This is a genomic window from Bradyrhizobium betae (genome assembly GCF_004123905.1).
GTDB lineage: Bacteria > Pseudomonadota > Alphaproteobacteria > Rhizobiales > Xanthobacteraceae > Bradyrhizobium > Bradyrhizobium betae_A.
The window spans coordinates 1-57671 of record NZ_MZXW01000054.1 but is presented as its reverse complement, the minus strand read 5'-3'; the positions used below and the strand labels follow the sequence as shown (position 1 = coordinate 57671).

Here is a 57671-nt window from a genome sequence, read left to right as displayed (position 1 = left end):
CGCATGGTCGATCTCCAACGCCCCATTTGCGGGATTATGAGGGATCAACCGTGGCGGGAGGCAAGACGTCGGCGGAAATAGCGATGCGCCTTCTCTGAAGGGGCGCCATCGCAGGCGCAAATTCTCCTCACGCAAGGGTTCCGAGAATCTTATTCGTTAAGATCCGAGCCAGCTGGAACCGGCTCGGATGACAGCGGGATGACAGCCGGACTCGGAGCTTAGTACACGTCAGCCTGGAAGCGGCCGGTCTTCTTGAGCTCGGCGACGAAACTGACGGCCTCATCTGTCGAACGCGCCCCGAACTGGGCGACGATGTCGACCAGTGCACGCTCGACGTCCTTGGCCATGCGCTTGGCATCGCCGCAGATGTAGAGATGCGCGCCCTCGGCGAGCCAGGTCCACAATTCGCGGCCGACCTCGCGCATGCGGTCCTGCACATAAAACTTCTTGTCACCGTCTCGCGACCAGGCCAGCGACAATCGCGTCAGCTGACCCGACGTCTTCATCGCGTTGAGTTCGTCCTGATAGAAGAAGTCGCAATCGCTGCGCTGGTGGCCGAAGAACAACCAGTTCTTGCCGGGCGCGCCGGTCGCCTTGCGGTCGTGCAGGAAGGCGCGGAACGGCGCAATGCCGGTGCCGGGACCGATCATGATGATCGGCGTCTTCGGATCCTGTGGCAGGCCGAAGCCATGGGCCTTCTGCACATAGACCTTGAGCTTCTCGCCCTCGTTGATGCGCTCGCCGAGGAAAGTCGAGGCCACGCCGAGGCGCTTGCGCTTGCCGACGACGTAACGCACCGAGTCGATCGTCAGCGACAGCTTTCCAGGCGTCGCATTGTGCGACGAGGAGATCGAGTAGAGCCGCGGCTGCAGCGGCTCCAGCGCCTCGACGAAGGCTTCGGGATGCGGCCGCGTGCCCGAAAATTTCTGCAGCGCCGCCATCACGTCGAGCGTCGCCGCATCGCCATCGGGGTCCTCGCCCTGCGCCAGCGCCCGCGCCTTCTCGCGCTGCGCGCCGCCGGTGATGAAGGAGAGCAGCTCGAACAGCGTGTCGGGCGCCGGCGACAGCGAGACGTCATCGATCAGCACCTCACGCAGCGTCTTGCCATTGACCTTTGTGGTGTGGGAGGCACCGAGCAGCGCGATGATCTGGTCGACGAGGCCGACCTCGTTGCGCGCGAACACGCCAAAGGAGTCACCGACCACGTAGTCGAGCTTGCTCTCGGAGAGATCGAACTCGACGTGATAGGTTTCCTTCTCCGACTTGCCCTTGTTGAGTAGGCGCCGCGACAGGAACGTCGCGGCGACCGGGTTGTCGCGCGAGCGGCCGGGCTCCGCGATCGTCACCGTCACGGCCGGCGCGCTCACGGCATCCTGCTTGTCGGGCGCCTTGGCTGCCGGCGCCTTGTCCAGCTCCTCGTACAGCGACTTCAGCATCCGCGCGGTTTCCTTGCCGCCGGGGACGCAGAGATTGAGCCGCGCTTCGCTGCGAGTGGCGATCGCCTCCGAATAGTCGTTGCAATTGTAGCCGCATTGGCCGCAATCCTGCTGCGCCATCGCCGCCATCATCTTGCGTCGAACGGGACGACCCTCGGCGAGCTTCATCCGGTCGGCGATCGGCATGGTCTGGTCGTGCCAAGGCGCTTCGCCGTCGTCGCCGTCTCCAGCCATGACGGCCGCGCCCTGCTCCGCCGACAAGGGCGTCGCCACATCAGGCGACAGCAGCCCGGCAAAGAAGCCGTTGAGCCAGGAGCGCTGCGCGTCGGAGAAAGGTGCGCTGGCGGGAATGATGTCGAGTTTCGGAGGAGGCGTGATCTGGTTCATGCGGACACCTGTGCATCGGCAAGCTTGCGCAGCGTCTCGCCGTCATGGCGGCGCGCGAAGGAGAGGAAGGTTTCATCGGGGGACGAGCGATGGGCGATATAGGCCTTGAGCAGTCCTTCGACCGTCTTCGGCGCGTCTTCGGCCTTGAGGTCGTGATAGACCTCCTGCCCGACATCCGCGTCCGGTCCGAACCCGCCGCCGGTGAAGAGGTGATAGCCCTCGACCGTGTCTTCCTCGTTGACAGGCACGCGCGCGCCGATCAGGCCGATGTCGCTGATGTAATGCTGCGCACAGGAATGATGGCAGCCGGTGACGTGAATGTTGACCGGCTTGTCCATCGCGACGCGCGGCTCGCACCAGTCGCCGATCTCGGCGGCGTTGCGCTTGGTGTTCGACGCGGCGAAACGGCAGCCGGCATTGCCGGTGCAGGCGATCAGGCCGGCGCGGATATGCGAGGCCTCGACCGCGAGCCCGATCTGCTTGATCGCGGCAATGGCGAGCTCGACATTCTCGTCGCGCACGCCTGAGATCAGCAGGTTCTGCCAGACGGTCAGGCGGATCTCGCCGTCGCCGAGGTCCTGCGCCACCTTGGCGAGGCCGCGCATCTGATCGCAGCTGATCTTGCCGAGCGTCAGCGATACGCCGATCCAGTTCAAGCCGTCCTGCTTCTGCTTGTGCACGCCGATATGCGCCATGCGATCGGCGGCAGGCCGCGGGAGAAACGCCTCTTCCGGCACGCGGGTGAACGGCGTCTTCAGCCGCTCCTCGACCAGCTTGAGGAAACCGTCATGGCCCATGGCGTCGAGCACGTATTTCAGCCGCGCCTTGTTGCGGTTGGTGCGGTCACCGTGCTCGATGAACACGCGCACGATCATGTCGGCGACGGCAGTCGCGTGCTCCGGCTTGACGATGATGTTGGAGTATTTTGCAAAATCCTTGTGGCCGGTGATGCCGCCGAGACCGAGGCGGAACCAGACACCGGGCTCGACGCCGAACCCGTCCTTCACCTCAAACGCCGTAAACGCGATGTCGTTGGTTTCCTCAAGCACCGCAACCTTGCCGGCGCCGTCGAAGGCGACGTTGAACTTGCGCGGCAGGCCGTAGAGCGAGCGGTCGTTGAGGATGTGGTAGTGCCACTCCCGCGCATAGGGCCGCGTGTCGATCAGCTCCTGCGGATCGATGCCGGCGGTCGGCGTGCCCGTCACGTTGCGGATGTTGTCGGCGCCGGAGCCGCGCGAGCACAGGCCGAGATCCTGGATGCCCTCGATCAGCTTGATGGCGTTCTTCGGCGGGATCTCGCGAAGCTGGAGATTGGCGCGCGTGGTGGCGTGGCTGTAGGGGCCGCAGAGCTCGTCGGCGAGATCGGCAAGGCCGGACAGCTGCCAGTGCTTCATGATCCCGTTCGGGATGCGCAGGCGGCACATGTAAGAGTCCTGCGTCGGCGCGACGTAGAAGATGCCGTAATAGCGCCAGCGGAAATTGTCCGCGGGGCTTGGCGGCGCGTTGTCGAGCGCTTGCTGGCGCAGCCGCGGATAGGCATCGAACGGATGCTCGTCGCGCTTGAACTTCTCCTGGTCGGCGAGCTTCTTGCCTGCTGCGATGACCTTGTCCTGCGCCTTGATGTGGACGGCGTCGGGACCAACAGGCTCGGCGTTGGCCTTGCCGGCACCGCCACCCAGACCGCGACCCACGCGGCTGATCTGGAGGCCGGACGTAAACCCTTCGAGATAGCGTTTCTGCTCGTCGGTGAAATCGACTGAGACTGTTTCGAGTTTCATGGTCGGTAACGAAGCTCCTGCGGCCACCTCAGTGGCATCGACGGAAAATTGTGCGACCCGCGAGACACTCGGCCGGCTTCTTCAGCCTGCTTCGCACCCCAACGGTCCAATCAGCTTCGTTGCTGTGGGACTTGGCTCAGCAGGCACCAATGACAGGCTGGCCGCACTGCAACATACAAGTTGCGTGCCAGCTTTTGCGAAATCGAAACTCAAATGATTCCAGATGATTAGGGGATGTCACCGGAACATCCCGGTGTCGGCGCTCTCATGAAATTCGAGCAGTCGGCCTAAAATTTAGACGATGATCCCACGCGCCCAAAAACGGTGCAGGCCGAATCAGGTCTTCCAACGCCCGACATCGAAGGCCTCCAGATGCCCTCGGATGTTGGCAGGATCGAAGGCTGGCCCGGCGAACGCCCCAAAGGCCGCCGGGGGTTCCTCGGGAGGTTGGCGGCCGAGGGCGGCATCGTAGAGATCCGGCCTGAACACGGCCATGGCCGTCTTGACGCCATCCGGTGTCAGCGCCGTCTGCCCCCAGCGCACCATCTGCGCGTAGAGCCAGGCGGCCTGGACGGGTTCCGGGCGCCCCGCCCCTTCGCGCCCAACCAGGAGATAGCGGCCGCTCTCGCGGAAGGTACCGTCGGGCGAGATCTTCAGGCGGCCCGTGAGGGTTCGCTGAATGACTTCGGCGTCGACACCGATCCGCTCCGGTTGCGCCAGGATCTGCGCTGCCTCGGCGAGGTTTGCGGGCTCCTCGATGAATTCAGCGGCCTTCACAGCCGCACGCACCAGGCTAGCGACCACGTCGGGATTCTTGTCGGCCCAGGTCTGGCGGACCGCCAAAACCTTCTCCGCCGCGCGCTCGAGAATGTCCGAGACGAAATGCAGGATGTGGCCGATGCCGAGATCGACCGCGATCGAATTCCAGGGCGCGCCGACGCAGAACGCATCGACATGGCCATTCTTGAGGCTGTCCACCATGTAAGGCGGCGGCAGCACCACGAGGCGGACGTCCTCGTCCGGATCGACGCCGGCCGCCGCCATCCAGAACCGCAACTGGTAATTGTGGGTCGAGAACGGAAAGGTCATGCCGAAGGTGAGCGGATCGGCGCCCGCCTTGCGCCGCCTGGCCACGACCTTCGCCAGCGCCTTTGCGGTCGCGAGCGGATCGAAACGGTCGCCGTCGATCTCCTCCATCAATGCGGCGTGGAGCGTCGGCGACACCGTGATCGCATTGCCGTTGATGCCGAGATTGAAGGGTGCCGCGATCGGCACCTTGACGTGGCCGAGCCCGAGCGAGGACGCGATCGCCACCGGCGCGAGCAGATGGGCAGCGTCGAACAGGCCGATATTGAGCTTGTCGCGGACGTTGGACCATGAGACCTCGCGCACCAGCTCGACCTCGAGCCCCTCGGCGGCGGCAAAGCCCTTGTCGACGGCGACGATCAGCGCGGCGGCATCGACCAGCGGGATGAACCCGATGCGGAGGGTCGCGGTCATTTCAGCATCTCCGACGCGGTGATGATCGACTGGGCGATCTCGCCGATTTTCTTCTTCTCGCGCATCGCGGTGGAGCGCAGCAACACATAGGCCTCGTCCTCGTTGAGGCCCTTCACCTTCATCAGGATGCCCTTGGCCTTCTCGATGATCTTGCGATCCTCGAGCTGCGACTTGGTGCGCTCCAGCTCCTCCTGGAGTTTTGCGAAGGCATTGAAGCGGGACACGCAGAGGTCGAGGATCGGCTTGATGCGCTCCTTCTTCAACCCGTCGACGATATAGGCGGACACCCCCGCTTCGACGGAGGCCTGGATCGAGGATGAATCGCTCTGGTCCACGAACATCGCGATCGGCCGCTTCACGGCGCGGCTGACCTGGAACATCGCCTCCAGCACGTCGCGGCTGGGGTTTTCCAGATCGATCAGGATGATGTCGGGGTCGACCGCATAAATACGGGCTAGGAGGCTCTGCATCTCGCGGATATGGACGATCTGCGTGAATCCGGCCTCCCGCAACCCTTCCTCGAGGATCGCAGCCCGGATCGGGCTTTCGTCGACAATCACGATTTTAGGCGACTGTTCGGCGCTCATAGCTCACTCACCACCCGTGATTCATCCATAGCATGCCGGAAGGGGATGCAAAGGGTTGTAATTATGGGCAATTGGGACTAGCTCAGGCCTGTCAATCAGGCAGATTTGGATATGGATCAGACGGCTGCGCCGAAGGTCAGCTTCGTGTCGCTCGGGTGTCCCAAGGCATTGGTGGATTCCGAGCGCATCATCACGCGCCTGCGCGCCGAGGGCTACGAGCTCGCCCGCAAGCATGACGGGGCCGACATCGTCATCGTCAACACCTGTGGCTTCCTCGACAGCGCCAAGCAGGAATCGCTCTCGGCGATCGGTGAGGCCATGGCCGAGAACGGCAAGGTGATCGTGACAGGTTGCATGGGCGCGGAACCCGAGCAGATCGAGCAGGCCTACCCCGGCGTGCTCTCCATCACCGGGCCGCAGCAATATGAGAGCGTGCTGGACGCCGTGCACCGCGCGCTGCCGCCCGCTCATAATCCGCATGTCGACCTGGTGCCGCCGCAGGGCATCAAGCTGACGCCGCGGCACTACGCTTATTTGAAGATCTCCGAGGGCTGCAACAACCGCTGCACCTTCTGCATCATTCCCAAACTGCGTGGCGATCTCGTCTCGCGTCCGGCCAACGACGTGCTGCGCGAGGCCGAGCGGCTGGTCGACGCCGGCGTCAAGGAACTGCTGGTGATCTCACAGGACACCTCGGCCTATGGCGTCGATCTCAAATACGCCGAGAGCCCGTGGAAGGACCGCCAGGTCCGTGCCAAATTCCTCGACCTCGCGCGCGAGCTCGGCGAGTTGGGCGCCTGGGTCCGGCTGCAATATGTCTACCCCTACCCGCATGTCGACGAAGTCATCGCGCTGATGAACGAGGGCAAGGTGCTGCCCTATCTCGACATCCCGTTCCAGCATGCGAGCCCGGACGTGCTGAAAGCGATGAAGCGCCCGGCGGCACAGGACAAGACGCTGGCGCGGATTAAGCGCTGGCGCGAGGAATGTCCCGATCTCGCGCTGCGCTCGACCTTCATCGTCGGCTTCCCCGGCGAGACCGATGCGGATTTCGCCTATCTGCTCGACTGGCTCGATGAGGCCGAGATCGATCGGCTCGGCTGCTTCAAATATGAGCCGGTTGCGGGAGCGACGTCGAACGCGATCGAGAACCCGGTGCCGGAAGAGGTCAAGCAGGAGCGTTACAACGCGCTGATGGCCCGCCAGCAGAAGATCTCGGCGCGCAGGCTGAAGCGCAAGGTCGGCACCCGCCAGCAGATCATCATCGACGAGGTTGGCCCTACTGTCGCCAAGGGCCGCTCCAAGGCCGATGCGCCGGAGATCGACGGCGCGGTGTATCTATCGAGCCGCCGTCCCTTGCGCGTCGGCGAGATCGTCACCGCGAAGATCGAGCGCGCCGACCAGTACGACCTGCACGGCAGCGTCGCGGGATTCTGACGCACTCCGTCATTGCGAACCACCGGGTCTGCGCGAAGCGCGGCCCGATGACAGGCTCCGCGAAGCAATCCAGACTGTCCCCGCGGAGAGATTTTGGATTGCGCCGCTCACGGCAAACAAACCACACAGCGATTTCCGCTCCATCACCGTCATCCTGAGGCGCTCGTTCTGCGGCGCGATCGCGCCGTAGAGCGAGCCTCGAAGGACGACGGCCCGGCTACATCTCGGCCGCTCATCCTTCGAGGCTCCGCTTGCGATGCGTCGCATCGCAAGCCTCGCACCTCAGGATGACGGGGTTACTTTCGCGTTCCCGGCGCTCGCAATGACGATGTGGAGGCAATCATGCCAGCCATTTCGGCACCCAGCGCTCCGGGCGCGGGGCGCGGGCGAGATCGGCCTGGGCTTCGGTCAACTTCGCCGGCTCACCGTCGACGGTCGGGCGCACATCGTATTCGAAATTCGGCATGACGCGGCCGTCGGCGTAGAGGCCGAATTTCATCGCGTACCACAGCCCGAGCTCGGGCTGCGCCCGCCGCATCTCCTCGCGCAGATCGCGCAGCAGGGATTCGATCGAGGCGGCTTCGTCGAACGGCTGCGGTCCGCGCGACAGGACGCGCGCCTCGTATTGCTTGCCGACGATCGCGACCTCGAAATGGGTCTTGTCCCAGGGCTTCTTGCCCTTAGGCAGGTGGGCGGCGAGCCGCCAGCCGAGCTCGGCCATCAGCCGGTGATTGGCCCAATAATCCTCGCGGTCCCGGCTCCATTTTTCCATGAAGCCGCGGAAGTCGGGCATGTCAGGCGCGCCGTCGTCGCACGCCATGGGCTCACCGACCGGCCGCCCAGCGAGCCACTGCGCGAGCTCGACCGTCTGGCACTCGACCTCGTCATGCGGCTTCAGATCGCTCCAGGCCTTGTCGAATTGCTGCGACGTCAATTTTGCAAGCAGGGCGTCGAGGCTTGGCGCGAGTAGCTCGTAGTCGCCTTCAGACCCCAGACCGACGATCGGCGGATTGTCGCGGTCAAGGCCTGCGCCATACCAGCCGCCGACGGCCGAGCCGTCCGGCAGCCGCATGAACAGCGAAAACCTGTCGCGCAAGGGACTGCCGTCGAAGATCGGCGCCTGATCGGAAAACTGGCCTTGCAGCGAGAAGCAGCCGACGCTGCCCCAGGGGCGCCCGTTCAGCCAATCGGCAAAGTCCACCAGCAGCGGCGGCGCCTCGATGCCCGGCGGAAATGCGCCGCGAATGCTGTCGAGATCGATCGGGTAAGGGGTGTCGGACAAGGCTGAAAACTATCTGGTTGGTCGCGCCATTCTTGGTCTCCACCGTCCGGCGTCCGGTTCGAACCAATCTGCGTCCCTTGATCACAAACGCGCTAGAGGCTCAATGGTTTCTGCGCGGCATTCGATGAAATACAATCACAAGGTTGGTATCCGGGCTGGGCTGTGCACAATCGGCACGGCGTTGATCCTGCTTGCGCTTCCGGCCGCAGCACAATCCCCCTCACCGGCGCAGGCGCGGCAATGGTGCTTCGCCACCAGCAGGACCAGTGACGACCAGCGCCTTACCGGCTGCTCGGCGGTGCTGCAGGCCAATCCGTCTAACGCGCTGGCGCTGGCCAACCGCGGCGAAATATTCCGACGCAAGGGCGAAACAGAGCGGGCCCTGGCCGACCTCAACCGCGCCATCGATCTCGATTCGAAGGACGCCATCGCCTGGTACAATCGCGGCATCGTCCATGACGATCTCGGCGATCGCGACCATGCCATCGCCGACTATACGAGCGCGATCCGGCTCAGGCCCGATGATGCGCAGTACTTCAACAATCGCGGCAATTCCTACATCGGCAAGAACGACTACGAACATGCGATGGCCGACTATGATCGCGCCATCAGGCTCGATCCGAAATTCGCGCTCGCTTTTTTCAACCGCGGCACGGCCTATCGCGAGCACGGCGAGGCCGATCGCGCGCTCGCCGATTTCGACATGTCAATCAAGCTCGATCCCGCTTACGGTCCTGCCTATGGCAACCGCGCGCGCATCTTTCGCGACAAGGGCGATCGGACACGGGCGATGGCCGATTTTGCAAAATCGCTTGAGCTGATGCCGAACAACGACCGCGACGCCTTTGCGCGCGCGAACATGTATTTCGACGGCCACGATTATGCGCGGGCGCTGGAGGACTACGACCGCGCCATCAAGGCTAATGCGAGCTATGCCGGCGTGTTCAACGCCCGCTGCATGACCCGCGCGATCCTCGGCCGCCTGCAGGAGGCGCTGGCCGATTGCGAGCAGTCGCTGCGGATGCGCCCCGGCGATCCCTACACGCTCGACAGCCGCGCCCTCACCCAGCTCAAGCTCGGCAATCTCGACGCGGCGATTGCGGACTACGACACGGCACTGCGTGCAAAGCCTGAGCTCGACAGTGCGCTCTACGGTCGCGGCCTGGCGAAGCGTAGCAAGGGCGATGCCGAAGGTGCAGAGCGCGACATCGCGGCAGCGAAGGCGATCAATGCCGGCATCGCCGATAGCTTCGCGCGTTATGGCGTGCAGTGAAAAACTCAGGGATTGCCGATGCACGCCGGACGGGTGCTTCGCAAAACGACTGCTTGACAAGCCCTGCCATTCGGCTGTACGGACCCGCCCCATGATCAATTCTCGGACCCATCTGCGCCAAGCCATGCGTCGTCGCTCCCGCGACGATGACGGGTTGCGCCATGTCCGACGACGCCGCTGATCTCCTGACATCAGCTTAGTTTTCGAGAAGGCCGCACCCGCAAGGTGCGGCCTTTCTGCTTTTTGCGCCCCTTTTCCACCCGCCCCCAGAGGAGTTCGACATGACCACCGCCACCCATCCGTATGACGCGCTGATGGACATCACCGCACGGCCCAAGGCCGTGTTCGTCCGCGGTGCCGGCTCCTACCTCTGGGACGACAGCCGCAAGCGCTATCTCGATTTCGTGCAGGGCTGGGCCGTGAACTGCCTCGGCCATTCGCCGCCCGCGGTCGCCGACGCGCTCGCCGCGCAGGCCAAACGGCTGCTGACGCCGAGCCCGGCGTTCTACAACGAGCCAAGCCTGAAGCTTGCCGAGGCGCTGGTCGCAAACAGCGCGTTCGACCAGGTGTTTTTTGCGAACTCCGGCGCAGAGGCCAATGAGGGCGCGATCAAGCTCGCGCGCAAATATGGCAGCCTGTACAAAGGCGGCGCGTTCGAGATCATCAGCTTCGAGGGCGGCTTCCACGGCCGGACGCTGGCGACCATGTCGGCCTCGGGCAAGAAGGCGTTCGAGCCGCTGTTCGAGCCAAAAGTCGCCGGCTTCAAGAAGGCGAAGCTGAACGACATCGCCTCGGTCGAAAGGCTGATCAACGACAACACCGTCGCTGTGATGCTCGAGCCGATCCAGGGTGAATCCGGCGTGTGGCCTGCGACCGACCAGTTCCTGAAGCAGTTGCGCGCGCTGACCGAGGCGCACGGCCTGCTGCTCATGTTTGACGAGATCCAGACCGGCATGGGCCGGACCGGAAAGCTCTTCCACTACGAGCACACAGGCATTGCGCCCGACATCATGACGCTCGGCAAGGGCATCGGCGGCGGCGTGCCGCTCGCCGCCCTGCTTGCGACCGAACGCGCCTCCTGCTTCGAACACGGCGACCAGGGCGGCACGTTCAACGGCAACCCGGTCATGTGCGCGGTGGGCCTCGCCGTGCTCGAGGAGGTCAGCAAGCCGGAGTTCCTGAAAGCGGTCGCCGAGACCGGCCTGCTGCTCGAAAGCGAGCTGCAAAAGGTCTCGGCCCGGCACGGCCTCGGCGGCGTGCGGGGACGCGGGCTCCTGCTCGCGCTCGACCTCAAGCTGCCGATTGCGCCGGGCATCGTCGCGCAGGCGTTCGAGGCCGGCGTGCTCCTCAACGCGCCGCAGCTCGACACGCTGCGCTTCATGCCGGCGCTGAACGTCACGAAGGGAGAGATCGCCGAGATGATCGATTGTCTCGACCGGATTCTGACCAAGGCCGGCGCGGCAAGACGCGTCGCGTAAGAGGAGTCTCGTGCCCCGGACGCAGCGCAGCGCCCCTTCGGCGGTGCGCTGCAGAGCCGGGGCCCATCTCTCAACAGCGCTCGCCCCTGCCTTCTGGGTCCCGGCTCTGCGCAGCAGCGTAAGAACGCTGCAGCGCGTCCGGGACACGAGAGTGGATGACGACGGAAGACTCTACGGCTTCAAGATCGACGCGCCGGTCGTCTTGCGGCTTTCGAGATCGATATGCGCTTTCGCGGCGTCCTTGAGCGCGTAGGCGTGGTTGATCGGCACGTGCAGCTTGCCGTTGATGACGGCGGAAAACAGCGTGTCGGCGCCTTCCAGCAGCTCCTTGCGGGTGCCGACGTAGTCGTTGAGCTTCGGCCGCGTCGCAAACAGCGAGCCGTGGGTGTTGAGCTCGGCGATCGAGAACGGCGGCACGGGGCCTGACGCGTTACCGAAAGAAACAAACATTCCGCGCGGCTTGAGGCAAGACAGCGAGCCCGGGAAGGTCGCCTTGCCGACGCCGTCATAGACAACGTCGCAGCCCTCGTTGCGGCTGATCTGTTTGACGCGCGCGACGAAATCCTCCTCGTTGTAGAGGATGACGTGGTCGCAGCCATTAGCCTCGGCAAGCTCGGCCTTCTCGCGCGAGCCGACCGTGCCGATGACGTGGGCCCCGAGCGCCCTCGCCCATTGGCAGGCGAGCAAACCGATGCCGCCGGCCGCAGCATGGATCAGCACGCGGTGATGCGGCTCGACCTTGAAGGTCTTGTGCAGGAGATACCAGACGGTGAGCCCCTTCAGCATCAGCACGGCGCCCTGCTCGTGCGTGATGTGATCGGGCAGCTTGACCAGCTTCTCCCAGGGAATGTTGCGCTCGCCGGCATAGGCGCCGAGATTGTGGTAATAGGCGACGCGGTCGCCGGGATGGAAATTCGTCACACCCAGCCCGACCGCGACCACCTCGCCCGAGGCCTCGTTGCCGGCGATGAAGGGCAGCCCCGGCGCCTTGTAGAGGCCGGTGCGATAGTAGACGTCGATGAAGTTCAGCCCGACCGCATGCTGGCGGATGCGCACCTCGCCGGGTCCGGGCTCCGGCACGTCGATGCTCTCATAGACGAGGGCTTCGGGGCCTCCGACCTTGTGCACACGGACGGCTTTGGTCATCACCTGACCTCCTCTTCTCGCGGCTGAGCGAAAGCCATCGCGGCCGCCTTGTCAACTCGGCCCAGATTGGAACGACTACGCGGACGGCTTGCCGGTCTTCCTGCGATTGCGCTTGGCCAGCACGTTGAAGAACTCCACCGCCGCCGAGAACGCAATTGCGAAATAGATGTAGCCGCGCGGAATGTGGAATTGGAATCCGTCCGCGACCAGCGCGACGCCGATCAGCACCAGGAACGCCAGCGCCAGCATTTTCGTGGTTGGGTGCTCCGCGACGAATCGCGACACCGGCCCGGACGAAATGTACATGATCAGGCAGGCGATCACGACGGCCGCGATCATGATCTCGATGTCCTGCGCCATGCCGATCGCGGTGATGATCGAGTCCAGCGAGAACACGATGTCGATGACGATGATCTGGACGATCACCCAGAAAAAGGCGCTGCCGGCGGATTTCTGATCGCCCGCGCCGTCATCGGCCTCGACCTCGGCGTGGATCTCGTGCGTCGCCTTCGCGATCAGGAACAGGCCGCCGCCGACCAGGATGAGATCGCGCCAGGAAAAATCGTAGCCGGAAAATGAGAAGACCGGTGCGGTCAGGCCGATCAGCCAGACCAGCACGCTGAGCAGGATGATGCGGAAGACCAGCGCCAGCGCAAGCCCGATCTGGCGGGCACGGTGCGCCTGCGGCTCGGGGATGCGCGAGACGATCACCGACAGGAAGATGACGTTGTCGATGCCGAGCACGATCTCGAGCGAGGTCAGGGTCAGCAGCGCGGCCCAGGCCTCGGGGCTGGTGAGGAGATGCATCATGCCAAGGATCTTGCCAGGCGGATCAATGCGTCGCTGAAGCTGATCCAGAACGCGATGGCACAGAGCGCGACCGTCACGCCGGTGCCGGCGTGGAAATCCATCCTCAGCGCATAGAACGCGAGCAGCCCCCAGATCACGACCAGCGACATGGTCAGCCAGCGCAGCCGTACGACGCGGACCGGATGCAGCACATGGAACGGCACGAAGGTCAGCACGACCAGAGTCGCGACCAGCAGCGTGGACCACAGCGGCGGCCAATGCAGCAGGAACAGGTAGAACGCCGCCGCATTCCACAACGCGGGGAAGCCGCGAAAATGATTGTCGTCGGCCTTCATGCGCAGATCGGCGAAATAGAGTGCACTGGTGACGATGATGGCGACACCGAGCAGCGGCGCGGCAACCGGCAGCAGCAGGCCGCTCGCCACGATCGCATAGGCCGGCACGAACACGTAGGTGACGAAATCGACCACGAGGTCGAGCACATCGCCCGACCAGTTCGGCTGCACATCCTTGACGTTGAGCCGGCGTGCGATCGGACCGTCGATCGCATCGATGATCAGCGCGATACCCAGCCATCCAAACATCGCCGCCCAGTGCTCGCGCACGGCCTCCAGCATCGCCAGCAGCGCGATGGCCGCGCCGAAGGCGGTGAAGATGTGCACCGAGAAGGCCGCGGCGCGGATCGCCGGTCTCGGCTTCAGGGAATCTTCGTGGGTATCCATGGGCTTCTGCTATCAGAACGGGACCGGTTTGCACATAAGCCATTGCGGCGCCCGGTCGCACAATTCGCCATAAAATCAGTGAAATATAGGTGGGCTTGAATTTGCCGCGGGGCGTGTCCAATGTCGTTCCATGACAGACGCATCGACACTCTTTGACGCAGCCGTGATCGGCGGCGGACCGGCGGGACTTGGCGCGGCCATTGCGCTGGCCCAGGCGGGCGCGCGGACCGCGCTGGTGGCGCGGCGCCTGCCCTATGCCGACAACCGCACCACCGCGCTGCTGGGCGCCTCCGTCGATCTGCTGGAGAGCCTCGACGTCTGGCCGCGCTGCAAGGACAAGGCGGCAGCCCTTGAGGTCATGCGGCTCGTCGACGACACCGGCCGGCTGTTCCGCGCGCCGGAGGTGCGGTTCTCCTGTCACGAGATCGCGCTCGACGCCTTCGGCTACAACATCGACAACCGCTCGCTGATGCTGGCGCTGGAAGAACGCGTCGCCGAGCTGCCCAACATCGTCCGTTTCGACGACGAGGCCGAGAACGTCGTCATCGAGGCCGACGACGTCGCCATCCGCACGGCGTCCGGGCAATTCCTCTCGGCCCGGCTCGTGGTCGGCGCCGACGGCCGCCATTCGCTGTGCCGCGAGGCTGCCGGCATCGCGGTGACGCGGCGCGAGCTGACGCAGACCGCCCTGACCTTCAACGTCGGCCACGCGCGGCCCCATCGCAATGTCTCGACCGAGTTCCACACGCCGCATGGGCCTTGCGTGTTCGTGCCCCTGCCCGGCGACCGCTCCAGCATCGTCTGGGTCTCGGCGCCGGCGGAAGCCGAGCGGCTGCGTGGCCTAGGCGACGCGGAGCTGTCAGCCGCGGTCGAGAAGCAGTCGCATTCGATTTTGGGACGCATGAGCGTCGAGCCCGGACGCAACCTGTTCCCGCTCGCGATCGAACGTCCAAAGTCCTTCGGGCGCGACCGCATCGCGCTGGTCGGCGAAGCCGCCCATGTGGTGCCGCCCATTGGAGCCCAGGGCCTCAACCTTGGCCTGCGCGATGCCGCCGATATCGCGCGCCTCGCGGGAGAAGCTATCGCTGCCGGCGAGGATCCCGGCGCGGACGACGTGCTCAAGCGCTACGACCGGGCGCGGCGTCCCGACATCCTGAGCCGGACCTTTGCGATCGACATCGCCAACCGCTCTTTGCTCAATGATTTCCTGCCGCTCCAGCCGGTCCGCGCCGTCGGCATGCACCTGCTCGGCGCCATCGGCCCGCTCCGGCGCTTTGCGATGCGCGAGGGACTGACGCCGACCTGGCGGAAGTAGCCCAGAGCCGTATGAAATTGAACAGCGCCGCTACGAGCTCGGTGCAACCTCTCCCGCTTGCGGGGGAGGTCGGCGCGTAGCGCCGGGTGGGGCTTTCTCCTCGTGGGGACCATCTCCGCAAACTTCGGACAATCCCGACGCGGAGATACCCCCTCCCCAACCCTCCCCCGCAAGCGGGAGAGGGAGCGCACCTGTCGCGGAAAGGTCGCGAAGCCCAATCCCTATTCGGCGCCAAACGCCTCTACGGGAACGCCAGCCGGCCGGTCTGGAGCAACCACATCACGCTGGTCAGCGTGACCACGGATGCGAACGTCCCGAGCAGCACGGCGACGGAGGCGGATTCGATCCAGGCCTCGTTCTGCCGGGCAATCACGAACACGTTCAGCGCCGGCGGCAGCGAGGCCATCAGCACCGCGGTCGCGGCCCAGGGCTGCGCGAACGGACCGAACGCCAGCATCAGGCCGAACGCCGCGAGCGGATGGATCAGGAGTTTGACTGCGATCACGCCCGGCACTTCCCAGGGCACGCGATCGAACGGGCGAAGCGCCACGGTGACGCCGAGCACGAACAGCGCGGTCGGCGCGGCTGCGTTCTGGAGAAAGGTGATGGTGCGGTCGAGCGCGACCGGCAACTCGATATGGAGCGCCGCCACCGCCGCGCCAAAGCAGGCCGACATGATCAGCGGGTTGAGCACGATCTGCTTCAGCACGACGCCGAAAGCATGCACGATCGAGGGATGGTCGCGGTCGGACAGCTCGATCAGCAGCGGCACGATCGTGAACAGGAAGATGCTGTCGCAGCAGAAGATCAGCGCGGTCGGCGCCGACGCCTTGGTCCCGAGCACGGCAAGCGCCAGCCCCGGCCCCATGTAGCCGATATTGCCGTAGCCGCCGGAGAGCCCGGCGAGCGTCGCCTCGCGCAGCGTCAGCCGTCCCAAAACCTTGCCGACGACCAGCGCCAGGGTGAACGCTGCAACCGTCGACAGCGTGGTCGCGACCAGGAACGGCGGGTTGTTCAATTCCGCAAACGGCGTCTTCGACATGATCGCAAACAGCAGTGCCGGCAGCGACACGTAGAGCAGGAAGAAGTTCATCCAGGCGAGGCCTGATTCCGGCAGGGATTTGACCTTGCCGCACGCAAATCCCACGAAGATCAAGCCGAAATAAGGTAGCGCCAGATTGAGGATATCGACCATTGATGAAGCGTTTTCTGAAGACTTGGGGGCTATCCGCCCCTTACGGGAAGGTTAATTCCAGATGAGGGCACTAGCATCGGCCACAATCCTGGTCTATCGACGGGAGATGATTAAAGCGCGGACCGCCAAATTCCAGATCGGACAGGTCGTACGCCACCGGATCTTCTCGTTCCGGGGCGTGATCTTCGACATCGATCCGGAATTCAACAACACCGAGGAGTGGTGGCTGTCGATCCCCGAAGAGGTGCGGCCCCACAAGGATCAGCCGTTCTACCACCTGCTCGCGGAGAACGCTGAGTCCGAGTACGTCGCCTACGTGTCCGAGCAGAACCTCTTGCCCGACGAATCCGGCGAGCCGATCCGGCATTCCCAGGTCGCCGAGATCTTCATCAAGGACAAGACCGGCGGCTACCGCCCGCGCAACCCGTCGTTGAACTAGGCGCGTTTTCTTCACGCGAACCGGCATCCGCGTCGCTCGAAGACGCTCTAAGGTTTTTCCGCCCGCAGGCCGCCAACAAAAAAGGCGCTCGAACTGAGCGCCTTTTTCATGTTTGGACTCTTGGTCCCGATTACTTCTGACCAGCCGGAGATGCGGCGGGAGGTGTACCCTGCTGCTCGAGCTTCTTGCGCTGCTCGTCAGCCTTCTTCTGAAGCTCTTCCTGAAGCTTCTTCTGGTTTTCCTCGAACACCTTCGGATCGGTCGGCGGACCGTCATAGGCCTTCTGGAATTCGCCGGCGAGCGGAAGCGGCAGGGTCAGCGGCGCGCCGTTGGCGTTGATCGCCTGCACTACGAGGTTCTGGCCCTTCTTCATGCTGGCGATGAACTCGGGCGTTGCTTCATAGTCGGACATGCAGCCGTTCTGGAAGCAGATCACGTATGGGCTCTGCAGCGGCGCGTTGTTGTCGACGATGATGCGGGTGCCGTGCACGAGCTGCATGCCGAGCGGCAGCGTCACGCGCAGGATTTTCTTCGGCTCGCCTTCGGGCTCGATGATCACGGCCGCGATGACAGGCACGCCGGTCTCGATGCGGCCGTCCTTGCCGGTGAAGCAGACCTGCTTGGCATTGGCGTCCTGGCCCTTGAGGCAGAACTTGGTCCAGGGGGCGTAGATCAGCTGGATCTGCTGATCGGCAGGCGGCTGGCCGGCCGGCTGGGCCGGGGCGCCCTGAGCCGGGGCCTGCTGGGCCTGGGGAGCCGGTGCGGGCGCCGCAGCCGGCGCCTTGGGCGCAGCCTTGGGAGCAGCTTTCGGGGCCGCCTTCGGCGCGGCGGGCGCACCCGGAGCCGGCGCGGGGGTCTGGGCTTCGGCGGCAAACGGAACGGCCAACGCCGTCGCCGTCAACAGGGCGAGAAGTCGCCCGCGCGGCCGGACGGACGCGGCCAAATAACGGAAATTCATTGCAGAAAACCCTTTCTGAACGGGAAGCGCCCGAACCGCTCCGAAACGCCGAACCAAGCCGCTTGGGCGCGGCTCTCTCCCCGTCAATTGAGGCAGATAAGTGACGGGCTCGGCGCTCTTGCGCGATTGCGTGCCTTCTTAACGTGGCCGACGAAAAGATCAATGCCGACAGGCGTCTTTGGCCACGCCTTGAACCACTCCTTGGGCGGCGCCCAGTGAAATTTCCTGTGATAGGATTCAAGGCTCGCCGGTCCTCGAATCACCGTGAGCCGATGTTCATGTTCCAGTGCCTCCTCGAGGGCCCCGGTATCCGCCTTTGCGTCCTCGCCTTTACGCTTGCGATGGGGCTGCCCGCTGGCCGCGCGCGGGCCGAGCAGGCCCATGCCATCGCCATGCACGGCAAGCCGGCGATGCCGGCCGATTTCACCCACATGCCCTACACCAACGCCGATGCCCGCAAGGGCGGCCGGCTGACCTGGGGCATTCTCGGCACCTTCGACAGCCTCAATCCTTTCATCGTGAAGGGATTGGCGGTGCAGCCGGTCCGCAACTACGTCGTCGAGAGCCTGCTTGCGCGTGGCCAGGACGAGCCGTTCACGCTCTACGGCTTGCTCGCCAGGACGGTCGAGACCGACGACGAGCGGAGCTATGTCACGTTTCGCCTCGATCCTCGCACCCGCTTCTCCGACGGCAAGCAGGTCACGGCCGAGGACGTGCTGTTCTCCTGGCAGCTGCTGCGCGATCACGGCCGCCCCAACCACCGGCAATATTACGCCAAGGTCGCCAAAGCCGAGGCGCCCGATCCCCTCACCGTCCGCTTCGACCTCACCGGGGCCAACGACCGAGAGCTGCCGCTGATCCTCGGCCTGATGCCGATCCTGCCGAAGCATGCCGTCGACGTCGCGACTTTCGAGGAGACGTCGTTGACGGGCCCGATCGCCTCGGGTCCCTATCGCGTCACAGCGGTGAAGCCCGGCGCAAGCGTTACGCTGACGCGCAATCCCGATTATTGGGGCCGCGATTTGCCGATCAATCGCGGGCTCTACAATTTCGACGAAATCAGGCTCGACTATTTTCGCGAGGCCAACGGCAAGTTCGAAGCGTTCAAGCGCGGCCTCTACGATTTCCGCGTCGAGCACGAGCCGCTGCGCTGGCACGACGGTTACGATTTTCCCGCGGCGAGGAGTGGCGAGGTGATCCGCGACACCGTCAAGCCCGGCGTGCCGCAGCCGTCCGAATTCCTGGTCTTCAACACAAGACGGCCGATCTTCGCCGACATCCGCGTGCGCCAGGCCCTGACGCTGCTGTTCGACTTCGAGCTGGTCAACCGCAACTATTTCTTCTCGCTCTATTCGCGCGTCGCCGGCTATTTCGCCGGCTCGGACCTGTCGGCCTATGGCCGCCCGGCGGATGCGCGCGAGCGCGAGCTGCTCAAGCCGTTCGCCGCGCAAATTCCGCCCGACATCATGGACGGCAGCTATCGCCTGCCTGTGACGGACGGTTCGGGGCGCGACCGGACCACGCTGCGCGCGGCGCTGAAGCTGCTGTCGGAGGCCGGCTATGATCTGGACGGCACCGTACTGCGCAACCGCGTGACAAAAGCCCCCTTCACCTTCGAGATGCTGGTGACGACCCGCGACCAGGAGCGCATCGCGCTCGCCTTCCAGCGCGACCTCAAGCGCGCCGGCATCGAACCGAGCGTGCGCGCGGTCGATCCCGTCCAGTTCGACCAGCGCCGCCTCGCCTATGAGTTCGACATGATTCAGAATCGCTGGGACCAGTCGCTGTCGCCCGGCAACGAGCAGTATTTCTATTGGGGCAGCGCCGCCGCCGACAATCCGGGCACCCGCAACTACATGGGCGCCAGGGATCCGGCGGTGGACGCCATGATCGGCGCCCTGCTGGAGGCCCGTGATCATACGGCCTTCGTCTCGGCGGTGCGGGCGCTCGACCGCGCTTTGATCGCCGGCTGCTACACAATCCCCCTGTTTAACGTATCCGAGCAATGGATCGCGCGCTGGAATCGGATAGAACGGCCTGAGGCTACCGCGCTGTCCGGCTATCTGCCGGAGACCTGGTGGTCGAGGGGTGAGCCCTGAGGGCCAGTCAAGCGAAGTGACGCCGTGAACCAGCCAGCCATATCGCCGACGCTCGACACGCTGTTCCAGCGCACGCTGATGCGGCAGCCGCATGCGCCCGCCCTGCTCGACCCCCTCAACAAGGCGCGCGTGACCGGGCACCAGCCGCGGCGGCTGAGCTATGCCGAGGCCGATACCGCCATCGAGGCGCTGTCGGCCTATTTCGTCGAATCGGGCCTGCCGGCCAATTCGGTCATCGCGATCCAGCTGCCCAACACGGTTGAGTTCGTGCTGACCGTGCTTGCGGCCCATCGCGCCGGCCTCGTCGTCGCCGTGCTGCCGCTGCTGTGGCGCCATGCGGAACTGACCGCCGCGCTCAACCGCACCGCGGCGCGCGCCATCGTCACCATGAGCAGGGTCGACGGCGTCAACTATGCCGACCTCGCGATGCATGCCGCCGCCGAAGCTTTTTCGATCCGCCATGTCTGCGGCTTCGGCACCGACCTGCCCGAAGGCATGGCCGCGCTCGACGACGTGCTGGCCCGCCCGCCCGGCACCACGCGCGCCGTGATCCAGGACGGCCGCAAGGCGGCGATGATCTCCTTCGACGTCACGGCGGAGGGTTTTCGTCCGGTGCCGCGGCCGCATTTCAGCCTGATCGCCGGCGGGCTCGCGATGTCGCTCGAAGCCGACATCAGGCAGGGCGCAACGGTGATGACGGCGTTCACGCCGATGTCGTTCGCGGGGCTCGCCTCCTCGCTCGCGGTGTGGCTGCTCTCGGGCGGCACGCTGGCGCTGCATCATCCCTATGAGAACGACGTGCTGGAGCAGCAGATCAACGAGCATGAATGCGAGGTGCTGATCGCGCCCGCGCAGCTCGCGCTGCGGCTCGGCGATTCCGACCTCGCGGCACGGATGCCGAGCTTGCGCAACGTCGTCGGCCTGTGGCGTGCGCCCGAGCAGGTGGCGGCGAGCGAGGCCTGGATCGCGCCGCATGCGCCGCTGACCGACGTCTACCTGTTCGGCGAGGCCGGCCTGTTCGGCGCCCGCCGCGGCGAGGACGGCATGCCGGTGCCCGTCATGCCCGGGCCGCACGGCGCCCCGCGCGAACAGTCCGGCTCCTCGATCGCCGGCGATATCCTGCTGACGCCGAAGGGCACGCTCGGCCTGCGTGGACCGATGGTACCGATCGCGGCCTACGCGCCGCCGCAGCCGGTCGGCGACACGCTGATCGCGCAGCCGCCGCGCGACTATGTCGACACCGGCTATGCGGCGCGGCTCGACCGCCCGAGCGGCGCGCTCTGCATCACTGCGCCACCCTCTGGCATCATGGCCGTCGGCGGCTACCGCTTCCTCTCCAACGACCTCCAGGAATGGGCGCGCCGGCTCGGCCAGGGGGCCCTGCTCACCGCACTGCCCGACCGGCTCTCCGGTCACCGGCTCGCGGGCCGGGCCCAGGACAATGCCCGCGCCCGCGAGGCGCTCAATGAGCTCGGGCTTAACCCCCTGATGGTCGAGGCTTTTCGCGACCGCTCCGGGCCGGCTTGAGTGCACTTTCGACCCATCCATTGACGCTGCATTAAGGCGACCGGACTAGATTGCGCGGCATCTGTTGCGTGATCAGAGTTTCCGAATGTCCCAGGCGGGCCCGATCCTGTTTGTGTCCAATGCCGAGCGCCCCGCCTTCATTGCGGCGCTGGATGAGGCCCGTCTGTTTCCCGTGGTCGACACCGATTGGGCCAACGCGGCGCGCGCGGTCGAGCAAGTGCAGCCGGCCGCGGTTCTCGCCGCGATGAACAGTGGACATGAGCCGCATCTGGCGCTGCTCGCCAGGAAGATCGCCGAACAATCACCTTACCTGCCCTTCGTGGCGCTGGACGCGGCGGGGATGCTGCCCCACAACGCCCTGCCCTTCGCCTCGCGCGGCGGCAATTCCGATCGCCTGATCGCGCGGCTCCGCGCCGCGCTGCGCGTCCGCACCCTTCATGCGACCGTGCTGCGACGGCTGCCGGAGGCGAAAGTCGCGCTGCCCGAGAGCGATCCCGCACGCGATGCCACCGTGCTCCTGATCGGCCGCGGCGCAGCCTATCCCGCGCTCTCCGTCGCGCTCGGCGAACGCGTCGGCGTCGTCGGCGCGCTCTCGATCGAAGCCGCCGCAAAGCATCTCAACACCCGCGACCTCGACGGCGTCGTGCTCGCCGAAGGTTTTACCCCGCGCGTCACCGATGCCTTCCTCACGGTGCTCGCCGAGGACACCCGTTTTCGCACGCTCCCCGTGATTGTCACCGCGCACCAGCTCACGCAGAGTTACGATTTGCCCAATCTCGAGCTGCTCCCGGGCGAGCCGGCGAGGGTCGCCGCCAACGCGCTGCCGCTGATCCGCCAGCACGCGATGGAATCCCAGCTGAGCCGCACGCTGCGCTCGATCGATGCCGGCGGCTGGCTCGATCCGCGCAGCGGCCTGCTCACCACGGAAGCCTTTGCCCGCGATTTTGCCAAAGCGGTCGAGCAGGCGCTGGCCCGCGGCGGCGGCCTGTCGGTGGCGCGCTTCGCCTTCGATCCCAACAATCCCCGCGCCCAGCTCGATGCTGCGCGTATTTTGAGCCGCCTGATGCGGCAGATGGATTTTGGCGCCGCGCAAAAGGACGGCTCGGTGATCGTCGTGTTCGCCGAGACCGATTTCCGCACGGCGCACATGATCGCCCGCCGCCTCTCCGCGGTGATGCGGCACACCTCGAACGGCAAACACGAGATGCGCAGCGATCCCGTGGTCAGCGTGGACTCGCTGTCGCCGTCGGACACGGCACGGTCGCTGCTGGCGCGGCTGTCGGCTGACGCGTCAAGGGCGGCGTCGTAGTTTTCGTCGCACCTGATTTTGCGGATCGCCCCTGGTGGGACATCGGTTCCCCCTGTCCGACAAAATCTGAAAAACAACCCCATGCAAAGTAGCCGTCAATCACCCGAGGGAGAATTTGCGGATTTTACGAATCCAATTGACGCGTCGGGCAAAACACCAGTATAGTGGCATCATTGAAACAGGTCAGTCGGCCCGCGCGGAGGAATCCGCCGCGGGCTTTTTCATTTTGCACAGGAGAAAGTTTTCATGCCGACGATTGAGAAAAAGCCTCTACCGCCGATCGGCTCCGGGTCTGTCACGATCAATCCATCAGACAAGGAGGACATTACAAGCCGCGCGCGCGACGTCATAGATCATTACATGTCTGGCAAAGGCTCGTGGTGGAACGAAGGACCGCGCAAATCCGCCCAGCAGACCGTCGATGACCTGAAGAGATTCAAGGATAGCGTTCTCACATCCGAGCAATATATCGACGATCCCGGCTCAGTCCTGACTTCTGTGAAGGAGATGATTGACGCCGCGATCGAACAGGCCGGTCAGGCAATCCCAAATCTGGAGAATAACGGCCCTGGTGAAATCCGTCCCGGCGATCCGAGGGAATTCGATCAACCGCGGCATTCCGCCAATCCTCGCTCCACCAACAAATGGCAGAGCGGAGATACTTGCAGCGCCGACCAACCAAGGCCTGCGCGCGCACACTGGTACAATTCAGTTGAGCCGGCCTCCCGTCTCACTGGAGATCCCTGCAGCGCCCAATGCCGATGACCGCGACATCCGAATTCTCCGTCGCATCGTCAGGGACTGAGATTTGTTGACCGGCAGGCCGCCGCGCCGAGCGTACATGGCACCAAATCTCGGGATGTTCTTGATATGTTCAGGTCGATCGGTTATAATCTTGACGAGAGGCTAGCGCGGGACGGTCGGGGCGGCACTTATGTTTCGGTCGACGATAAGGCTGGTTCAGCTCGCAGCGACTGTCATGGCTGCGTTCCTGTCGATGGCGTCTCCCGCGTACGCCAAGGACTACACGCTGGATTATGGCGTTGAAACATCGACCGACGGCGATGTTGGTTCGACCTCCTGCCCGTATGGCGTGTGCCGTGTCGGGATCAAGAAACTGAACATCACGCTCATCATCTTCCGGTACCGTGATGACCCCCGCCACGCGCGCGTCGAAATCGAAGGAAAGCCCGGCTGCTGTTTCTTCGAGCTTGGTGCACAATCACAGCGGATTGTGCTCGACGATAACCCACCACCAAGCCTTCGCTTTTTTACCGGCGCCGCGGCGCGGGGACTCCTGCTTTTCCAGAATGAGCCGGCTGGGATCCTCGATCTAAGATTCCACCTCGACTGATCAGACGGGCTGATACGGTTGGACGCTGCAAGTCCGCAGTTCGTGGATGCGTCACGCCGGCGGCGTAGTCAAAATCTCGCTAAGACAAGGGCAGGCAAAGGCGCGCGGCGCCGTGCCCACCACTTTCAAAACGACGAGACGCCTGGGCACACTCCGCTCTGCCCACCCTGCGATAGCGCGCGTCAGCCGCTAGCCTTCGTCCCTGATTGCACACTGGTCGCCAGAGCGGGAACGGGCGCGGCCAGGAGAAAGCCGACGGAGTCGTTCAGCAGCTCATAGGCGCGGTCGACAATGTCGTCCAGGGACATGGTCTTGGCGAACATGCGCTGCGCCTCGGCCAGCAACTGGTCACGGGTCGGCATGCTGGCCAGACCCAGATCTGCACGGTGCTGCAACAGGTGGATGGCGTCCCGCACTGACAATTCGGTCTCGTGGATCGACGTCCTGATCGCCGACGCGATGTGCTCCGGATTGAAGCGGGCCGCGAGCTGCTCGGCCGCCTGCTTGACAACGCGCGATCCCAACCGGTGCTCGTTGCGCAAAACCTGCTTCGGCGGCATCTTGAGATCCCGGACAATTCCGAGCCAGGACAAGACCACCAGGACATAGTAGGTCAGATCGATCTCGTACCAGTAGAAGCCCTGCCGCGCGCTGGCCTGATAGGCGTGGTGATTGTTGTGCCACCCCTCGCCCATCGTGAAGAAAGCCAGCAGCCAGTTGTTGCGGGAATCGTCACCGGTCACATACCGCCTGCGTCCGTGCACATGCGCGAGCGAGTTGATGCAGAACGTGGCGTGATACACCAGCACCGTGCTCCAGAGGAAGCCGACCACCAGTCCCGACCACCCGGCGACGAGGAAGCAGACGCCCGCGAGCACGAATGCCGGCAGCAGCTCCAGCCTGTGCAGCCACATCAACTCCGGATAGGCCGCCAGATCCGATACTTTGACGAGATCAGTTGCATCGTGCTGCCGGTAGAAGATCCAGCCGAGATGACTGTAGACGAAGCCCTTGTGCCGGGGCGAATGCACATCATGCGCCGTATCGGAATGAAGATGATGATGACGATGCTTGGCAGCCCACCAGAGCACGCTTTTCTGGGCGCTGCTCTGGGCCAGGAAGGCCAGGATGAACTGAAACACCCGGCTGGTCGCGTAAGCCCGATGCGAGAAGTAGCGATGATATCCGGCCGTGATCGCAAACATGCGCAACCAGTACAGAACCACGCAGATGGTAACGGCCTGCCATGAGATGCCCGACCAGATCGCCGCGACGCATCCGGCGTGGACCAATATGAACGGCAGGACCTGCGGATACATGACGTCGTCGTGTTCGTCGTCGTGGCCCTGGCCTGAATCGATATTGATAGACACGCTTGCGACCTCAGCTGTCGGCGGGCCACCCCGCAATTGGTGTAAAAAAACCCGCGACCGGTAAACCAGACGCGGGTCGAAACAACCAGAAGCTCTGCCAGTACATCCGTGGTCAAAGCTACATAGTGCTGACTGCGGCAGCCTATTCGGCGCGCAGATTATCGGCCGCAGACTTGCCGGTCCGGCGGTCCGCGACGATTTCGAAGGAAACCTTCTGCCCCTCGTTGAGGGTGCTCAAGCCGGCGCGTTCGACGGCGCTGATATGAACGAAAACATCCTGGCTTCCCTGGTCCGGCTGAATGAAGCCGAAACCCTTTTGGCTGTTAAACCACTTCACAGTTCCCGTAGTCATAGGGTCGTCCCTTTAGAAAGATATGGCTTTAGAACTGCACCCAAGAGAGCGCAGTCGGAGAATTCGAGATCTGGAGGGAGGGTCGTCAGTCAGGCACGCTATAAGCGGCGAGGCCAAGTCGTTCGGCCGAAACTCGATCTGTCCTATATGCCTGCTGTTCGGTCATTCCGCAAGTGGCCATATGTCGCTGTTTTCAGACCCGAATACCGTTTCGATGCCTTGCGAGGCCCGAATTCCGACTCTGCGGCGCAGGATTTCGCGCTTGCGCCACGTCTGGATCGGATGGCCCGGTTAAGCCGCCTTTTTGCTTTCGGCAAGCTGTGCCAGTTGCCGCATGATCTCGGTGGTCCCGGCGAGACGCTCTTCCGGCGTCTCCCAGTCCTGTAAAAATACCACCTTCATGTCGGGCCGCACCTTGGCAGCCTGGCCATGGCTCTTGATGAACGACACCAGCCGCTCGGGATGAGCGAACGAATTGTCGCGGAAGGCAATGACGGCGCCCTTCGGGCCGGCGTCGATCTTCCCGACATTGGCCCGGCGGCAGAACGCCTTGATGGCGGCAACCTTGAAGAGATAGCGCACCTCGTCCGGCAGCACGCCGAAACGGTCGCGCATCTCCGCGCCAAAATTCTCGATCTCCTCCTCGGTGTCGAGATCGGCAAGACGCCGGTACAGCGACAGCCGTACCGAGAGATCGCCGACATAATCTTCCGGAATGAGCACGGGCATGCCGATCGTGATCGACGGCGACCAGCGATCCGCGGCGGGCTCGGAGACGCCGGCCTTGAGATTGACGATCGCCTCCTCCAGCATCGACTGGTAGAGCTCGAAGCCGACTTCCTTGATGTGACCGGACTGCTCCTCGCCGAGCAGATTGCCGGCGCCGCGGATATCAAGATCGTGCGAGGCGAGCTGGAAGCCGGCGCCCAGCGTCTCCAGCGATTGCAGCACAGTGAGGCGGCGCTCGGCCTGCGCCGTGATCTTCTGCTGCGCCGGCAGCGTGAACAGCGCATAGGCGCGCAGCTTGGAACGGCCGACGCGGCCGCGGAGCTGATAGAGCTGGGCCAGGCCGAACATGTCGGCGCGGTGCACGATCAGGGTGTTGGCGTTGGGAATGTCGAGGCCGGATTCCACAATTGTGGTCGACAGCAGGATGTCGAACTTGCCGTCGTAGAACGCGGTCATGATGTCCTCGATCACCGCGGGCGGCATCTGCCCGTGCGCGACCGCGACCTTCATCTCCGGCACGTTCTTGTCGAGGAAATCCTTGACCTCGGCAAGATCGTCGATGCGCGGCACCACGTAGAACGCCTGGCCGCCGCGATAGCGCTCGCGCAGGAGCGCCTCGCGGATCATCAGCGGATCATGCGGGGCGACGAAGGTGCGGACCGCGAGGCGATCGACCGGGGGCGAGGCGATGATCGAGAGCTCGCGGACACCTGTCAGCGCCAACTGAAGCGTGCGCGGGATCGGCGTTGCCGATAGCGTCAGCACGTGCACTTCCGAACGCAGCGCCTTCAGCCGCTCCTTGTGGGTGACGCCAAAATGCTGCTCCTCGTCGACGATGACGAGGCCGAGATCGCGGAATTTGATCGCCTTGCCGAGCAGCGCGTGGGTGCCGACGACGATGTCGACCGAGCCGTCGGAGATGCCTTTCTTGACCTCGTTGAGTTGCTTGGTCGGGACCAGGCGCGAGGCCTGCGCCACGTTCACCGGAAAGCCTTTGAAGCGCTCGGTGAAGGTCCTGTAATGCTGCCTGGCCAGCAGCGTGGTCGGCACCACGACCGCGACCTGCTTGCCTTCGAGCGCGACGGCAAAAGCCGCGCGCAACGCCACTTCAGTTTTGCCAAAGCCGACGTCGCCGCAGATCAGCCGGTCCATCGGACGGCCGAGTTCGAGGTCCTTCAGCGTGGATTCGATGGCGCCGAGCTGGTCCTCGGTCTCGTCATAGGGGAAGCGCGCGCAGAACTCGTCGTAGAGGCCCTGCTGCACCGGCAGTTTTGGCGCCTCGTGCAGATGGCGCGCGGCGGCGATCTTGATCAGCTCGCCCGCGATCTCGCGGATGCGGTTCTTGAGTTTTGCCTTGCGCGTCTGCCAGCCAGAACCGCCGAGACGATCGAGCTCGACCGTGGTCTGGTCGGAGCCGTAACGCGACAGTAGCTCGATGTTCTCGACCGGCAGGAACAGTTTTGCGTCGGCGGCATAATGCAGTTCGAGGCAGTCATGCGGCGCGCCGGCAACGTCGAGCGTTTGCAAGCCGATAAAGCGGCCGATGCCGTGGTCGGCATGGACGACGATGTCGCCCGCGGTGAGGCTCGTCACCTCCGAGATAAAATTGTCGAGCTTGCGGCTCGCCTTGCGCGGCCGCACCAGGCGGTCGCCCAAAATATCCTGCTCGCTGATCAGCGCGATCTCGTCGGTCTCGAAACCACTTTCGAGGCCGAGCACGGCGAGCATGGTCTCGTTGCGCGGGGTCGCCTGCACCGTCCGCCAGGCGTTGACGCTGGTGGTGTGGGTCAGCTTGTGGTCGCGCAGCATCGAAATCATGCGGTCGCGCGAGCCTTCGGTCCACAGCGCGATCACGACCTTCTTGCGCTGGGCATGCAGCGCCATGACGTGGCTGACCACGGCCTCGAACACGTTGACGGTGGTATCGTTGCGCTCCGGCGCGAAGTCGCGGCCCTTGCGGGCGCCGGCATCGACGACCGTGGTGCCATCCGTTGGCACGGAGAACGGCGTCAGCCGCGCCAGCGGGATATCACTGACGCGCTTGCCCCACTCGTCCTCGGTCAGATAGAGCCTGTCAGGCGGCAACGGCTTGTAGATCGCGCCGCCGCCGGGATGCTCCATCGCATCGCGGCGAGCCTCGTAGTAGTCCTGGATCTGCTTGAAGCGCTCGCGGACGGCGTCCTCGGCCTGCGGCTCGATCGCCACGGCTGCCCCTTGCAGATAATCGAACAGCGTGTCCATGCGGTCCTGGAACAGCGGCAGCCAATGCTCCATGCCGGGATGGCGGCGGCCCTCGCTGACGGCCTCGTACAGCGCATCGTCACGCTCGGGCGCGCCGAACTCGGCGACATAGCCCATGCGGAAGCGGCGAATGGTGTCGGTGACGAGCTGGAATTCCGAGACCGGAACGAGATTGAGCGCGCGCATGTCGAGCAGCGTGCGCTGGGTCTCGGCATCGAAGGTGCGGATCGATTCCAGGCTGTCGCCGAAGAAGTCGAAGCGGACGGGTTGCTCGAGGCCGGCTGGAAACAGGTCGAGAATGCCGCCGCGCACTGCATATTCGCCGGGCTCGCGCACGGTCGAGGAGCGGTTGTAGCCGTTGTGCTCGAGCCAGGCGACGATGGTGTCCATCGGCACGACATTGCCGGGCGCGACCGACAGCGCCTGCGCGGCGACGAGCTCGCGCGCGGGCACGCGCTGCACGACAGCGTTCACCGTGGTGAGCACGATCAGCGGCTTGTCGCTGCCGGTGAGCGAGGCCAGCCGTGCCAGCGTGGTCAGGCGTTGCGCCAAAATGCCGCCATGCGGCGAGACGCGGTCATAGGGCTGACAGTCCCAGGCCGGAAACGTCAGCACCGGCAGATCGGGCGCGAAGAACTGCAGCGCGCGTTCGAGCTGCTGCATCCGCGCGCCGTCGCGGCAGACCACCGCAAGGCTGACGGCCGGCTTCTTCGGCCGCGCCGCAAGGGCGCGCGCCAGATCAGAGACGACGAGGCCTTCGGCGCCCTCGGCGACGTTGGCAAGCGTCACCGCGCGGCCGGGCGTGAGCAGCTCGGCCGGCGACTTCAAACCCGGTTTCATAAATTGCCGTCCGTAATCGGGAACGCCTTGATGCGGTCAAACAGTGCGCCAGTGACATCAGGTGGCAGCACCTTGTCACCGGTGATGGCGGCATAGAGGTCGGGATCGGACTCTTCGAGCAGGGTCTCGAGCTCGGTCAGCTCGTCATCCGACAGATTGGCGATCTCTGCATCCGCGAAGCGGCCGAGGATCAAATCCATCTCGCGCGTGCCGCGGTGCCAGCAGCGGAACAGAAGCCGCTTGCGGCGGTCGTCCAGCCCGTTGCTCGATCGTGTCGTTCCCGTCATGTCTCAGATCCAGTCAAACGCCGAAAGCCCGGACGTGCCGGGCGGGGGTGATATAGCCACTCGGACCGCTTGTGTCAGCCCTCGATTTCTCATGGCCGGCCACCACCGACACGAAAAAAGACGTGGATGCCCGGCAGAAAGCCGGGCATGACGGGCCGAAACGATCCTAGATTCGCCCGATGCGCCCGAGCCTCCTCAATCCGCTGTTTGCTCCCGTGACCAGCCTGCCCGGCGTCGGTCCGAAGCAGGACAAGCTGCTACAGTATTTGCTCAGTCGCAACGAGACGCCGCGGCTGGTCGATCTGTTGCTGCACCTGCCGAGCCAAGTGATCGACCGCCGGGCACGGCCGAAGATTCGCGACGCCGCGCAGGGAACCATGGTGACGCTGGAGGTCACCGTCGATCGTCACCGCCCGCCGCCGCCGCGCAACTCACGCGCCCCGTATCTGGTCTATGCCAGCGACGATACCGGCGATGTCGTGCTGACCTTCTTCCGCGCAAAACCCGGCTATGTCGAAAAGCTGCTGCCTGTCGGCGAGAAGCGCTACGTCTCCGGCACGCTGCAGATGTATGACGGCATCCCGCAGATCGTGCACCCCGACCGCGTGCTCGACGAGGAGGCGATCTCGAAACTCTCAGGGATAGACCCCGTCTATCCCCTGACCGAGGGCCTGGCGCTCGGCTCGCTCCGCCGCGCGGTTTCGCAGGCACTCCTGAAGCTGCCGGCGTTGCCGGAATGGATCAGCCCGGAGGTGATGCGCCGTTGCAGCTTCCCGCCGATCTCGGAAGCGCTCAATCGCGTGCACCTGCCGGTAGAGCTGACTGACATTCTGCCCGAAAAGCCGTTCTGGTCGCGCCTTGCCTTTGATGAGCTTCTGGCCGGCCAGCTCGCACTTGCCCTGATCCGCGCGCAGCTACGCCGTCCGGCCGGCGTGCGAAACGCCGGCGACGGCCATCTCCGCAACAAGATCATCGACGCCCTGCCCTACGCGCTGACGTCATCCCAGCGCGACGCCACCGCGGCGATCGCCAACGATCTGCAGCAACCTGTACGCATGCTGCGCCTGCTTCAGGGCGATGTCGGTTCCGGCAAGACGGTGGTGGCGTTGCTCGCTGCCGCCGCGGTCGCCGAAGTCGGCAAGCAGGCCGCGTTGATGGCGCCCACGGAAATCCTGGCGCGCCAGCACATCAAGACCATCGCACCGCTCGCGGAGCGCGCGGGACTACGGGTGGCGATCCTCACCGGTCGGGAAAAGGGCAAGGAGCGGCGCGAGTTGCTGGCGCAACTCGAAGCCGGCGAGATCAATCTCCTCGTCGGCACCCACGCGCTGATCCAGGACGATGTGATCTTTAGCGATCTAGCCCTCGCCATCGTCGACGAGCAACACCGCTTTGGCGTGCGCGAACGCCTGGCGCTGACGTCCAAGGGCGAAGCCGTTGACGTGCTGGTGCTGAGCGCAACCCCGATCCCGCGCACGCTGGTGCTGACCTATTTCGGCGACATGGACATCAGCGAACTTCGCGAGAAGCCCGCCGGACGCCAGCCGATCGAAACCCGCACCATCTCGATGAGCCGGCTCGGAGAGGTCACTGACAGCATCGGCCGCGCCCTGGAGGCAGGCAAGCTGGTTTACTGGATCTGCCCGCTGGTCGAGGAATCCGAGGCAGAGGGCACCGAGCATCTCACCAACGCGACCAAACGTTTCGAGAGCCTGCAAAAGCGCTTCGGCGACCGCGTCGGCCTCGTTCACGGCCAGATGAAGGGCACCGAGAAGGACCGCGTGATGGGCCAGTTCGCCGCCCACGAGATCGGACTGCTGGTCGCGACCACCGTGGTCGAGGTCGGTGTCGACGTGCCCGCCGCGACCATCATGGTGATCGAGAACGCCGAACGGTTTGGCCTCGCCCAGCTGCACCAGCTGCGCGGCCGCATCGGGCGCGGCTCGGAAGCCTCGACCTGCCTCCTGCTCTACTCGGAGCCGCTCGGCGAGATGTCGAAAGCGCGGCTGAAGGTCATCCGCGAGACCACCGACGGTTTTCGCATCGCCGAGGAGGATCTCAAGCTGCGCGGCGAAGGCGACGTGCTGGGCGTACGCCAGAGCGGCCTGCCCGGTTACCGCATCGCGCGCCCGGAAGTCCATGACCAGCTCATCACCCAGGCCCGCGACGAGGCGCTGCGCATTCTCAAGGACGACCCGAAGCTCAAGGGCGAGCGCGGCGAGGCGCTGCGCTGCCTGCTGTATCTCTACGAGCGGGACGAGGCGATCCCGCTGATCGGGGCGGGCTAGCCTGCTGCTCTCCGACGCCCGATTTCGTAGGCCGCCACATGGGCGCGGGCCAGATCCAGTAGCGGCGTGTCGACACCCAGCGCACCGGCCCGGTTGGCCATGTCGCCGAGGATATGCTCCGCCTCGGTGACCGAACCACGTTCGATATCGCGCAGCATCGACGCCTTGAGCGGGGAGTCCAGGGTCGTGAACAGCTTTCGGTCAAACTCGATAAACGGAGCTCGCGGTTCAAAACCCGAAGCCGTCGCAACAGCGCAGCATTCCGCGAACAGGCGGAAGATCGATTGTTCGCCGTTCGGCACGGCGAGAATGTCTCCGATGCTCGCGCGCATCAGGCAGGTGATGCCGGCGAGCGTCGAGAGCTGGACGAATTTTTCCCACATGTCCTGCATGATCGCTTCGCTGGCGCGCACGTCGATGCCCGGGACCTTCAGCAGTGCCTCCAGCGCGAGCACACGCTCACTCATCGCTCCCCTGGTCTCGCCGAAGACGATCGTCTGATTGGCCATGAACTGAACGACACGACCGTCCGCATCGAGCCCGGCACTGACGTTCGCGAGCCCGCCGAGGATTTTCGCAGCGCCGAACCGCGCCGTCAGGGCGTCGATATGTTTCAACCCGTTGAGTACAGGCAAAATCATCGTGCTCGCGCCAACCGCCGGGGCAAACTGGCTCATGGCGTCGTCAAGCGAGTAGGCTTTCACGCCGACCAGCACGACGTCGAAAGCTTCCTTGAGATCATCAGCCAGCAGGATCTTCGGCTGAAGCGCAAAGTCGCCATGCGGGCTTACGACCCTCAATCCATCCTGCCGCAATTGCGCCGCGCGCTTCGACCGCACCAGAAAGGTCACGTCAGCGCCCGCTCGGACCAGGCAAGCTCCGTAGTAGCCCCCGAGCGCTCCCGCGCCGATCACCAACACTCTCATTCGAACTCCCATTGCAGAAGAATTGCTTCCGCAGAAACAATAGCAGATGGCCCCCGCGACGTCTCCTCCTCGTCATTGCGAGCGTAGCAAAGTAATCCAGACTTTTTTCCGCGGAGACAGTCTGGATTGCTTCGCTACGCTCGCAATGACGATGTGAGTGGGGCTCGGCACACGTAAGGCGAGCTGACTCGCGACGCCCCCTCACCCCGTATGCGCGCGAATGAACCTGCCGTGCTCCGCTTCAGTCGCATCATTGGCGGGAAACATGCACTCGAGCCGCAGCTCCTCCGCCGTCACGGTCTGCGGCGTTCCAACCGTCGCGATCAGGGAAAAGTAGTCGAGTGTTACGCCGTCCTTGATGAAACTGAGCAGGATCGTCGGCATCGCGTCGGAGGCCGACGGCGCGCGCCATTCCGGCTTGACGCCGGGGTATCGCGACAACTCCTCCAGCAGCGCCTTCGTCTTCAAATCGACGACGTGCCCAACCGCCTCGCGATGCACCCGTGCAAGCAATCCGCGGGCGGTCTGCGGCCAGTTAGCGATGAAGGGGCGCATGCCGTCGGGATCGAACATGAGGTGCAGCAGGTTTCGCGGAACGGGACGTGCCGACATGTCGACGAAGCAGTTGAATAGAAGCGGTGCGGCCTCGTTGGTCATCAGCACGTTCCAGTAGCGGTCCATGACGATGGCCGGAAACGGCTCGTGCTGGCGCAGCATACGTTGCAGGGCGCGATTGATGCTCGTCATGGCGGGCGCCTCGAGCGCGGGATCGGAGTAGGACGGCGCGTAGCCGGCGGCCAGCAACAGCTCGTTTCTCTCGCGCAGAGGCACGTCGAGGGCCTGCGCGAGATCGAGGAGCATCTGGCGGCTCGGGATGCTGCGCCCGCTCTCGACAAAACTGATGTGTTTCTGCGAGACGCCGGCATCGAACGACAAATCGAGCTGCGTCTTGCCGCGAATGTCTCGCCAATGACGCAGCAGCGCACCCGCGGACGTCGCGCGTGCCCTGAGAGCGCCGGCGGTCACTTTCATGATCGAAATATCCTTCCCATCGATGATAACGCCTTCAACGCACATGCGTTGGTGCCCCGGATCACCCGAGGCACCATTTGGGTTGCCGATGGCGGACAATCAACCGAAGGCGACGGGCCCCACGGCGCCGACCCAGTGCCGCACCTTGGTCTCGTCCCGCTCGTCCATGTAGAAGAAGTGCGTCATCGTCGGATGCACTGTCTTCATCGAGCGATCGTCGGGTGTCATGTCCACGACACCGCGAAACACCTTCAGGGAGCCGGCATCCCAATATTCGGTGACGTGATGCAGCGCCGTGAAGCCGGTGTCGATGAAGGCCTTCAGATTGGTGCGGATCGCTTCCCGCCCCTTCCAGTCGGCGACGCCGAGATTGCAGACGGCGTCCTCTGCAAAGCAGTCAAAGCCCTGTCCGAAGGTCTTGTCGTCGATCTCCTTCCACATGTCGAGGAGCCATTTCGGCGGTTCCTGCTTCGTAAACACGACTTGCATATTCGCTCTCCTGATTCCGTGACACGCGCTCGACAGGAGCCTTCAAACTTCCCGGTGAGCGGATGGTCGGGAGACTAGTCGGGTCGCGAATTGTCTCAATTACATGCGAGGTAATAAAGCGAGACTGGAACGCGCGGTCTTTCCCGGATGCCGATTTCGTGAAACCCTCCCACCATGCGCCGGATCATCGTCGTTGGCTCCCAGGGAAGCGGAAAGACGGGTCTCTCACGGAATCTCGGGCAAAAGCTCGGATTGCCCGTGGTGCATCTCGACGTGCTGTACTGGCGGCCGGGCTGGAAGCCATCCGACAAAGCGAGCTTTCGGACTCGCGTTGCGGAGGCGATCGCGGGCAAGGCCTGGGTCGTCGACGGCAGCTTCTCGGGGCTCGCCTTCGATCTCACGCTCGCGCGCGCCGATCTTCTTGTTGTCATCGACCGGCCGCGCTGGCTTTGCCAGTGGCGCATTCTCTGGCGCTCCGCCTTCGATCGCGATACGACGCGGCCCGATCTGCCCGAAGGATGTCCGGAACAGTTCGACTGGAAATTGATGCGAGAGGCGTGGCGCTACGAGGTGGAGCGCGCGCCTGTCATTGAGGCCGAACGCGTGCAGTACGGCCCGGATGTCCCGGTGGTGCGCCTGAGACGGGACCGGGACATCGCGAATTTTCTAGATTCTGTTTCAGTTCAGATCAGAGACTGTGTGTGATCCATCCTTTGAAGTCGCGGGCAAGATGTATCGGTCCAGGAGGTCGAGCTCGGGAGCGACCATGTCTTTGGATCGTCGGGACGCGTTGATGACGACAACCATGTCGAGCGCGGGAATGATGATGGTCTTCTGGGAATTGAAGCCCTTTGCGGCAACCCATTGAACGTCGCGGTCCTTGTCCAGTGATCGACCACGCCACCACTGATACCCATAGCCATCAGAGAGCAGCTCATCCGTCTTGATTTGCTCAGCCGTCGATTGATCGACCCAAGACGCCGAAACGATCTGCCGTCCTTCCCAAACTCCGCGGTTGAGAACAAGCTGGCCGATTTTCGCCCAGTCGCGAGGGCGTAGACTGAGCCCGTTGGCCGACGCCGGAAGACCGCTAAACGGATCCTGACGCCAATTCACATCCTTGATGCCAAGCGGTGCGAAAAGGTTCTCCTGAGCAAGAACATCGACGGTCTTGCCTGTGACCTTCTTCAGGATGGCTCCAATAAGCTCCGTTTCGCTGTCGCTGTACCGGAAGGTGACACCGGGAGCCCCGTCGGAGCCCAATCCTGCCGACATCGTCAGGAGATGGCGCAGGGTCACGGGATCCTTGTCAAACATACGGAGATCGGCATTCGTTGGAAGATAAAAAAAGGCCGGGACGTCCAGATCATTGATCAGGCCGCGATCCATGGCGATTCCGACCAGCAGCGAGACCACGCTTTTGGTCATGGAATAACCGTTGTGCCGCGTGGTCGCGTCGAAACGCGAATAGTAGCGCTCGTAGACGAGCACGCCGTGACGAACGATGACGATGTCGTCCACGTTGGCGAGCTTGCCGCCGCTGATGCCGTCGTCCATCGCGCAAAGCAGTGTCGGGTTCACCCCCTGCACGTCCGGCGAGGTCATCGTCCATCCGTCATGGATGTCCGCGGGAATGCCGCAGCTGGCTGCGGAGGCGATTTGAGCTTCGATGGGACTCAGAGCGAACGCACACACCGCCGCAACAAGGCTGATCCCTGCCCGCATGTCAGATTCTCCGCGACCATTCCCCACGACGGCCGTTCGAGAGTGGCGTCGCGCGTGTGTCCATTTTGCGGCGCAGTGGACTTGGAAGGTGCTCAAACTAGCCGCGCGACACCTGATTGATGAGCAGGTGCCCTAGGTTTTTTTCTGTGCAATGCGCGCGGCAAACGCCTTCATCAGGTCAGCATCCACCGCCTCGCCTGTCGCATCCGCGGCGAGATGCTCGAACCATTTCGCAAAGCCCTCGTAGATCTGGCTGGCCGGATGATCCGGCCCGAGGAAGCCGGAAATCTCCCGCATCTCCGCGACCCAACGATAGGCTTTGGGAAGCATGTCCGGCAGCGCGACTTCGAGTCGCGCCAAAATCGCGGGCTGGCTCAGCGCGAGCTCGTCGCGTAGCGCATCCGCCGCGCCCGCTTTCGTGGCCGCGACCACCATCGCCGAGCCGATGCCGGCGAGGCCCTTGACGATGCCGGCATAGGACATCTTGAGTGCCGACGCCGCGCCGACCGGGCCCTCGACGATCCGCACGTCGAGTCCGAGGTCCTTCAGCACAGCGACGTCTTTGGCATGCTCACCGGACAGGTAGAAGGCCGGGCTCTTGCCGCCGGGCTGCGGCGGGAAGCCGATGATGCCGCCATCGACGAACGGCGCCTGCGCCGAGCCGATGATCTCCTCGATCCGTTGCACCGTATCGACATTGACCGCGTTGCAGTCGACCACGACCGGCTTCTTCGCGCGCCGGACGATCAGCCCCGCGAGCCGCTCGGCGAGCGCCACGGCTTCGCCGGGCGGCACGATCGAGAGGATGATGTCGACATCCGCGATCGCGTCGTCCTCGGCGCCGACCATGCCGGCATCCGCGGCGCGTTTCAGCGTCGCTTCGCTGCGCCCCTTCAACGACGTCAGCACGCGCGCGCCATTTTCGCTGAGGCGGCGGGCCACAGCGCTGCCCATGGCTCCGGGGGCGAGGATCGCAATGGTTTTGGACATCGTGCACTCCAGGTCGAATTCCGAGCGAGGCGCTCAGTTCAACCGGAATACTAGCAGAGGACAAAACTGCTTTGCGTGAATGCGGCCATCCGAAACGGGAATGGCCCTACTCCACCTTCGCAGGCTGCACCTGGAGCGCCGGCGCATTGGCGATGCGTGCGGCGTTGGCCATGCCCGCGAGCGCGGCGGCCTTCTTCGGATCGGGCGCCGCGCCCGGCTGCACCACGCCGGCCGACATGATCAGCGTTGCGGCGTCCTCGGCGGTGAGGTCGACCTCGATGATCTTGCTCCTGGGCACGTAGAAGAAAAAGCCGGTGGTCGGGTTCGGGGAGCACGGCAGAAACACCGAGACATGCTCCTCCTGTCCCGGCAAGCTGCGCGCGACCTCCTCGTTCGGCGATTGCGAGATCAGCACGATCGACCACATGCCCGGCGAGGGAAACTCGACCAGCCCGACTTTGCGGAAGCTCGAGCCCTTGCCCGAGAACAGCGTCTCGAACACCTGCTTCAGGCCGCGGTAGATCGCGCGCACCGCCGGGATGCGGCCGAGGAAGGTCTCGCCGACATCGACCAGCGTCCGGCCGATCAGGTTGGCCGCGAGGAAGCCGACCAGGGTCAGGGTGAAGAATGCGACAATCAGTCCCCAGCCGGGGATGACGTACGGCATGTAGGTTTCGGGCCGATAGGCCAGCGGCACGAATGGCCGCACCACGCCGTCAACCCAGGTGACGAACCACCACACCAGGTAGAAGGTGATCGCGATCGGCCCCGTCACGACGAGGCCGGTCAGGAAATAATTGCGGAAGCGGCCGATCAGGCCGGTATGCGGTTCCGGCGCAGGATCAAGCGGCGCAGGCGCGTCGTCGCGGGTGGTCATTCGGGTTCCAGGTCGGTCGCTGCACTCAAGCTAGGGTCTTCTAGCAGGTTTTGGAAGACCACCTAGCGTCCCGGCCCGATCCCTTCTGCCTATTCCACGGTCACCGATTTGGCGAGGTTGCGCGGCTGATCGACGTCGGTGCCCATGATGACCGCGGTATGATAGGCGAGCAGTTGCACGGGGACGGCATAGACCATCGGCGTGAACGCCGCCGCCATGTCAGGCATGACGATGGTGACGAGCGAATCGACGGTCGCCTCCTCCGCGCCCTTGGCGTCGGTCATCAGGATGATCCTGCCGCCGCGGGCGGCGACCTCCTGCATGTTGGAGACAGTCTTTTCAAACACGCGGTCATAGGGCGCGATGACGACGACCGGCATGGTCTCGTCGATCAGCGCGATCGGGCCGTGCTTGAGCTCGCCGGCAGCGTAGCCCTCGGCGTGGATGTAGGAGATTTCCTTCAGCTTCAGCGCGCCCTCGAGCGCGAGCGGGAAGCTGGTGCCGCGGCCGAGATAGAGCACGTCGCGGGACTTGGCGATCTCACGTGCGAGCTTCTCGATCTGGTGCTCATTGGTGAGCGCGTCCGACATCAGACGCGGGATCTCGACGAGGCCATGGACCAGCTTGGTCTCGTCCTCATCGGACAATTCGCCGCGGGCCTTGCCGGCCGCGATCGCAAGGTTTGCCAGCACCATCAGCTGGCAGGTGAAGGCTTTTGTCGAGGCGACACCGATCTCGGGACCGGCCAGCGTCTGCAGCACGGTCTCGCTCTCGCGCGCGATCGTCGAAGTCGGCACGTTGACGACGGCGACCGTGTGGACGCCCTCGGCCTTCGCATAGCGCAACGCCGCCAAGGTGTCGGCAGTCTCGCCGGACTGGGAGATGAAGATCGCAAGATCGCCCTTGCGCAAGGGTGCCTCGCGGTAGCGGAATTCGGAGGCGACATCGACCTCGACCGGCACGCGCGCAAAACGCTCGAACCAGTACTTTGCGACGAAGCCGGCATAGCTCGCGGTGCCGCAGGCGGTGATGTTGATGCGCTGGATGTCCTTGAAGTCGAACGGCAGCTTGACCGGCAGCGAGACGCGCTCGGTCGCCATATCGACATAGCGCGCCAGGGTGTGGCCGACCACTTCCGGCTGCTCGTGGATTTCCTTGGCCATGAAGTGGCGGTAATTGGCCTTGTCCACCAGCGAGGTCGAGGCGGCGTGCTTGATCTTGTCGCGCTGGACGGCGTGGCCGTCCTTGTCGAAAATCGTCGCGCTCTTGCGGGTCAGCACGACCCAGTCGCCGTCCTCGAGATAGCTGATCGTGTCGGTGAACGGGCCGAGCGCAATGGCGTCGGAGCCGAGATACATCTCGCCGTCGCCATAGCCGATCGCAAGCGGCGGGCCGTTGCGGGCGCCGATCATGAGGTCGTCCTCGCCGGCGAAGATGAAGCCGAGCGCGAAGGCGCCGCGCAGCCGCGCCAGCGTCAGCTTCACCGCCTCGACCGGCTTGTTGCCGCGCGTCAGGAGATCATCGACGAGATGCAGCACGATCTCGGTATCGGTCTGGGTGTGGAAGACCGTGCCCTTCTTCTCGAGCTCCTCGCGCAGCTCGCGGAAATTCTCGATGATGCCGTTGTGGACGACGGCGACGCGCTCGGTCGCGTGCGGATGGGCGTTGTTGACGGTCGGCTTGCCGTGGGTGGCCCAGCGGGTGTGTCCGATGCCGGTCGTGCCCTTGAGCGGCTCGGCTTCGAGCCGCTTCTCCAGGTTCTTCAGCTTGCCCTCGGCGCGGCGGCGCTCGAGATGCTTGCCTTCGAGCGTGGCGACGCCCGCGGAATCGTAACCGCGATATTCAAGACGTTTGAGCGAATCCACCAATTGCTCTGCAACCGGCTCGCGCCCGAGAATGCCGACAATCCCGCACATGCGGATCAATATCCCCCAAATCGTCGAAAAATCGCCTAAACGACGCGCTCGGTTTTTAGCGAAGTTCCTAAGGAACCAGATACTCAATAATTATTGCTGATTGAGACAGCACAGGCTCGCGTCCTGCTTCGACTGCGTCGAATTCGCCGGCGTTAAACCGCGCCGATTAACTTCTTGTCAATAAATTTGACCAACGATTCCCCCTCAAGGAGATATGGCCATGAAAGGTTCGTCCGACCGCAAAGGTCTGTCATCGACGTTCGTGCGCGCCAGCGAGACCACAGGCACGCACCTTGCGCATTGGCCGCCGCCCCAGCGCGCCATGGAGCGAGGCAAGGAAAGCAAGCCTGTCCTCCTCACGCAGGCCGCCGACGAACCGGCAAAGCGCGCCAGGCCGCGCGGCTGGCGCCTGAACCGCGCGATGTTCTCGGAAGTCGCCGACGACGACTAGCGGCTCGTCTCACCACCCCAGCACCAGGGCGAACACGAGGGAGACGACGAACGCCCAGAATGCCAGCCCGGTGAACAGCGATGCGATCTCGCTTGGGCGGGGGTCGCCGAACTGTTCCAACACCCATTGTCCCGGCGGATGACGCGCTCGACGACAAACTTGATCAGATACCAGTCGTCGTCATCGTCCATGAGCGCACAACCGCAACAACCCCGACCAGGCGGAGATACTCAGCCCCTCACTTCTCTGGCTTCTTGCCGCGGGTCTTCATCTCGCGATAGCGCGCCGCGCCGCCTTCCCTGATGGTCTGCGGGCTGCGCTCCAGCGCCATGGCATCGTCGGGCACGTCACGCGTGATCACCGAGCCCGAGCCGATATAGGCGCCGTTGCCGATCTTCACCGGTGCGACCAGAGACGAGTTGGTGCCGACGAAGGCGCCCTGCCCGATGATCGTCTTGTGCTTCTTGAAGCCATCGTAGTTGCAGGTGATGGTGCCGGCGCCGATGTTGGAATTGGCGCCGACGGTGGCGTCCCCAATGTAGGAGAGATGGTTGACCTTGACGCCGGCCTCCAGCGTCGCCGCCTTGGTCTCCACGAAATTGCCGATGCGCGCGCCGTCGCCAAGCGAGGTGCCGGGCCGCAGCCGCGCATAGGGGCCGATCGAGACGTTCTTGCCGAGCGTGGTCTGCACGATGTGTGAAAATGAATGAATCACGGTGCCGTCGGCAATCGACACGCCGGGGCCGATCACCACGAACGGCTCGATGGTGACATCCTTGCCGAACGATGTGTCGGCGGACAGGTAAACAGTCTCCGGCGCGACCAGCGTGACGCCGGCCTCCATCGCCGTCTTGCGCAGCCGCGCCTGCATCACGGCTTCCGCTTCCGCAAGCTGCGCCTTGGTGTTGATGCCGCGCACCTCGTCCTCGCTGGTCTCGATCACCACGGACTCCCATCCCTGCTTGCGGACGATTTCGACCGCATCCGTCAGATAATATTCGCCCTTGGAATTGGCATTGCCGATCTTGTCGAGGATTTGGAGCGCGCGGCGTCCGTCGATCGCCATCACGCCGGCATTGCACAGATTGATCTTGCGCTCGGCGTCGCTGGCATCGGCCTGCTCGCGGATCGCAACCAGGCGGTCGCCCTCGACGATGAAGCGGCCATAGCCGGTGGGATCGGCGGCGCGAAAACCGAGCGCGGCAATCGCAGCGCCCCTGGCGAGCGGCGCGCGCAGCCGCGCAAAAGTCTGGGCCGAGATCAGCGGCGTGTCGCCGAACGCGATCAGGAGATCGTCCACACCGTGCGCGATCGCCTCGCGCGCCGCCAGCACCGCATGCGCGGTGCCGAGCCGCTCAGCCTGCACGTAAGTGAGTGCGTCGGGGCGGATGCGCTTCGCCTCATCGGCGACCGCCTGATGGTCGGGACCGATCACGACGGCCAGCGATGTTTCGGTTCCCTTAGGTGCGGCGGCGAGCACATGGGCAAGCAGCGTCTGGTGAGCGACCGGGTGCAGCACCTTCGGCAAGCTCGATCGCATGCGCGTGCCTTCGCCGGCGGCGAGCACGATCGTGAGGCTGGAACGGGCGGTCATCGAAATCCTGTCAGATACAGCCGAATCAATTGGCGCGACGGGCGGAACGCCCTCATGAGCTGCCGCCTTGCTACCCCCGCAAACGCCCGGAATTCAAGTGCGACGGGGATTTCCTGTTAATGTTCCTTGATTGATTCGGGGAAAGCCGGACAGGGGCTGGGCACTTAACGTTCATGGCAAAGGATTCCGACCCACTGGCGGACGCCTTCGGCGACAAGGAGACCGGCGGGCTGTTCTCCGGACTTTTGGCCGAAGAAAGTACGTTCGACCGCGGCATGATGTGGCGGCTGGGCTCGTGGGGCGTGGCGGCCGTCGGTGCCGTCGTGCTCGCCGTGATGGCCAACCAGGCCCAGCTCGGCTGGCGCCGCGACCAGGTCGCCTCCGCCGATCTCGCGCGCCAGGCGGACCGGTTACAGTTGCTGACCAAGGAGAGCCAGAACGAGGCTCGCCGCCTCGCCGCCGCCATCGAGACGCTGAACAGTGATCGCGACCGGCTCTATTCGCGCGTCACCGTGCTGGAGCAAGGGCTCGATTCCGCCACCGGCGCCATCGCGAAACAGAACACGATGGCGCCGCAGGCCTCCGCAGCCAAGCCGCAGGACGCCCCCGGTTTGGTTGGACCGCCGGCACCCAGTGTCGCGCCGGTCGCCTCGACGCCGGCACCAGCGAACGACAAGCCGCGCGCAGAGGCCGCCAAGGAAACGTCAAAGGAAACATCGAAGGACACGACGAAGGAAACTTCGAAGGACGCCGCCAAGGAGCCGGCAGGCCCGCCGCCGCAGACTGCGGCTGCCGCCTCGCTCGTGTCGCAGGCGCCGATGACCACGTCAGCACTGCCGATGCTTCCGCTGGTGCCCTCCAAGTCGATCATGGCGCCGCCTGATCCAGCCGCCTCAAAGCTGGTTCAGCCCGAGACAATTGAGAAGACGAGCGAGAGGAAGCCCGAGCCGGCGCCTGCCCCGACCGAAGTGGCAGCCGTGCCAGCCAAGCCGCCGGAGGCAGCCGAGAGCGAAGCGCCTTCAATTGCGGTTCAACAGACGCGCTTTGCGATCGACCTCGGCGGCGCCAACTCGCTCGACGGCCTGCGCGCGCTCTGGCGCGGCGTGAGCAAATCCAATCCGGAGGTCGCGGCGCTGCGTCCGATCATCATGATCAAGGAAGGCACTACCGGCCTCGGCATGCAGCTACGCCTGGGCGCCGGCCCCCTGATCAATGCCGCAGCAGCCGCAAAGCTCTGCGCGGGCCTCGCCGAGAGCGATCGCCATTGCGAGACCACCGTGTTCGACGGCCAGCGCCTGTCGCTGCGCGGCGGCTCGGAGAAGGGGCAAGAGAAGTCCCAGGACAGGATTTTAGAGAAGAACTCCGAGAAAGCTCAGGACACGGTGCCGCAAGCCGAGACAGCGCCTGCGCCCGCGCCTGCCGCCAAGCCGGACAAGCACCGACGCGGCTATTCGTCAAAACGCTCCTCGAAGCGCGAGGAGCCCGTGCCTGCACCCGCGGCCCAGCCGCCGGCCGCACAGGCGAAGCCGGAGACGGCCGCTGCAGGATCGACGCTGTCGTCGTTCTTCAGGCGGTAGGGAATTCGCAATTTGCGGAACGATTGAATTCGAATCCGTTTCGGCAGGACCGGCATCCTGCTCGGTTCAGGAGGGCAACGCCTTCGCCAATTAGACGGCGATAGCTTTGCTCCGGTTTGGGCCACACCGGTAAGGAGAAAAATCCACCTCCCCTGTTGCCCCCTCCCTCCATCCCGACCATATTGCCGCCATGACAAAAAAGCCCTTCCGCCTCACGCCCTACCAGGTGCAGTTCCTGCTCGTCGTCGGCTTCGCGACCGTCGGCTATGCGATCTATCTGCGCTATCTCGGAATCGAAAACTCGCAGGTCGGGCTCGCCTGTGACGCCGGGCTTCAGACGCTGATCTGCAAGGCGCGTTCGGTGTCGACCGTGCTGTTCAAGAATTCGGTGTTCGGGATCGTCGCGCTGGTGGTTGCGACGCTGAACCTGATGCGGCCGTCGATCGTGCTCTTGACCGTCGGCATCATCGCCGCCGGACTCGGCATCGTGCTCTACAATGTCGTGCTCTCGGGCCTGGCGATCGGCCTGCTCATCCTTGGATTTGCTCGGCCCGCGCCCGCCACAGCGTGAGCGCGAACAAGAGAAAGATCGCGCAAGTCCACAGCGACTGCCAATTGTCGCGGCCCTCGTTGAAGAACACAAAGACCGCCGACAGCGCCAGCACGCCCGCGAACACCGCTTCCGCGATCGGACGCTGGCCGATCTGCGGCCGGTTCAGCATCAAAAGCGCGAACGGCACCACCGCCATCGTCAGCGAGGCGTAGGGGAAGTCGTGGTAGCGCGGGTCGAACACGAAGGCGAGCGCGGTCTGCGCCGCGATCACTGCGGACACGGCCAGCGTCAGGCCGAGCACCGCCGTGAGCTTCGACCATTTCCGGCCCTCGCGCGGGCCGAGCAGATCAAGGAAGGTCGGCAGGCTGCGGCCGATCACCATCGCCTGCGCACAGAAGATCGGCGACAGGATGCCGGCAAGCAGCAGCGCACCCCAATGCAGCCAGCCGCCAATGCCGTAGCTCTCATAGTACATCTTGTCAGCACCGACCCCGAGCAGGCTCCCCGCCGTCGTTGCCGAGATGGCGACGCCGAGCCATGCCGAGAAGCGCGGCGTCCACGGCCGCCGGCGTAGCGTGATCAGCGCCACCGCGAACACCAGCACGCACAGGCCCATGCCCGCGCCCATGTACCATTTCCAGAACGGGAAATTGCTGATCGGCTCGCCTGGCGGATATTTCAGGTTCCGCCGCACGGAGTCATAGAGACCCCAATAGCCGCCGACGGTGCCTTCCAGCTTGCGCTTCCACGGCTGGTCGTAAGATTCGATCAGGTTGACGCGGAACTTCTGCGCCTTCGCAAGGCTAAGGATTTCCGAGACCACGCGCGCCTGGTTGGTGCGCGACGGCAGCGCACCCTCGCGCATGCGCCCTTCGCTCGGCCAACCGGTTTCACCGATCAGGATTTCCTTGCCGGGAAACGCGACCGCCATCCGCTCGCGGATCTGTTCGACATGGGCGGCGGCGAATTTCGCCTTCACCGGAAAGTCTTCCCAATAGGGCAGGATGTGGATGGTGACGAAGTCGACGGCGTCGTAGACCTCGCGATTCCTGAGCCAGAACTCCCAGACATCGGCATAGGTGACGGGCACGCTGACCTGGGCCTTCACCGAGCGGATGATGGAGACGAGGTCGGCGGTCGTCATCTCGCCGCGCAGCAGCACCTCGTTGCCGACGATGACAGCAGTAATGACGCCGGGGAAATCCTTGGAGAGGCGGACCGCGAGTGCGGCCTGCTCAAGATTCTTGGTGCGGTTGCTGGAGAGCCAGATACCTTGCAACACCTTCAGCCCACCGATCCGGGCGGCAATCGCCGGCACCTGGTCGAGCCCGTTCTCCATCGAATAGGTACGGACGCAGTCGGTGATCTCCTTGAGCTGGCGCAAATCCTGCTCGATCTGGTCGGCCTCGATATGGGTCCACGTGTTCAGCGGCGACTGCTCGCCGCGGAACGGCGCATAGGAGACGCATTGAACCTTGTCGGCGGGATCGATCGGAGCGCGCGCGAGCGTGATTGGCGTGGCCAGCCACCACCACACGGCAGCAATCGCACCCAGTGAAACGAACAGAAGCGCCAGTGGCGTACGAAGAGAAATCGGTTCCGTCCTCCGCGAGGTGCCGTCGATTACCTGCTCGCACGCCATCTGCCAAGGGGTCACCCCGGGGTGGGTCCCCCGTCCCCCAAGGAATTTACCTGAGCAATTTACCTGCGGCCGTTCGACAGAGGCCTAGGATCGTGACTTTGCTGGACAAAATTCGAAATACAGGTCATGGGATTTTGCGGGACTTTTCCGCCGCATTGGAGACCCATTTGGACGCCATCAGCTAGCGCGTCCGCGGGATCCTGGCGCGGGCGGTGAGCGGAGAAATTGGGGAATTCATGCGGCAACGGGTGCGTCAGTCACGAAATGCGGTCCTGCGGCAGTTCGCCGCCACCTTGGCCGTCTCCTCCCTTCTTGCGCTGGCCGGCCTTGGTGGCGCCTCCGCCCAGAGCGGGACCCCCGCGCCCGACCAGAGCAAGGCAGCCGCCCAGCCCGCCGACGCCGCCGCCAAGGACGCAGCCCAGAACCAGCGCCGCACCGACGAGTTTGCCGAAGCTGCCCAGGTCATCAACGGCCCGGCCGGCAATCCCGAATGCGTCTGGCTCGGCCGGCGCGTGGTGCGCCTGATGTGGCGGGATGACCTCGATACCGCGTTCCGCCATCTCGACCTCTATGACCGCTTCGGCTGCCCTGGCGGCCACATCCAGGCCGCCTTCCGCTGCCTGACCCGCTTCGGTGGCCAGATCGATCCCAAGGTCGCCGAGACCCTGGACAGCCGGGTGCACGCTTGCTGGATTAATCCGGCCTCCCAGCCACAGCAGGCGGCAGCCGCGGCCTCCCAGCCGGCAGCGCCGACGACCGGCAACTCGCAGGCCCCTCAGCCGGCCGCGAGCCCCTCGCCTGCGGCAAGCCCGTCGCCCGCGCCCCCGAAATAATCGCGGATCGTTTCAGCTGCCGTTCAGGAACGATCGGCGATAGAGACGGTTGGCACTGCCGCACACTCCGAAACTGTCATGCCCTCATACGGTCATGAGGCCATGACAGTTGTGAAACCGTGCGGCAGAGGTATGCTCCATTTGCCGCGGACTCGGTCGGATCTCGGGGTCGGATCCGCTTCCCTGCCACCTCAGCCCCTTTTGGTTTAGCCGCGATGCGCGTTGTCGCCGCCGTTCTGTTGCTCGTGTCCGTCCTCCACGCCGGCCTCTGGGGAGTCCTGCGCGACAAGGAACCCGCGCCCGACTTCAAGGGCCTGTTGCCGAGCCTCTCCTACACTCCGTTCGAACCCGGCCATGTCGTCGACAACAACGTCGATCCCGACAAAATTCGCGCCGACATGAAAAAGCTCTCCACCATCACGCGTGCCATCCGCTCCTACTCGGCGACGGAAGGTAACGAGCTGGTGCCGCCGATCGCCGCCGAATTCGGCATCAAGGTCACGGTCGGCGCCTGGATCGACAAGGACCCGGATCGCAACGAGCGCGAGATCAAGGCCGCCATCGAGCTCGCCCGCAAGAACAGCAACGTCAACGGCGTCGTCGTCGGCAATGAGGTGATCTACCGCGGCGAGCAGAAGGTCGAAGACCTCATCGGCATGATCAAGAAGGTGAAGGGCTCGGTCCGCGTACCCGTCACGACCGGCGAGATCTGGAACATCTGGCGCGACAACCCCGACCTTGCCTCCAACGTCGATTTCATCGCCGCCCACGTGCTGCCCTATTGGGAAAACTTCCGCTCGGACCAGGCGGTCGACCAGGCCGTCGACCGCTACAACCTTCTGCGCAATTTGTTCCCCGGCAAGCGCATCGTGATCGCCGAGTTCGGCTGGCCGAGCCAGGGCTACAATCTGCGCAACGCCGACCCGGGTCCGTTCCAGCAGGCGCTGACCTTGCGCAATTTCGTCAGCCGCGCCGAAGCCATCGGCATGGAATACAACATCGTCGAGGCCATCGATCAGCCCTGGAAATTCTTCGAAGGCGGCGTCGGTCCGTACTGGGGCATCCTGTACGCCAGCCGCGAGCCGAAATTCGCCTGGACCGGCCCGGTCGAGAATCCCGACTATTGGAAGCTGATGACGATCGCGCTGCTGGTCGGAATCCTCTTGTCGCTACCGATCCTGCGGCTGGAACAGCCGACCGCGCGGCAAGCGTTTTTGCTGTCGGCCACCGCCAACGGCGTCGGCGCCTGGGCCGCCACCGTGTTCGCGTTCTGGAACGGGCACTATTTCATCTTCGGATCGGCCTTCGCGCTGACGCTCGGCATGATCCTGCTCGTTCCCCTTGTTCTCATCGCGATGGCGCGCATCGACGAGATCGCGGCTGTCGCCTTGGGCCGGCCGCCCCAGCGGCTGCTCAGCAAGAGCAAGCCGGTCGAGAATGTACCCGAAAATTACTATCCAAAGGTCTCGATCCACATCCCCGCTTATTTCGAGCCGGTCGAGATGCTCAAGCAGACGCTCGATGCGCTGTCGCGGCTGAACTATCCGAACTACGAATGCGTGGTCATCATCAACAACACGCCGGATCCCGCCTTCTGGCAGCCGATCCAGGACCATTGCCGCGCACTCGGTGAACGCTTCAAGTTCATCAACGCCGAGAAGGTGCAGGGTTTCAAGGCAGGCGCGCTGCGCATCGCGATGGACCGCACCGCGGTCGATGCCGAGATCATCGGCATCCTCGATGCCGACTATGTCGTCGACCCCGACTGGCTGAAAGACCTCGTGCCGGCTTTCGCCGACCCGCGCGTCGGCCTCGTGCAGGCGCCGCAGGAGCATCGCGACGGCGATCTGTCGATCATGCACTACATCATGAACGGCGAATATGCCGGGTTCTTCGACATCGGCATGGTCCAGCGCAACGAGACGAACGCCATCATCGTGCACGGCACGATGTGCCTGATCCGCCGCGCCGCGATGGACATGGCCGGCGGCTGGTCGAGCGACACGATCTGCGAGGACAGCGACCTCGGCCTTTCGATCCAGCAACTCGGCTGGACAACGCACTACACCAACCACCGCTACGGCCAGGGCTTGCTGCCCGACACCTACGAGGCCTTCAAGAAGCAGCGTCACCGCTGGGCCTATGGCGGCCTCCAGATCGTGAAGAAGCACTGGCGCAACTTCCTGCCCGGCAAGAGCAGGCTGACGCCCGATCAGAAGCGCGAATATGGCCTGGGCTGGCTGAACTGGCTGGGCGCCGAAAGCCTCGGCGTGGTCGTGGCCCTGCTCAACCTCATCTGGGTGCCGATCGTCGCCTTCGCCGACATCGCCATCCCCGACAAGATTTTGACGCTGCCGATCATCGGCGCCTTCGTCGTGTCGCTGGCGCACTTCCTGTCGATGTACCGCGCACGCGTCGCGATCAAGCCCGGCCAGATGCTGGGCGCCATGATCGCCGCGATGAGCGTGCAGTGGACGGTGTCGCGCGCGGTGGCGCAGGGTCTCATCACCGAGCACATTGCATTCGCGCGCACCTCCAAGGGCGGCCTGTCCAGGATGTCGATCGAGTTCCAGGCGTTCTGGGAGGCCGTGATCGGCACCCTGCTCCTGGTCGGCGCCGGCGTGCTGGTCGCCTCCAACAGTTTTCGGCAGATCACCGAGATCTACATCTTCGCGGGCGTGCTGGTGCTGCAGAGCCTGCCGTTCCTGGCTGCGGTGGCGATCGCGATCCTCGAGCTCAGCCGCATCAACTCGTTCCAGTTCTGGCGCGACAGCGCGATCCGCACCGCCGAGCTGATCGGCCTGCGCCCGGTCGCCCTGCCGACCCCCGCCGGCACGCCGCAACCGGTGCCGAGCGAGGTGCGGCGCGAGGTGAATTGACGGCCGGACGGGCCTCCGGCGGGAGCAAGACGCTCGCGCCGGCACGCCAACGGCGCTGTTCGACGTGGATAGTTGCCCGCCAATCGGGTTGAGCAACCCGGTTTAAGCTACGGATACCGCGAGCAAATCCCCGCTGCTGCCGCGAGTTTCGGCAGCTACTCCGGCTATTGACCTCCGCACCCACTCCCCCTACACAGCGCGGGCCGAAAGCATGATCCGGAAACAGCCGGTTTTTCCCCGCGACGCAAGTTATGCGCAGCGGCAAGACATGCTTCTCGAATGTCCGACAACGATGGCGATCTCTTCAAAGCCATCCAGCGGCCATGGGAGCGCGTAGCTCAGCCGGTAGAGCACGTGACTTTTAATCACGGGGTCCTGGGTTCGAGCCCCAGCGCGCTCACCACTCCACCACACCAAGCAACTCAGTGGCCAGAGCGCGGACAACGTCGGGACGCTGTCAAGTCGGCACAATCGCATCCCTGCGGCCAAGACAAGTTTCACACGCGACGTTGATGTGGCCGGCGGAGCCCCAGAACCTCCGATCGCGCGGAACACGCCGGCTAGGCGTTGCACGTCGACGTTGCAACAGATAGGAATCGAGAAATATTTAGAAATATAGCACCGGGAATGGCGTTAGAATGGAAACGGATAAACTGGCGGGCCTCCAGGTCGCACGGGCCTGTGCTGCGATCGGCATCGCCTATTTCCACTCCTGGCGCGTTACGATGCAGTTCCCCAAGGGAACAGATTACCCCATTCCGCTCCTTCAAAACTACGGCGGCTTCGCCGTCGATTTCTTTTTCGCGATCAGCGGCTTTGTCATCTGCATGGTCGTCACCAAGCCGCGATTTGAACCGGTCTCTTTCCTGATCCGGCGCGCTTTCCGGCTCTATCCCCTGTGGATCGCGACGTCTTTCGTGCTGGCCTACATCTACACCAAATACATTGGCTGGCCGCCCGACAGCACCAAAGCCTTCTTCGTCTACTCGCTGACGCTGCTACCCACCGAGGCCTATCCGTTTTTCGACGTCGGCTGGAGCCTCCAGCACGAGATGGCGTTCTATGTGATTGCCACGCTGATCGCGCCGCGCTTGGGCCTGCCCGGGCTTCTCGCATTCCTGGTCATCGGCGCGGCCTGCGATCATGCGTTCGATCTGCCGTGGTATCTTCACCGATACGCATTTTTCTATCCCAACTTCATTGCCGGCATCGCCGCCTTCCTGGTGTTTCGGCACGTGAGGCAGCTCGGCTTCCTGCTGCCGTTCCTGCTCGGACTTGCGGCGCTCTACGTGGCGAACCACTGGATCGGCCGTCTCGGCTTCCCGCTCGGCTGGTTCTTGCTGCTGATCGGCTTCGTCAACATCAGGTTCAACCCGGATTCCCTTGTCGAGCGGCTCGGAATTGCGCTCGGCGACGCCTCCTATTCGATCTACCTTTTTCACCCCCTGGTGTTTTCCTATGTCTATGCCAAGCTCGGCGCATATCTTCCGCCGATCTGGACGCAGGAGCCGATCCGTTACGCCAGCATTGCTCTCGTCTGCGGCCTGGCCGTGCTGAGCTGGAGATTTTTCGAAACGCCAATGAACAGGCTGGGAGCGCGGCTGGCCAAGCGCACGCAGTCACGTCTTGGCGCGCAGCCACAACCGGGCTAGCGCGGACGCAGCCCCAACTGATCGGATTGCCTTGCCCTCAGCTCTCCGGCGCCGACACCGTCGCCGGCACGCTCAGCGGCGCCCCTCCGACCGAAACGGGCCCGACGGACTTCGACTGCCGCACCATCCGCTTGCGCATCGCGGCGGACAGTCCATAGCGGGCATGCGCTCGTCGAATGGAGGACGTGACGTCCGACATCATTGCGCTTTGCAGCGTATCGATCTTCGCAATCAGCGTGGACAGCTGCGAAGATATCTTCCGCACATCGACCCGTTCGTCCGTGATGCTCTGTCGCAGCGAAAGCAGCACCATTGAATCCTGCTGCTCTCGAGCCGCATTCTGCTGCAAGGCGCGGCTGCTCTCCTGGAGCGAGGCCGTGTGTTGCTGCTGGGCCGACTGAATGTCCTTCAGGGCGGCGAGGACCGGATCCGTTTTTGGCACGGGCGCTTCCCGGCGCGGAAGCAGTTCAGCCAGGCTGCCGACAGCTGTGGACGAGAAATCAGACGGCAATGTGTAGATGGCCGCCGCGCCATTGATGGCGAGGGCACATACCGACAAGGCCAGGACCCGGCTGGACCGCTTGAGCGGGGCCGGAGCTTCCGGGGCTGCCGGTTCCGGCGCCGCGGCTGCGAGCGCCAGTGCTGCGGGGTCGAATTGTTCGACAAGGCCTTGCGCTTCGGATGTCGTGGTCACGTGGATTGACCTCAAATGAGCGAGCAAAAGGAAGCCGACGCCGGAACGTCCTCGCGACGACTCCTTTACGCAGCACCCACCTACACAACTGTCTAAAATTGTGAGCTTTTTGGCTTAATTCCACGTTAGCGAAATGGCCGCCTGGCAGGCCCAGCCACTCCGGCCGAATACGGGGTCTGCGCGATGGAACTGGAAATGAGGGCAGCCTGCTCGAAGTGCGCCAAAAGCCGCAAGACAACGCCCTCAAAAGGTGTAGGATTCGAGAAAATCAGGAGGAGCGGCATGTTTGAAATCAACGGTTTCGACACGGCAGGCGTCGTCAGCCTCAAGCGGCTGTCACTCGCCGCCGCCCTGAAGAAGGCCAGAGAGCTTGTCCAGGACGGGTGCTGGGACGTTCAGATCGTTGATCCCACGGGCCGGGTCTACACCGCGTTTGAGGAGCAGGCTGCTTAGCCGCCCTGCCTTCGCAGCTTTTCAGAAATTACCCCATCCGATCGCGCCTCGCGCGCGCTGGTCGTTGCGGTGACCGACATGAAAACCCCAGCGCTTGGTGGGAGCGCTGGGGCGTTTTCAAAATATCAATCGGTCAAGCAATGAAGCCGTCATAGCAGCGGTCTCGACAATCGCTTGTGAGCTGGTTCACACAGCTCCGCCGATCTTTCCACGTCCCGGTGGCTATCCGCCCCGACCGACGTTGGACGAGGCGCTGTTGAGCCAGCGCTGCGTTGCTTCGTCGCTCCAGCCGGGGACGGCGAAGCGCGCGCGAGAATTCACGTCCGTGGCGGGACGGGTGACCGGAGGATGGCGTGTCGCAAGTTCCTGCGCACGAACGCGATGCACCGTTGCGGCGTTTGCAGGCGCGCACAGGACGATCAAGAGGCCCATGGCCAAGACAAAGCGCATCCTATCGGCTCCAATCGAGCAACTGCTCGGACCTATGTGATGCGCCAACCGTTCCACCACAATCTGACGCGGCTTCACACCTCCGGGAGGAAAGCGATGGCGCGAACCGACGCTCCACCTCCGCGCGCCATGCCGTTGCCAATCAACCCGTTTGGGAGCACGCTCTCTCCAGGCGCGCAGACGCCGCTCAGGGAGAGGCCCATGAAGGAACACGGCCTGGATGGTCGCCACCGGGACAAGGATGGCGCGATCACCAAGAAGCACGGCAACACGCTGGTCGGTACGTTGCGCAAGATCTACGGCAAGGGTTTTGCGGCCGGTTATCCGGACACAACCCAACTCAGCGAAGTCTTGCATCAGTTGAACGAGACGTCGCTGAGCCAGTTGCGTCGCGATCACGACACCGGGCATCTCGGGCACAAGATCGACCACGCCCCGAAGTGACGGGCTTCACGCGGCCAGATATCAGGGTGATCGAAACCAACTCCGCTGCTTGTCACTGACGGCACCTCGGTGCCTGAGGCGGAAGCAGATACCGGCAAGCGATCAGCCATGCTTCGGGCACGCCGCGCTAAAGCGCGATGAGATTGGGGTGAATCGTCATCGCGCTTTAGCTCTTTGTTTGCGCATGATCTTGTCGGAAATCGCTTCGCACTTTTCCGGATCATGCTTTAGGATGAGCCTTTTTACGGAGGCTCATTTGAAACAGCTCATTATCATCGCCGCCATTGCGCTCGCCGTGACGGCCCCCGCCCGCTCGCAAGCGCTGGTCGATCCCAACAAGGTTGCGCCCGAATACCGCGAGGCGGCCGAGAAGCGCCGGGCCGAACAGATACGTCAGCGCGAATGCGCGCTGAAGGCCGATCTGGAGAAGGTGCTGCCGAGGGATCGCACCGTCTATCTCACCCATTGCCTGGACACGATCGCGGCCAAGCAATAGCGGCGGCGAGATCAACGCCGGCGTTGCCGCTGCCGCCCATCGCGGCAGGCGGCTGATGCTTGTCGGCCGTTCTTTCGAACAAGCCCATCCCATCTGGTGCAGCAGGCCTGCCGTTCAAATCGCTGGAGCGTTCAAGCTTTCTTCAGACATTTGGGATCAGCTGGCCTTTCAGCAATTATTGTCGATCGCGCATGAGTTTCGTCCAGGTTCAGTGCACGCGGTGCAAGGGCGTGTTTCGCGATCGCGCCGGGCGGTTGCAGGACGGCTATTCCCGGCAATGTCCGAGCTGTGAGGTCGTGCTGTTCTTTGCAGAGGACGCACCGCATCCCTTCATCAAGCGCGCGATGCGCAACGCGCGGAAGGTCCGCAAGGAGCAGCGCGAGGCCGAAGCGGCCAGGCTCGGCGCGCCGCAGCCGCAAGCAGCCCCGTCGCGGCGATTTGCCGGCCGCGCGCGCACGCCACAGAGATCGGATTAGAGGCCGGACGAGCGCGGTCATCCCGGACATCGCCGCGCGATTTGTCGCACCCACGCCGCGAAGACGCCGCCGGTCCCCTCAACGCGCCCGTTTCCTCGGAAACAGGCGATCACGGATGTAGCGCGAGGTCGGCGTCAGCCGGATTCCGCGCGGCTTCTGCCAGGCGGCGCGGTCGATCTCGTTCTTGTCGCCGATCGCGAGCCTGCCTTTGGCGCCTTTGGCGATGAAGATCGCGTCGCTCATCTTGCGGCCGGAGCGCTTGTTCCTGGCCGTTACTTCCTTCCAGAGGCTGATCCGGCCGAGCTTCAGCTTGGGTAATTCCTCCTTGATCTCCCGCCGAAGGCAGTCCTTGTCGGACTCGCGCGCACGTTTGCGGCCGCCGGGGAACATCCACAGGCCGTCCGACCGGCGTCTGACCAACAATACCTTGCCGCGCTTCGCTGCAACCAGCTTGGAAGACTTCGCCATTACGATCGTAGGTTCGAAAATAGAATCTCGCCTATCGTAACTTGTCTAGCTGAATAGACAAGTTCGGCCGGAACTTGATCACAGCCCGTGCGGGGCGCTCAGCCCTCGCTCGCCCCTGCCCGGTCCTCGGTCCTGATCCAGGCCATCATCATCTCCCAGGCGACCGACAGGATGATCGGCCCGATGAACAGGCCGACGATGCCGTGCGCGAGCGTGCCGCCGATCACGCCGACGAAGATCACGATGGTCGGCGTGGTCAGGCCACGGCCCATCACCAGCGGCTTCAGCATGGTGTCGATGAAGCCGACGAGGACGAGAAACACGGTGAGCAGCAGCGCCGTGGTGACGTCCTTGGCGGTCCAGATCCAGATGATGACAGGCAGCAGCACGAGGAAGGCGCCGATCTGCACGATCGAGAGCAGCAGCACGATGAAGGCGAGCAGGCCCGCACTCGGCACGGCGGCGAGCTTGAATCCGAAGCCCGCGAGCAGCGCCTGCACCACGGCGACGCCGATCACGCCCTGCGCCACGGCGCGGATGGTCGCCCCCGCGAGCTCCAGGAAGTGCTCGCTCTGCTCGGGCACGATCCGGAACAGGAAGCTGCGGCCGGCCGCCACCAGCCGGGGCCCGTGCGGAAACAGGAAGCCGGCGACGAACACCGACAGCAGGAACTGGACCGTGCCGACGCCAGCCTCGCCGGCGAACGACAGCAGCGGTCCGGCCAGCGGCTGTAAATACGGCGCCACCTCGCGCAGCACCGCGCGGATGTTGCTGTAGGCCTGATCCCAGAGCTCATAGAGCCACGGGCCGACCAGCGGCCACGATTTCAGCTGCTCCGGCGCCGATTGCAGCGCGAGGTCGCCGGTGCTGAGCTGGTGCGCCAGCTCGCGCACGCCGTCCACCGCGCTGATGCCGAGCCAGGTCGCGGGGCCAATGACGATGCCGAGCGTGATCAAAGTGAGGATTGCCGCCGCGGTCTTGGGCCGGCCACCGAGCATTTTGGCGACCCAGCTGAAGGCCGGATAGAACGCGACCGCGAGCACGCCGCTCCAGGCCAGGATCGGCACGAACGGACGAATGATCAGGAAGGTCCAGATGATCAGCAGGCCGAGCAGGCCGAGCCGGATCACGAGCTGGATGATGTCCTGTCCCGTCAGGAGCTGACGCAGGCTTTTCACGGGCAGGGCTTTCCTTGCGGCATCGACGCGGGTTCCGACACTGGCACAGCCCCGGGTTATTGCCAGCCCCGCACCTGCCGTCAAGACGACGGGGCCGCCCGGCATGGCATCAAGCGCCTCCGGGCAGGCTGCCCCCTAGAGCATGATCCGGAAAAGTGCGAAGCGGCTTTCCGAAAAGACCATGCGCAAACAACATCCTGAAGCGCGATCACGGTTCATCCCAAACTCACCGCGCTTTAGAAATTGTAGTTCGCGCCCACCGTCCGGTCTGGATGTTCAGCTTCACATTGGCGGGCGTCACCACGCCGTCCGACCGGGGACGACGGGTGAAATCTAGCTGCGGGATCAGGGATGCGCTTGGACCGGTCGGCGGCGCGATTAGGACTGACTGGCGCTGCATAGACCGGGAAATTCCTGCAACTGCCCGCGACCCGAGCCGGGTTTGCCTAACACCCATTAACCGGATTTTTGTCGGCCGGTTTACGCCGATGCAAAGGCTCGTATCTACGCTCGACGAAAGAAGTCCCAAAAACACTTTCGGTACAATGGCCAACAGCATCTGGACGACCGAAGAATTCACCTGCCCCGGTTGCGGCATGAACTACACCGCGACACGGGAGGAGCACAGCGAAGCGCATTCGGGCAGCTTCAAGTGCAGCATTTGCAGTGGCGAGGTACACAGCTGGTCCGGCAAGCACCACTTCTTCGGCTGGCAAGCGGTGAAGACGAAACCGCTTGTTTTTGGAAGGCGCTGGGCCGGAGTGCAGTGGTAGGTTGAGGCAGAGCAAGAGCTAAGCGCTGGCCGTTTCCGCCTCGATCAAGCGCCACGCTTCGAGATAGCTGCTCATCCAACCCGATCCCCTTCCGGTCTCGTGGCGAGTTTAATCGGGCAACAGTCGCCGCATGTCGTGATCGTTGTGCCTACGGCCTCCCCTTCCAAGCAAAGCCAGCCAAGCGGTGTGGCTGCGTCGAAGCGTGTCGGACGCCACACGGCTCGGCATGCCCCAGCATTTCAGCGCGTCGCGAAGTCCGCTTTGCCCCAATACCGACCGCCTTTGCGCAACCACATCGAATGTCGCGATGGGCCAGAAGGCGACCTCGTCAGACGCACCAGCAGCATGTTATGGTCACGCACAGCAACCAAAGCCGCAACCGGGCGGTGCGATGAAGCCTTTGGAGAAGGCCGTGAAAAGGCGGTTTGCTCCCCTCTTAACTTGAGAGCTAACCGTGTCAGAAAATCACTTCGATCCTGTGCTAGAAGAACTGAAGAAGCGGTCCATTGATCGGCTGCTAAGCGCGGATGTGTTTGACGTCTCTGCATTTGAGGCCCTGAAGGAGCACCTTTGGCGGAAGGCGGAGGGTCTTCAGCAGGAGTACTGCATCTCCAAGCAGATTTTGCTTAGCCTCAGGTCTGCAAGCGGCGCCATACGAAGCCGAGCAGAATACCTCACATCGGTGCGCGAACAGATTCATTGGGCTCACGAATTCGAGTTGATGCTTGACCGACTGATAGCGGGTGAGACTCGCTTGGATCGCCAACCCGGCGTCCCCCGCATCACCTAAATGCTCGCTCGACCAGTTCCGAAGATCAAAGTTCTGCTTTGGGTCGATTGTGTTGAAAAAGGCGACTGTTGCGACGCAGAGGGATCAGTGATTCAGTCAGTCTAATTGGCAGGACTGAAGATCATGATGGGACATCGGCAAGTCGAACAGGCTGCGTTGTTCTACGAGTTC

General features: G+C 64.0%; 49 protein-coding genes, 1 tRNA gene and 1 pseudogene (1 of these 51 running past the window's edge). 24 read left to right on the top strand and 27 right to left on the bottom strand.

Annotation, left to right across the window (positions count from 1 at the left end; translation table 11 throughout):
- The 5 genes from B5V03_RS38135 to B5V03_RS38115 all read right to left on the bottom strand — a co-directional run.
- Window positions 1-5, bottom strand: partial view of a hypothetical protein gene (locus tag B5V03_RS38135; RefSeq protein WP_164988561.1) — the 5' end (the start) only. It extends 148 nt beyond the left edge of the window; 5 of the gene's 153 nt are visible here — the first part of the coding sequence; it begins with the start codon at window positions 3-5; its stop codon lies beyond the left edge, outside the window.
- Window positions 6-218: 213 nt separating this feature from the next.
- On the bottom strand, window positions 219-1823 hold the full coding sequence (locus tag B5V03_RS38130; RefSeq protein WP_129275554.1) for a sulfite reductase subunit alpha: 1605 nt from the start codon (window positions 1821-1823) through the stop codon (window positions 219-221).
- On the bottom strand, window positions 1820-3601 hold the full coding sequence (locus B5V03_RS38125) for a NirA family protein (protein WP_129275553.1): 1782 nt from the start codon (window positions 3599-3601) through the stop codon (window positions 1820-1822). Before B5V03_RS38125 ends, B5V03_RS38130 begins: the two co-directional genes overlap by 4 nt.
- A gap of 336 nt (window positions 3602-3937) precedes the next feature.
- Window positions 3938-5101, bottom strand: a complete 1164-nt coding sequence (locus B5V03_RS38120) for a CmpA/NrtA family ABC transporter substrate-binding protein (protein WP_129275552.1) — start codon at window positions 5099-5101, stop codon at window positions 3938-3940.
- On the bottom strand, window positions 5098-5688 hold the full coding sequence (locus B5V03_RS38115; RefSeq protein ID WP_129275551.1) for an ANTAR domain-containing response regulator: 591 nt from the start codon (window positions 5686-5688) through the stop codon (window positions 5098-5100). The genes B5V03_RS38120 and B5V03_RS38115 overlap by 4 nt, the downstream gene beginning before the upstream one ends.
- A 111-nt stretch (window positions 5689-5799) precedes the next feature.
- Here B5V03_RS38115 and rimO point away from each other — a divergent pair, with 111 nt between their 5' ends.
- Window positions 5800-7125 carry a 30S ribosomal protein S12 methylthiotransferase RimO gene (gene rimO / locus B5V03_RS38110; RefSeq protein WP_129275550.1) on the top strand — a complete coding sequence of 442 codons (1326 nt, stop codon included), beginning with the start codon at window positions 5800-5802 and terminating at the stop codon, window positions 7123-7125.
- A gap of 340 nt (window positions 7126-7465) precedes the next feature.
- Here the strand turns inward: rimO and B5V03_RS38105 are convergent, their stop codons facing one another.
- Window positions 7466-8407 carry a hypothetical protein gene (locus B5V03_RS38105; RefSeq protein ID WP_129275549.1) on the bottom strand — a complete coding sequence of 314 codons (942 nt, stop codon included), beginning with the start codon at window positions 8405-8407 and terminating at the stop codon, window positions 7466-7468.
- 124 nt (window positions 8408-8531) lie between these two features.
- Between B5V03_RS38105 and B5V03_RS38100 the strand changes: the two genes are divergently transcribed.
- A complete protein-coding gene (locus tag B5V03_RS38100; protein WP_245502471.1) occupies window positions 8532-9680 on the top strand; it encodes a tetratricopeptide repeat protein in 1149 nt (382 codons plus the stop codon).
- 281 nt (window positions 9681-9961) lie between these two features.
- A complete protein-coding gene (locus B5V03_RS38095; RefSeq protein ID WP_129275547.1) occupies window positions 9962-11158 on the top strand; it encodes an acetylornithine transaminase in 1197 nt (398 codons plus the stop codon).
- Between the two features lie 171 nt (window positions 11159-11329).
- Here the strand turns inward: B5V03_RS38095 and B5V03_RS38090 are convergent, their stop codons facing one another.
- The 3 genes and pseudogenes from B5V03_RS38090 to pcsA all read right to left on the bottom strand — a co-directional run bounded on the left by B5V03_RS38090 (window position 11330) and on the right by pcsA (window position 13879).
- On the bottom strand, window positions 11330-12304 hold the full coding sequence (locus B5V03_RS38090; RefSeq protein WP_129275546.1) for a quinone oxidoreductase family protein: 975 nt from the start codon (window positions 12302-12304) through the stop codon (window positions 11330-11332).
- A gap of 75 nt (window positions 12305-12379) precedes the next feature.
- The gene (locus B5V03_RS38085) at window positions 12380-13114 is read right to left on the bottom strand and encodes a TerC family protein (protein ID WP_129275545.1); all 735 of its coding nucleotides are present in this window, start codon (window positions 13112-13114) and stop codon (window positions 12380-12382) included.
- A pseudogene (pcsA, locus tag B5V03_RS38080) lies at window positions 13111-13879 on the bottom strand (phosphatidylcholine synthase). Before pcsA ends, B5V03_RS38085 begins: the two are co-directional and overlap by 4 nt.
- 87 nt (window positions 13880-13966) lie before the next feature.
- On the opposite strand from pcsA, the gene B5V03_RS38075 reads away from it, so the two are divergent.
- On the top strand, window positions 13967-15151 hold the full coding sequence (locus B5V03_RS38075) for a UbiH/UbiF family hydroxylase (protein WP_129275543.1): 1185 nt from the start codon (window positions 13967-13969) through the stop codon (window positions 15149-15151).
- 241 nt (window positions 15152-15392) lie between these two features.
- On the opposite strand, the gene B5V03_RS38065 is transcribed toward B5V03_RS38075, so the two are convergent.
- Window positions 15393-16346, bottom strand: coding sequence for an AEC family transporter (locus tag B5V03_RS38065; RefSeq protein ID WP_129275542.1), 954 nt, complete (start codon window positions 16344-16346; stop codon window positions 15393-15395).
- Window positions 16347-16452: 106 nt separating this feature from the next.
- Between B5V03_RS38065 and hspQ the strand changes: the two genes are divergently transcribed.
- On the top strand, window positions 16453-16785 hold the full coding sequence (hspQ, locus tag B5V03_RS38060) for a heat shock protein HspQ (RefSeq protein ID WP_092028580.1): 333 nt from the start codon (window positions 16453-16455) through the stop codon (window positions 16783-16785).
- A 130-nt stretch (window positions 16786-16915) separates the two neighbouring features.
- On the opposite strand, the gene B5V03_RS38055 is transcribed toward hspQ, so the two are convergent.
- A complete protein-coding gene (locus B5V03_RS38055; protein WP_129275541.1) occupies window positions 16916-17743 on the bottom strand; it encodes an invasion associated locus B family protein in 828 nt (275 codons plus the stop codon).
- Window positions 17744-18015: 272 nt separating this feature from the next.
- Here B5V03_RS38055 and B5V03_RS38050 point away from each other — a divergent pair, with 272 nt between their 5' ends.
- The 5 genes from B5V03_RS38050 (at window position 18016) to B5V03_RS38030 (ending at window position 24032) form a co-directional block, all read left to right on the top strand.
- On the top strand, window positions 18016-19842 hold the full coding sequence (locus B5V03_RS38050) for an extracellular solute-binding protein (RefSeq protein WP_129275540.1): 1827 nt from the start codon (window positions 18016-18018) through the stop codon (window positions 19840-19842).
- 24 nt (window positions 19843-19866) lie between these two features.
- Window positions 19867-21369 (top strand): class I adenylate-forming enzyme family protein, encoded by a 1503-nt coding sequence (locus tag B5V03_RS38045; RefSeq protein ID WP_129275539.1) that lies wholly within the window; start codon window positions 19867-19869, stop codon window positions 21367-21369.
- A gap of 85 nt (window positions 21370-21454) precedes the next feature.
- Window positions 21455-22678, top strand: a complete 1224-nt coding sequence (locus B5V03_RS38040) for a GGDEF domain-containing protein (protein ID WP_129275538.1) — start codon at window positions 21455-21457, stop codon at window positions 22676-22678.
- 246 nt (window positions 22679-22924) lie between these two features.
- A complete protein-coding gene (locus B5V03_RS38035; protein WP_129275537.1) occupies window positions 22925-23443 on the top strand; it encodes a hypothetical protein in 519 nt (172 codons plus the stop codon).
- Between the two features lie 214 nt (window positions 23444-23657).
- Entirely contained in the window at window positions 23658-24032 is a 375-nt protein-coding gene (locus B5V03_RS38030; RefSeq protein WP_129275536.1) for a hypothetical protein, read from the top strand.
- A 182-nt stretch (window positions 24033-24214) separates the two neighbouring features.
- On the opposite strand, the gene B5V03_RS38025 is transcribed toward B5V03_RS38030, so the two are convergent.
- From B5V03_RS38025 to B5V03_RS38010, 4 genes are all read right to left on the bottom strand, one after another.
- On the bottom strand, window positions 24215-25351 hold the full coding sequence (locus B5V03_RS38025) for an acyl-CoA desaturase (protein ID WP_164988589.1): 1137 nt from the start codon (window positions 25349-25351) through the stop codon (window positions 24215-24217).
- A gap of 196 nt (window positions 25352-25547) precedes the next feature.
- Window positions 25548-25757: a cold-shock protein gene (locus B5V03_RS38020; protein WP_092028588.1), complete on the bottom strand. Its 210-nt coding sequence runs from the start codon at window positions 25755-25757 to the stop codon at window positions 25548-25550.
- Between the two features lie 291 nt (window positions 25758-26048).
- Entirely contained in the window at window positions 26049-29567 is a 3519-nt protein-coding gene (gene mfd, locus B5V03_RS38015; RefSeq protein ID WP_129275534.1) for a transcription-repair coupling factor, read from the bottom strand.
- Entirely contained in the window at window positions 29564-29854 is a 291-nt protein-coding gene (locus B5V03_RS38010; protein ID WP_129275533.1) for a succinate dehydrogenase assembly factor 2, read from the bottom strand. The genes mfd and B5V03_RS38010 overlap by 4 nt, the downstream gene beginning before the upstream one ends.
- Before the next feature lie 179 nt (window positions 29855-30033).
- On the opposite strand from B5V03_RS38010, the gene recG reads away from it, so the two are divergent.
- On the top strand, window positions 30034-32142 hold the full coding sequence (gene recG / locus B5V03_RS38005) for an ATP-dependent DNA helicase RecG (RefSeq protein ID WP_129275532.1): 2109 nt from the start codon (window positions 30034-30036) through the stop codon (window positions 32140-32142).
- On the opposite strand, the gene panE is transcribed toward recG, so the two are convergent.
- The 3 genes from panE to B5V03_RS37990 all read right to left on the bottom strand — a co-directional run bounded on the left by panE (window position 32139) and on the right by B5V03_RS37990 (window position 34589).
- Complete coding sequence (gene panE / locus B5V03_RS38000; protein WP_129275531.1) at window positions 32139-33068, bottom strand: 2-dehydropantoate 2-reductase; 930 nt, start codon at window positions 33066-33068, stop codon at window positions 32139-32141. The genes recG and panE overlap by 4 nt on opposite strands.
- A gap of 201 nt (window positions 33069-33269) precedes the next feature.
- The gene (locus tag B5V03_RS37995) at window positions 33270-34100 is read right to left on the bottom strand and encodes a helix-turn-helix domain-containing protein (protein ID WP_129275530.1); all 831 of its coding nucleotides are present in this window, start codon (window positions 34098-34100) and stop codon (window positions 33270-33272) included.
- A gap of 99 nt (window positions 34101-34199) precedes the next feature.
- Window positions 34200-34589 carry a nuclear transport factor 2 family protein gene (locus tag B5V03_RS37990; RefSeq protein WP_129275529.1) on the bottom strand — a complete coding sequence of 130 codons (390 nt, stop codon included), beginning with the start codon at window positions 34587-34589 and terminating at the stop codon, window positions 34200-34202.
- Window positions 34590-34763: 174 nt separating this feature from the next.
- On the opposite strand from B5V03_RS37990, the gene B5V03_RS37985 reads away from it, so the two are divergent.
- Window positions 34764-35294: an AAA family ATPase gene (locus tag B5V03_RS37985; RefSeq protein WP_129275528.1), complete on the top strand. Its 531-nt coding sequence runs from the start codon at window positions 34764-34766 to the stop codon at window positions 35292-35294.
- On the opposite strand, the gene B5V03_RS37980 is transcribed toward B5V03_RS37985, so the two are convergent.
- The 4 genes from B5V03_RS37980 to glmS form a co-directional block, all read right to left on the bottom strand.
- Window positions 35268-36314 carry a serine hydrolase domain-containing protein gene (locus B5V03_RS37980; RefSeq protein ID WP_129275527.1) on the bottom strand — a complete coding sequence of 349 codons (1047 nt, stop codon included), beginning with the start codon at window positions 36312-36314 and terminating at the stop codon, window positions 35268-35270. The two genes, B5V03_RS37985 and B5V03_RS37980, sit on opposite strands and share 27 nt — an antisense overlap.
- 132 nt (window positions 36315-36446) lie before the next feature.
- The gene (locus B5V03_RS37975; RefSeq protein ID WP_129275526.1) at window positions 36447-37304 is read right to left on the bottom strand and encodes an NAD(P)-dependent oxidoreductase; all 858 of its coding nucleotides are present in this window, start codon (window positions 37302-37304) and stop codon (window positions 36447-36449) included.
- Between the two features lie 106 nt (window positions 37305-37410).
- Window positions 37411-38181, bottom strand: coding sequence for a DUF502 domain-containing protein (locus B5V03_RS37970; RefSeq protein ID WP_129275525.1), 771 nt, complete (start codon window positions 38179-38181; stop codon window positions 37411-37413).
- An 89-nt stretch (window positions 38182-38270) separates the two neighbouring features.
- Entirely contained in the window at window positions 38271-40097 is a 1827-nt protein-coding gene (gene glmS, locus B5V03_RS37965) for a glutamine--fructose-6-phosphate transaminase (isomerizing) (RefSeq protein WP_129275524.1), read from the bottom strand.
- A 220-nt stretch (window positions 40098-40317) separates the two neighbouring features.
- Here glmS and B5V03_RS37960 point away from each other — a divergent pair, with 220 nt between their 5' ends.
- The gene (locus B5V03_RS37960; RefSeq protein WP_129275523.1) at window positions 40318-40548 is read left to right on the top strand and encodes a hypothetical protein; all 231 of its coding nucleotides are present in this window, start codon (window positions 40318-40320) and stop codon (window positions 40546-40548) included.
- A 238-nt stretch (window positions 40549-40786) separates the two neighbouring features.
- Here B5V03_RS37960 and glmU read toward each other — a convergent pair whose 3' ends face one another.
- Window positions 40787-42142 carry a bifunctional UDP-N-acetylglucosamine diphosphorylase/glucosamine-1-phosphate N-acetyltransferase GlmU gene (glmU, locus tag B5V03_RS37955; protein ID WP_129275522.1) on the bottom strand — a complete coding sequence of 452 codons (1356 nt, stop codon included), beginning with the start codon at window positions 42140-42142 and terminating at the stop codon, window positions 40787-40789.
- Between the two features lie 173 nt (window positions 42143-42315).
- Here glmU and B5V03_RS37950 point away from each other — a divergent pair, with 173 nt between their 5' ends.
- Both B5V03_RS37950 and B5V03_RS37945 read left to right on the top strand, forming a co-directional pair.
- Entirely contained in the window at window positions 42316-43719 is a 1404-nt protein-coding gene (locus tag B5V03_RS37950; protein ID WP_129275521.1) for a hypothetical protein, read from the top strand.
- Window positions 43720-43909: 190 nt separating this feature from the next.
- Window positions 43910-44290 carry a hypothetical protein gene (locus tag B5V03_RS37945; protein WP_129275520.1) on the top strand — a complete coding sequence of 127 codons (381 nt, stop codon included), beginning with the start codon at window positions 43910-43912 and terminating at the stop codon, window positions 44288-44290.
- On the opposite strand, the gene B5V03_RS37940 is transcribed toward B5V03_RS37945, so the two are convergent.
- Complete coding sequence (locus B5V03_RS37940; protein WP_129275750.1) at window positions 44250-45914, bottom strand: beta-(1-6) glucans synthase; 1665 nt, start codon at window positions 45912-45914, stop codon at window positions 44250-44252. The genes B5V03_RS37945 and B5V03_RS37940 overlap by 41 nt on opposite strands.
- 236 nt (window positions 45915-46150) lie before the next feature.
- Here B5V03_RS37940 and B5V03_RS37935 point away from each other — a divergent pair, with 236 nt between their 5' ends.
- The 4 genes from B5V03_RS37935 (at window position 46151) to B5V03_RS37920 (ending at window position 51278) form a co-directional block, all read left to right on the top strand.
- Window positions 46151-46747 carry a beta-1-3, beta-1-6-glucan biosynthesis protein gene (locus B5V03_RS37935; protein ID WP_129275749.1) on the top strand — a complete coding sequence of 199 codons (597 nt, stop codon included), beginning with the start codon at window positions 46151-46153 and terminating at the stop codon, window positions 46745-46747.
- Between the two features lie 215 nt (window positions 46748-46962).
- Entirely contained in the window at window positions 46963-49626 is a 2664-nt protein-coding gene (locus tag B5V03_RS37930; protein WP_129275519.1) for a glycosyltransferase, read from the top strand.
- 327 nt (window positions 49627-49953) lie between these two features.
- Window positions 49954-50029, top strand: a tRNA-Lys gene (locus tag B5V03_RS37925).
- Window positions 50030-50264: 235 nt separating this feature from the next.
- Window positions 50265-51278 carry an acyltransferase family protein gene (locus B5V03_RS37920; RefSeq protein ID WP_129275518.1) on the top strand — a complete coding sequence of 338 codons (1014 nt, stop codon included), beginning with the start codon at window positions 50265-50267 and terminating at the stop codon, window positions 51276-51278.
- Window positions 51279-51315: 37 nt separating this feature from the next.
- On the opposite strand, the gene B5V03_RS37915 is transcribed toward B5V03_RS37920, so the two are convergent.
- Window positions 51316-51978 (bottom strand): hypothetical protein, encoded by a 663-nt coding sequence (locus tag B5V03_RS37915; RefSeq protein WP_164988588.1) that lies wholly within the window; start codon window positions 51976-51978, stop codon window positions 51316-51318.
- Between the two features lie 276 nt (window positions 51979-52254).
- Here B5V03_RS37915 and B5V03_RS41895 point away from each other — a divergent pair, with 276 nt between their 5' ends.
- The 4 genes from B5V03_RS41895 to B5V03_RS37895 all read left to right on the top strand — a co-directional run bounded on the left by B5V03_RS41895 (window position 52255) and on the right by B5V03_RS37895 (window position 54291).
- A complete protein-coding gene (locus B5V03_RS41895) occupies window positions 52255-52425 on the top strand; it encodes a hypothetical protein (protein ID WP_164988559.1) in 171 nt (56 codons plus the stop codon).
- A 651-nt stretch (window positions 52426-53076) separates the two neighbouring features.
- On the top strand, window positions 53077-53319 hold the full coding sequence (locus B5V03_RS37905; protein WP_129275515.1) for a hypothetical protein: 243 nt from the start codon (window positions 53077-53079) through the stop codon (window positions 53317-53319).
- A gap of 256 nt (window positions 53320-53575) precedes the next feature.
- Window positions 53576-53815: a hypothetical protein gene (locus B5V03_RS37900; RefSeq protein ID WP_129275514.1), complete on the top strand. Its 240-nt coding sequence runs from the start codon at window positions 53576-53578 to the stop codon at window positions 53813-53815.
- A gap of 191 nt (window positions 53816-54006) precedes the next feature.
- A complete protein-coding gene (locus tag B5V03_RS37895) occupies window positions 54007-54291 on the top strand; it encodes a hypothetical protein (protein ID WP_129275513.1) in 285 nt (94 codons plus the stop codon).
- A gap of 78 nt (window positions 54292-54369) precedes the next feature.
- Here the strand turns inward: B5V03_RS37895 and B5V03_RS37890 are convergent, their stop codons facing one another.
- The gene (locus B5V03_RS37890; RefSeq protein WP_129275512.1) at window positions 54370-54759 is read right to left on the bottom strand and encodes an NUDIX hydrolase; all 390 of its coding nucleotides are present in this window, start codon (window positions 54757-54759) and stop codon (window positions 54370-54372) included.
- Between the two features lie 98 nt (window positions 54760-54857).
- Window positions 54858-55937, bottom strand: coding sequence for an AI-2E family transporter (locus B5V03_RS37885; protein WP_245502470.1), 1080 nt, complete (start codon window positions 55935-55937; stop codon window positions 54858-54860).
- A 545-nt stretch (window positions 55938-56482) separates the two neighbouring features.
- Here B5V03_RS37885 and B5V03_RS37875 point away from each other — a divergent pair.
- Entirely contained in the window at window positions 56483-56710 is a 228-nt protein-coding gene (locus B5V03_RS37875) for a hypothetical protein (protein ID WP_129275511.1), read from the top strand.
- Window positions 56711-57671: the final 961 nt, after the last annotated feature.

Coding starts and splice junctions, on each gene's coding strand:
- B5V03_RS37940 (WP_129275750.1), bottom strand. CDS start 45,914: ATGGCGTGCGAGCAGGTAATCGACGGCACCTCGCGGAGGACGGAACCG.
- B5V03_RS37970 (WP_129275525.1), bottom strand. CDS start 38,181: ATGACCACCCGCGACGACGCGCCTGCGCCGCTTGATCCTGCGCCGGAA.
- B5V03_RS38130 (WP_129275554.1), bottom strand. CDS start 1,823: ATGAACCAGATCACGCCTCCTCCGAAACTCGACATCATTCCCGCCAGC.
- B5V03_RS37985 (WP_129275528.1), top strand. CDS start 34,764: ATGCGCCGGATCATCGTCGTTGGCTCCCAGGGAAGCGGAAAGACGGGT.
- B5V03_RS37950 (WP_129275521.1), top strand. CDS start 42,316: ATGGCAAAGGATTCCGACCCACTGGCGGACGCCTTCGGCGACAAGGAG.
- B5V03_RS38050 (WP_129275540.1), top strand. CDS start 18,016: ATGTTCATGTTCCAGTGCCTCCTCGAGGGCCCCGGTATCCGCCTTTGC.
- glmU (WP_129275522.1), bottom strand. CDS start 42,142: ATGACCGCCCGTTCCAGCCTCACGATCGTGCTCGCCGCCGGCGAAGGC.
- B5V03_RS37980 (WP_129275527.1), bottom strand. CDS start 36,314: ATGCGGGCAGGGATCAGCCTTGTTGCGGCGGTGTGTGCGTTCGCTCTG.
- B5V03_RS38020 (WP_092028588.1), bottom strand. CDS start 25,757: ATGACTACGGGAACTGTGAAGTGGTTTAACAGCCAAAAGGGTTTCGGC.
- B5V03_RS38100 (WP_245502471.1), top strand. CDS start 8,532: ATGAAATACAATCACAAGGTTGGTATCCGGGCTGGGCTGTGCACAATC.
- B5V03_RS38030 (WP_129275536.1), top strand. CDS start 23,658: ATGGCTGCGTTCCTGTCGATGGCGTCTCCCGCGTACGCCAAGGACTAC.
- B5V03_RS38025 (WP_164988589.1), bottom strand. CDS start 25,351: ATGTATCCGCAGGTCCTGCCGTTCATATTGGTCCACGCCGGATGCGTC.
- B5V03_RS37895 (WP_129275513.1), top strand. CDS start 54,007: ATGAGTTTCGTCCAGGTTCAGTGCACGCGGTGCAAGGGCGTGTTTCGC.
- glmS (WP_129275524.1), bottom strand. CDS start 40,097: ATGTGCGGGATTGTCGGCATTCTCGGGCGCGAGCCGGTTGCAGAGCAA.
- panE (WP_129275531.1), bottom strand. CDS start 33,068: ATGAGAGTGTTGGTGATCGGCGCGGGAGCGCTCGGGGGCTACTACGGA.
- B5V03_RS37975 (WP_129275526.1), bottom strand. CDS start 37,304: ATGTCCAAAACCATTGCGATCCTCGCCCCCGGAGCCATGGGCAGCGCT.
- B5V03_RS38065 (WP_129275542.1), bottom strand. CDS start 16,346: ATGGTCGATATCCTCAATCTGGCGCTACCTTATTTCGGCTTGATCTTC.
- B5V03_RS38085 (WP_129275545.1), bottom strand. CDS start 13,114: ATGATGCATCTCCTCACCAGCCCCGAGGCCTGGGCCGCGCTGCTGACC.
- B5V03_RS38055 (WP_129275541.1), bottom strand. CDS start 17,743: ATGAATTTCCGTTATTTGGCCGCGTCCGTCCGGCCGCGCGGGCGACTT.
- B5V03_RS38115 (WP_129275551.1), bottom strand. CDS start 5,688: ATGAGCGCCGAACAGTCGCCTAAAATCGTGATTGTCGACGAAAGCCCG.
- B5V03_RS38010 (WP_129275533.1), bottom strand. CDS start 29,854: ATGACGGGAACGACACGATCGAGCAACGGGCTGGACGACCGCCGCAAG.
- B5V03_RS37995 (WP_129275530.1), bottom strand. CDS start 34,100: ATGAAAGTGACCGCCGGCGCTCTCAGGGCACGCGCGACGTCCGCGGGT.
- B5V03_RS37905 (WP_129275515.1), top strand. CDS start 53,077: ATGAAGGAACACGGCCTGGATGGTCGCCACCGGGACAAGGATGGCGCG.
- B5V03_RS38075 (WP_129275543.1), top strand. CDS start 13,967: ATGACAGACGCATCGACACTCTTTGACGCAGCCGTGATCGGCGGCGGA.
- mfd (WP_129275534.1), bottom strand. CDS start 29,567: ATGAAACCGGGTTTGAAGTCGCCGGCCGAGCTGCTCACGCCCGGCCGC.
- rimO (WP_129275550.1), top strand. CDS start 5,800: ATGGATCAGACGGCTGCGCCGAAGGTCAGCTTCGTGTCGCTCGGGTGT.
- B5V03_RS38095 (WP_129275547.1), top strand. CDS start 9,962: ATGACCACCGCCACCCATCCGTATGACGCGCTGATGGACATCACCGCA.
- B5V03_RS37930 (WP_129275519.1), top strand. CDS start 46,963: ATGCGCGTTGTCGCCGCCGTTCTGTTGCTCGTGTCCGTCCTCCACGCC.
- B5V03_RS37960 (WP_129275523.1), top strand. CDS start 40,318: ATGAAAGGTTCGTCCGACCGCAAAGGTCTGTCATCGACGTTCGTGCGC.
- B5V03_RS37990 (WP_129275529.1), bottom strand. CDS start 34,589: ATGCAAGTCGTGTTTACGAAGCAGGAACCGCCGAAATGGCTCCTCGAC.
- B5V03_RS37935 (WP_129275749.1), top strand. CDS start 46,151: ATGCGGCAACGGGTGCGTCAGTCACGAAATGCGGTCCTGCGGCAGTTC.
- B5V03_RS38125 (WP_129275553.1), bottom strand. CDS start 3,601: ATGAAACTCGAAACAGTCTCAGTCGATTTCACCGACGAGCAGAAACGC.
- B5V03_RS41895 (WP_164988559.1), top strand. CDS start 52,255: ATGTTTGAAATCAACGGTTTCGACACGGCAGGCGTCGTCAGCCTCAAG.
- B5V03_RS38090 (WP_129275546.1), bottom strand. CDS start 12,304: ATGACCAAAGCCGTCCGTGTGCACAAGGTCGGAGGCCCCGAAGCCCTC.
- B5V03_RS38120 (WP_129275552.1), bottom strand. CDS start 5,101: ATGACCGCGACCCTCCGCATCGGGTTCATCCCGCTGGTCGATGCCGCC.
- B5V03_RS37945 (WP_129275520.1), top strand. CDS start 43,910: ATGACAAAAAAGCCCTTCCGCCTCACGCCCTACCAGGTGCAGTTCCTG.
- B5V03_RS37890 (WP_129275512.1), bottom strand. CDS start 54,759: ATGGCGAAGTCTTCCAAGCTGGTTGCAGCGAAGCGCGGCAAGGTATTG.
- recG (WP_129275532.1), top strand. CDS start 30,034: ATGCGCCCGAGCCTCCTCAATCCGCTGTTTGCTCCCGTGACCAGCCTG.
- B5V03_RS38040 (WP_129275538.1), top strand. CDS start 21,455: ATGTCCCAGGCGGGCCCGATCCTGTTTGTGTCCAATGCCGAGCGCCCC.
- B5V03_RS37875 (WP_129275511.1), top strand. CDS start 56,483: ATGGCCAACAGCATCTGGACGACCGAAGAATTCACCTGCCCCGGTTGC.
- B5V03_RS37920 (WP_129275518.1), top strand. CDS start 50,265: ATGGAAACGGATAAACTGGCGGGCCTCCAGGTCGCACGGGCCTGTGCT.
- hspQ (WP_092028580.1), top strand. CDS start 16,453: ATGATTAAAGCGCGGACCGCCAAATTCCAGATCGGACAGGTCGTACGC.
- B5V03_RS38035 (WP_129275537.1), top strand. CDS start 22,925: ATGCCGACGATTGAGAAAAAGCCTCTACCGCCGATCGGCTCCGGGTCT.